At 35.6% G+C, this 57,671-nt stretch carries 50 protein-coding genes (1 of these 50 cut by a window edge); 13 read left to right on the top strand and 37 right to left on the bottom strand.

Annotated features, from left to right (window positions below; all coding sequences use genetic code 11):
* Positions 1 to 573, top strand: the 3' portion of a protein-coding gene (locus H7U22_RS08010; protein WP_187070829.1) for an MlaD family protein. Its footprint begins 381 nt before the window's first position; only the last 573 of its 954 coding nucleotides appear in the window; its start codon lies off the left edge, out of view; it ends in the stop codon at positions 571 to 573.
* Between the two features lie 121 nt (positions 574 to 694).
* Here the strand turns inward: H7U22_RS08010 and H7U22_RS08005 are convergent, their stop codons facing one another.
* From H7U22_RS08005 to H7U22_RS07985, 5 genes are all read right to left on the bottom strand, one after another.
* On the bottom strand, positions 695 to 1,600 hold the full coding sequence (locus tag H7U22_RS08005; RefSeq protein ID WP_187070828.1) for a ribonuclease Z: 906 nt from the start codon (positions 1,598 to 1,600) through the stop codon (positions 695 to 697).
* A gap of 70 nt (positions 1,601 to 1,670) precedes the next feature.
* A complete protein-coding gene (locus tag H7U22_RS08000; RefSeq protein ID WP_187070827.1) occupies positions 1,671 to 2,048 on the bottom strand; it encodes an STAS domain-containing protein in 378 nt (125 codons plus the stop codon).
* Between the two features lie 43 nt (positions 2,049 to 2,091).
* Positions 2,092 to 3,036 (bottom strand): phosphoribosylaminoimidazolesuccinocarboxamide synthase, encoded by a 945-nt coding sequence (locus tag H7U22_RS07995; protein ID WP_187070826.1) that lies wholly within the window; start codon positions 3,034 to 3,036, stop codon positions 2,092 to 2,094.
* Between the two features lie 78 nt (positions 3,037 to 3,114).
* A complete protein-coding gene (locus tag H7U22_RS07990) occupies positions 3,115 to 3,378 on the bottom strand; it encodes a hypothetical protein (RefSeq protein WP_187070825.1) in 264 nt (87 codons plus the stop codon).
* A 197-nt stretch (positions 3,379 to 3,575) separates the two neighbouring features.
* A complete protein-coding gene (locus H7U22_RS07985; protein ID WP_187070824.1) occupies positions 3,576 to 4,535 on the bottom strand; it encodes a PhoH family protein in 960 nt (319 codons plus the stop codon).
* Between the two features lie 103 nt (positions 4,536 to 4,638).
* Here H7U22_RS07985 and H7U22_RS07980 point away from each other — a divergent pair, with 103 nt between their 5' ends.
* From H7U22_RS07980 to H7U22_RS07970, 3 genes are all read left to right on the top strand, one after another.
* Positions 4,639 to 5,418, top strand: coding sequence for an SAM hydrolase/SAM-dependent halogenase family protein (locus H7U22_RS07980; RefSeq protein ID WP_187070823.1), 780 nt, complete (start codon positions 4,639 to 4,641; stop codon positions 5,416 to 5,418).
* 236 nt (positions 5,419 to 5,654) lie between these two features.
* Positions 5,655 to 6,170 carry a hypothetical protein gene (locus H7U22_RS07975; protein ID WP_187070822.1) on the top strand — a complete coding sequence of 172 codons (516 nt, stop codon included), beginning with the start codon at positions 5,655 to 5,657 and terminating at the stop codon, positions 6,168 to 6,170.
* Positions 6,151 to 6,297 carry a hypothetical protein gene (locus H7U22_RS07970; protein WP_187070821.1) on the top strand — a complete coding sequence of 49 codons (147 nt, stop codon included), beginning with the start codon at positions 6,151 to 6,153 and terminating at the stop codon, positions 6,295 to 6,297. The genes H7U22_RS07975 and H7U22_RS07970 overlap by 20 nt, the downstream gene beginning before the upstream one ends.
* Positions 6,298 to 6,344: 47 nt before the next feature.
* On the opposite strand, the gene H7U22_RS07965 is transcribed toward H7U22_RS07970, so the two are convergent.
* The 9 genes from H7U22_RS07965 to H7U22_RS07925 all read right to left on the bottom strand — a co-directional run bounded on the left by H7U22_RS07965 (position 6,345) and on the right by H7U22_RS07925 (position 17,002).
* On the bottom strand, positions 6,345 to 7,295 hold the full coding sequence (locus tag H7U22_RS07965; RefSeq protein WP_187070820.1) for a D-2-hydroxyacid dehydrogenase: 951 nt from the start codon (positions 7,293 to 7,295) through the stop codon (positions 6,345 to 6,347).
* A gap of 71 nt (positions 7,296 to 7,366) precedes the next feature.
* A complete protein-coding gene (gene serC / locus H7U22_RS07960) occupies positions 7,367 to 8,440 on the bottom strand; it encodes a 3-phosphoserine/phosphohydroxythreonine transaminase (protein WP_187070819.1) in 1,074 nt (357 codons plus the stop codon).
* Between the two features lie 578 nt (positions 8,441 to 9,018).
* On the bottom strand, positions 9,019 to 11,445 hold the full coding sequence (locus tag H7U22_RS07955) for a TonB-dependent receptor (RefSeq protein WP_187070818.1): 2,427 nt from the start codon (positions 11,443 to 11,445) through the stop codon (positions 9,019 to 9,021).
* Between the two features lie 71 nt (positions 11,446 to 11,516).
* On the bottom strand, positions 11,517 to 12,188 hold the full coding sequence (rpe, locus tag H7U22_RS07950) for a ribulose-phosphate 3-epimerase (RefSeq protein ID WP_187070817.1): 672 nt from the start codon (positions 12,186 to 12,188) through the stop codon (positions 11,517 to 11,519).
* A 235-nt stretch (positions 12,189 to 12,423) separates the two neighbouring features.
* Positions 12,424 to 14,559, bottom strand: a complete 2,136-nt coding sequence (gene pnp / locus H7U22_RS07945; protein ID WP_187070816.1) for a polyribonucleotide nucleotidyltransferase — start codon at positions 14,557 to 14,559, stop codon at positions 12,424 to 12,426.
* A gap of 173 nt (positions 14,560 to 14,732) precedes the next feature.
* A complete protein-coding gene (gene rpsO / locus H7U22_RS07940; protein ID WP_116249811.1) occupies positions 14,733 to 15,017 on the bottom strand; it encodes a 30S ribosomal protein S15 in 285 nt (94 codons plus the stop codon).
* Positions 15,018 to 15,376: 359 nt separating this feature from the next.
* Positions 15,377 to 16,201 (bottom strand): carboxypeptidase-like regulatory domain-containing protein, encoded by an 825-nt coding sequence (locus H7U22_RS07935; protein WP_187070815.1) that lies wholly within the window; start codon positions 16,199 to 16,201, stop codon positions 15,377 to 15,379.
* Between the two features lie 111 nt (positions 16,202 to 16,312).
* A complete protein-coding gene (locus tag H7U22_RS07930) occupies positions 16,313 to 16,789 on the bottom strand; it encodes a hypothetical protein (protein WP_187070814.1) in 477 nt (158 codons plus the stop codon).
* Between the two features lie 9 nt (positions 16,790 to 16,798).
* Complete coding sequence (locus tag H7U22_RS07925) at positions 16,799 to 17,002, bottom strand: hypothetical protein (RefSeq protein WP_187070813.1); 204 nt, start codon at positions 17,000 to 17,002, stop codon at positions 16,799 to 16,801.
* 87 nt (positions 17,003 to 17,089) lie between these two features.
* Between H7U22_RS07925 and H7U22_RS07920 the strand changes: the two genes are divergently transcribed.
* Complete coding sequence (locus H7U22_RS07920) at positions 17,090 to 17,509, top strand: acyl-CoA thioesterase (protein ID WP_187070812.1); 420 nt, start codon at positions 17,090 to 17,092, stop codon at positions 17,507 to 17,509.
* A gap of 333 nt (positions 17,510 to 17,842) precedes the next feature.
* Complete coding sequence (locus H7U22_RS07915) at positions 17,843 to 19,267, top strand: MATE family efflux transporter (RefSeq protein ID WP_187070811.1); 1,425 nt, start codon at positions 17,843 to 17,845, stop codon at positions 19,265 to 19,267.
* A gap of 133 nt (positions 19,268 to 19,400) precedes the next feature.
* Here H7U22_RS07915 and H7U22_RS07910 read toward each other — a convergent pair whose 3' ends face one another.
* Entirely contained in the window at positions 19,401 to 19,988 is a 588-nt protein-coding gene (locus H7U22_RS07910) for a DUF4142 domain-containing protein (RefSeq protein ID WP_187070810.1), read from the bottom strand.
* Between the two features lie 377 nt (positions 19,989 to 20,365).
* Here H7U22_RS07910 and H7U22_RS07905 point away from each other — a divergent pair, with 377 nt between their 5' ends.
* Complete coding sequence (locus tag H7U22_RS07905; protein WP_187070809.1) at positions 20,366 to 21,541, top strand: chondroitinase-B domain-containing protein; 1,176 nt, start codon at positions 20,366 to 20,368, stop codon at positions 21,539 to 21,541.
* A 14-nt stretch (positions 21,542 to 21,555) separates the two neighbouring features.
* On the opposite strand, the gene H7U22_RS07900 is transcribed toward H7U22_RS07905, so the two are convergent.
* Positions 21,556 to 24,816: a glycosyl hydrolase gene (locus tag H7U22_RS07900; RefSeq protein ID WP_187070808.1), complete on the bottom strand. Its 3,261-nt coding sequence runs from the start codon at positions 24,814 to 24,816 to the stop codon at positions 21,556 to 21,558.
* A gap of 379 nt (positions 24,817 to 25,195) precedes the next feature.
* Between H7U22_RS07900 and H7U22_RS07895 the strand changes: the two genes are divergently transcribed.
* The gene (locus tag H7U22_RS07895) at positions 25,196 to 26,290 is read left to right on the top strand and encodes an AI-2E family transporter (RefSeq protein WP_187070807.1); all 1,095 of its coding nucleotides are present in this window, start codon (positions 25,196 to 25,198) and stop codon (positions 26,288 to 26,290) included.
* A 194-nt stretch (positions 26,291 to 26,484) separates the two neighbouring features.
* On the opposite strand, the gene cysM is transcribed toward H7U22_RS07895, so the two are convergent.
* The 3 genes from cysM to H7U22_RS07880 form a co-directional block, all read right to left on the bottom strand.
* Positions 26,485 to 27,357 carry a cysteine synthase CysM gene (cysM, locus tag H7U22_RS07890; protein WP_187070806.1) on the bottom strand — a complete coding sequence of 291 codons (873 nt, stop codon included), beginning with the start codon at positions 27,355 to 27,357 and terminating at the stop codon, positions 26,485 to 26,487.
* A gap of 8 nt (positions 27,358 to 27,365) precedes the next feature.
* The gene (locus H7U22_RS07885; protein ID WP_187070805.1) at positions 27,366 to 28,178 is read right to left on the bottom strand and encodes a serine O-acetyltransferase; all 813 of its coding nucleotides are present in this window, start codon (positions 28,176 to 28,178) and stop codon (positions 27,366 to 27,368) included.
* 148 nt (positions 28,179 to 28,326) lie between these two features.
* Entirely contained in the window at positions 28,327 to 30,024 is a 1,698-nt protein-coding gene (locus tag H7U22_RS07880; RefSeq protein WP_187070804.1) for a hypothetical protein, read from the bottom strand.
* Between the two features lie 214 nt (positions 30,025 to 30,238).
* On the opposite strand from H7U22_RS07880, the gene H7U22_RS07875 reads away from it, so the two are divergent.
* Positions 30,239 to 30,469, top strand: coding sequence for a hypothetical protein (locus tag H7U22_RS07875; RefSeq protein ID WP_187070803.1), 231 nt, complete (start codon positions 30,239 to 30,241; stop codon positions 30,467 to 30,469).
* 177 nt (positions 30,470 to 30,646) lie between these two features.
* Here H7U22_RS07875 and msrA read toward each other — a convergent pair whose 3' ends face one another.
* From msrA to H7U22_RS07840, 7 genes are all read right to left on the bottom strand, one after another.
* The gene (gene msrA / locus H7U22_RS07870) at positions 30,647 to 31,138 is read right to left on the bottom strand and encodes a peptide-methionine (S)-S-oxide reductase MsrA (RefSeq protein ID WP_187070802.1); all 492 of its coding nucleotides are present in this window, start codon (positions 31,136 to 31,138) and stop codon (positions 30,647 to 30,649) included.
* A 158-nt stretch (positions 31,139 to 31,296) separates the two neighbouring features.
* The gene (locus H7U22_RS07865) at positions 31,297 to 31,758 is read right to left on the bottom strand and encodes a PA2169 family four-helix-bundle protein (protein ID WP_187070801.1); all 462 of its coding nucleotides are present in this window, start codon (positions 31,756 to 31,758) and stop codon (positions 31,297 to 31,299) included.
* Between the two features lie 237 nt (positions 31,759 to 31,995).
* Positions 31,996 to 32,175, bottom strand: a complete 180-nt coding sequence (locus H7U22_RS07860) for a hypothetical protein (RefSeq protein WP_187070800.1) — start codon at positions 32,173 to 32,175, stop codon at positions 31,996 to 31,998.
* 59 nt (positions 32,176 to 32,234) lie between these two features.
* Positions 32,235 to 32,558 (bottom strand): hypothetical protein, encoded by a 324-nt coding sequence (locus H7U22_RS07855; protein ID WP_187070799.1) that lies wholly within the window; start codon positions 32,556 to 32,558, stop codon positions 32,235 to 32,237.
* Positions 32,559 to 32,674: 116 nt separating this feature from the next.
* Positions 32,675 to 33,970, bottom strand: coding sequence for a PepSY-associated TM helix domain-containing protein (locus H7U22_RS07850; protein WP_187070798.1), 1,296 nt, complete (start codon positions 33,968 to 33,970; stop codon positions 32,675 to 32,677).
* 32 nt (positions 33,971 to 34,002) lie between these two features.
* A complete protein-coding gene (locus H7U22_RS07845; protein WP_187070797.1) occupies positions 34,003 to 35,226 on the bottom strand; it encodes a DUF4374 domain-containing protein in 1,224 nt (407 codons plus the stop codon).
* A gap of 31 nt (positions 35,227 to 35,257) precedes the next feature.
* A complete protein-coding gene (locus tag H7U22_RS07840; protein ID WP_187070796.1) occupies positions 35,258 to 37,612 on the bottom strand; it encodes a TonB-dependent receptor in 2,355 nt (784 codons plus the stop codon).
* Positions 37,613 to 37,909: 297 nt separating this feature from the next.
* Between H7U22_RS07840 and H7U22_RS07835 the strand changes: the two genes are divergently transcribed.
* Complete coding sequence (locus H7U22_RS07835) at positions 37,910 to 38,395, top strand: hypothetical protein (protein ID WP_187070795.1); 486 nt, start codon at positions 37,910 to 37,912, stop codon at positions 38,393 to 38,395.
* Between the two features lie 50 nt (positions 38,396 to 38,445).
* On the opposite strand, the gene H7U22_RS07830 is transcribed toward H7U22_RS07835, so the two are convergent.
* The 5 genes from H7U22_RS07830 to H7U22_RS07810 form a co-directional block, all read right to left on the bottom strand.
* On the bottom strand, positions 38,446 to 39,318 hold the full coding sequence (locus H7U22_RS07830) for a sugar phosphate isomerase/epimerase family protein (protein ID WP_187070794.1): 873 nt from the start codon (positions 39,316 to 39,318) through the stop codon (positions 38,446 to 38,448).
* 216 nt (positions 39,319 to 39,534) lie between these two features.
* Positions 39,535 to 41,250: an arylsulfatase gene (locus tag H7U22_RS07825; RefSeq protein WP_187070793.1), complete on the bottom strand. Its 1,716-nt coding sequence runs from the start codon at positions 41,248 to 41,250 to the stop codon at positions 39,535 to 39,537.
* A gap of 27 nt (positions 41,251 to 41,277) precedes the next feature.
* Complete coding sequence (locus H7U22_RS07820; protein ID WP_187070792.1) at positions 41,278 to 42,330, bottom strand: glycoside hydrolase family 2 TIM barrel-domain containing protein; 1,053 nt, start codon at positions 42,328 to 42,330, stop codon at positions 41,278 to 41,280.
* A 38-nt stretch (positions 42,331 to 42,368) separates the two neighbouring features.
* Positions 42,369 to 43,826 carry a RagB/SusD family nutrient uptake outer membrane protein gene (locus H7U22_RS07815; RefSeq protein ID WP_222621820.1) on the bottom strand — a complete coding sequence of 486 codons (1,458 nt, stop codon included), beginning with the start codon at positions 43,824 to 43,826 and terminating at the stop codon, positions 42,369 to 42,371.
* A gap of 19 nt (positions 43,827 to 43,845) precedes the next feature.
* Positions 43,846 to 46,965: a SusC/RagA family TonB-linked outer membrane protein gene (locus tag H7U22_RS07810; protein ID WP_248284699.1), complete on the bottom strand. Its 3,120-nt coding sequence runs from the start codon at positions 46,963 to 46,965 to the stop codon at positions 43,846 to 43,848.
* Positions 46,966 to 47,615: 650 nt separating this feature from the next.
* Here H7U22_RS07810 and H7U22_RS07805 point away from each other — a divergent pair.
* Together H7U22_RS07805 and H7U22_RS07800 are read left to right on the top strand one after the other, a co-directional pair.
* On the top strand, positions 47,616 to 50,789 hold the full coding sequence (locus tag H7U22_RS07805; RefSeq protein ID WP_187070791.1) for a ligand-binding sensor domain-containing protein: 3,174 nt from the start codon (positions 47,616 to 47,618) through the stop codon (positions 50,787 to 50,789).
* Positions 50,774 to 51,556 (top strand): response regulator transcription factor, encoded by a 783-nt coding sequence (locus H7U22_RS07800; protein WP_317172955.1) that lies wholly within the window; start codon positions 50,774 to 50,776, stop codon positions 51,554 to 51,556. The genes H7U22_RS07805 and H7U22_RS07800 overlap by 16 nt, the downstream gene beginning before the upstream one ends.
* 61 nt (positions 51,557 to 51,617) lie before the next feature.
* On the opposite strand, the gene H7U22_RS07795 is transcribed toward H7U22_RS07800, so the two are convergent.
* The 3 genes from H7U22_RS07795 to H7U22_RS23280 all read right to left on the bottom strand — a co-directional run bounded on the left by H7U22_RS07795 (position 51,618) and on the right by H7U22_RS23280 (position 53,570).
* A complete protein-coding gene (locus tag H7U22_RS07795; protein ID WP_187070790.1) occupies positions 51,618 to 52,745 on the bottom strand; it encodes a DEAD/DEAH box helicase in 1,128 nt (375 codons plus the stop codon).
* Between the two features lie 199 nt (positions 52,746 to 52,944).
* On the bottom strand, positions 52,945 to 53,430 hold the full coding sequence (locus H7U22_RS07790; protein WP_187070789.1) for a hypothetical protein: 486 nt from the start codon (positions 53,428 to 53,430) through the stop codon (positions 52,945 to 52,947).
* Positions 53,431 to 53,435: 5 nt separating this feature from the next.
* Positions 53,436 to 53,570 carry a hypothetical protein gene (locus H7U22_RS23280; RefSeq protein WP_262890356.1) on the bottom strand — a complete coding sequence of 45 codons (135 nt, stop codon included), beginning with the start codon at positions 53,568 to 53,570 and terminating at the stop codon, positions 53,436 to 53,438.
* Between the two features lie 161 nt (positions 53,571 to 53,731).
* Between H7U22_RS23280 and H7U22_RS07785 the strand changes: the two genes are divergently transcribed.
* A complete protein-coding gene (locus H7U22_RS07785; RefSeq protein ID WP_248284698.1) occupies positions 53,732 to 54,625 on the top strand; it encodes a helix-turn-helix domain-containing protein in 894 nt (297 codons plus the stop codon).
* A gap of 198 nt (positions 54,626 to 54,823) precedes the next feature.
* On the opposite strand, the gene H7U22_RS07780 is transcribed toward H7U22_RS07785, so the two are convergent.
* The 3 genes from H7U22_RS07780 to H7U22_RS07770 form a co-directional block, all read right to left on the bottom strand.
* Positions 54,824 to 55,720: an NmrA family NAD(P)-binding protein gene (locus H7U22_RS07780; RefSeq protein ID WP_187070788.1), complete on the bottom strand. Its 897-nt coding sequence runs from the start codon at positions 55,718 to 55,720 to the stop codon at positions 54,824 to 54,826.
* Between the two features lie 27 nt (positions 55,721 to 55,747).
* The gene (locus tag H7U22_RS07775) at positions 55,748 to 56,689 is read right to left on the bottom strand and encodes an alpha/beta fold hydrolase (protein ID WP_248284697.1); all 942 of its coding nucleotides are present in this window, start codon (positions 56,687 to 56,689) and stop codon (positions 55,748 to 55,750) included.
* Positions 56,690 to 56,758: 69 nt separating this feature from the next.
* Positions 56,759 to 57,322 carry a Crp/Fnr family transcriptional regulator gene (locus tag H7U22_RS07770; protein WP_187070787.1) on the bottom strand — a complete coding sequence of 188 codons (564 nt, stop codon included), beginning with the start codon at positions 57,320 to 57,322 and terminating at the stop codon, positions 56,759 to 56,761.
* Positions 57,323 to 57,671 lie beyond the last annotated feature (349 nt).

The following is a 57,671-nucleotide window of genomic DNA, read 5'->3' as shown; positions in this document are numbered from 1 at the left end:
GTGGAGAAAGGCTTAATGGAACAAGTTCAACCGGTGCAGAAAAAAGCAGAATTAATTATTGGTAAAATGGACTCTATTTTAAGTAGCGTTAATTCGATTTTAAATCCAAATTTCCAAAAAAATGTTGATAAAAGCTTCAGCAGTATTGCCGGAACTTTGGCTTCATTAGAAACTACTTCTAAGAAAGTTGATGGTTTAGTTGGCTCAGAAAGCGCTCGTATTGAAGCAATCTTCAAAAATGTAGAAGGCATTACAGCGAATTTAAACAACAACAATAAAAAAATTAGTGATATTTTAACAAACATCAATACCGTAACTGATAAGTTTGCAGCGGCTAATTTTAAAGAAACTTTAGATAAAGCAAATAGTGCAATTGCTGATTTGCAGAGTGTTATTTCAGGAATTAAAGATGGTAAAGGAAGTTTAGGATTGTTACTTAACGATACTAAGATGTACGATAACTTGAACAGTGCATCTAAAAATCTTGACGAATTGATGATCGACTTAAAGGCTAACCCCAAGCGTTATGTTCACTTCTCAGTATTTGGTGGAGGCAACAAAAAAGATAAATAGTTTTAACGAAATAAGAAAGAAAGCCTTGCAGTCTATTATGATTGCAAGGCTTTCTTTGTTTAAAGTATCTTCCATTACTTTTTATATAAGGAATACAGGAAGATTAAAGAGAATAGCTTTTTTAAAGCTGGAAAGTTTTTCCTTCGATAGCCAATTCAGTATTTTCAAATACAGATTGGGCTTCTTCCAAGAGCATTTGTAATGTTTTGTAACGTGAAGAAAAGTGACCGATTAATAATTTCTTGACATGGTTAATCTTAGCCACCTCTCCTGCTTGTAATGCAGTGGTGTGGTGTGTTTCATTAGCCCGATCTAAAAGCTCGTTCATAAAAGTTGCTTCGTGATAAAGTGTATCACAATTCTTGATGGTCGGAAAATAGCGTTCATCAAAAAGTGTGTCAGAACAGTAAGCATAACTTCTCGGCGGATCTGCTGGTGTTGTATAATCTTCACTCAGCAGAATATCACCATTTGGTAATTCTACATCCATTCCCTTTTTCAAAACCGTATAATAAGCTATTGGCACTTCGTCTGCCTTATCTTTAATTAATTTACGCTGTCTTTGTTTCTGTTCGAAAATAAAGCCCGTACAAGGAATGCGGTGATTTAAAATAATGGTTTTAACAACCAGATCACTGTTCTCGAAAATTTGTGTAGATTCCGTCGCATCAATAGGAAAAAATTCCAAAGGATATCTTAATGTCGTATCGGAATATTTAAACTGAATTTCTAAAATCTCTAACAATGCGGCCGGACCAAAAATCTGCATGGGTTTTATTCTTCCATTCAAATGCAGACTTGACAACAGGCCGATTAAGCCGAAATAATGATCGCCATGCAAATGACTGATAAAAATATAATCGATGCGAGCGGATTTGAGATTGAAACGAATAAGTTGTTGCTGTGTACCTTCTCCACAATCAATTAAATAAAATTTCTCGTTACAGTTTAAGAGTTGTGCAGTCGGGTTTCGATTAAAAACCGGTGTTGCAGAACTGCTTCCTAAAATTGTAACTTCAAACTTCATTTTTCTAAGATATAAAAAGCCTCGTAGAATTTTGAAAACTACGAGGCTCGTGGTTAATTTTTATACGTAATTATTTTGCGCCTCTAAACTCTTTTTCCAACTCATCCATAAAAATGAAATCTGTTGCTTCCTCTAATGTATTTACAAACGTTACAGATTGAAATATGTTTGAAAGTTCTATAATTGGAGCCAGTTGATCGTTAATTCCTGTTACTATAAATAGGCCATTGGCACTTTTGCAAAGTCGATCGCCAACCAACAAACAACTTAAATCTTGAGCATCGTTACACTCTATAACTTGGCTTAAATCAACAATTATATTCTTAAATCCTTCTGCGTTAAGTAAATATAATTCAGATTTTAAACCAGGAGAATTATCATTAGTAAACTTGGGCTCTTCGAGCTTTAGGGTTACGTATTTATCGTGTTTATCTACTGAAAATTTCATCGCTCTAATTTCTTTATTTCACTAATGTATAAATTTTTTCGAACTAAAGTCTTTCAATCGCAGTTAATACATTGCTTTCTATACGGCTCGAAATGGCATCAGCATCGGCTTTAACAAAATTTTCACCTACAATTTTTTCGTATAATTCTATATAACGTTCTGATATTGACCTCACAATCTCTGGGGTCATCTCTGGAATTTCTTGTCCATCTTTTCCCTGAAAACCATTCTCTATTAACCACTTTCTTACAAATTCTTTAGAAAGCTGTTTTTGAGGTTCGTCGTTATTTTGGCGATCCTGATAACCTTCAGCATAAAAATAGCGAGAAGAATCTGGTGTGTGGATCTCATCAATTAAATAGATAACTCCATCCGCTTTGCCAAATTCGTATTTTGTATCAACTAAAATTAATCCAGACTTTGCTGCAATTTCAGTTCCTCTTTGATATAGTGCAAAGGTATATTCTTCTAATTTTTCATAATCTAATAAAGAAACAATTCCTTTAGCTAAAATATCTTCTTTAGAAATATCTTCATCATGACCTACCGATGCCTTTGTTGTTGGCGTAATAATTGGCTGAGGCAGTTTATCATTTTCTTTTAAACCATTAGGCAGAGTAACACCACAAACCGAACGTTTACCAGCACTATATTCTCGCCAAGCATGCCCCGCCAAGTAACCTCTAATTACCATTTCTACTTTAAATGGTTCGCAAATACGACCAATCGTAACCATCGGATCTGGAACATCCAAAACCCAGTTTGGTACAATATCCTGCGTAGCAGATAAAAATTTAGCGGCAATTTGATTTAAAACCTGCCCCTTAAAAGGAATGGCTTCTGGTAAAACCACATCGAAAGCAGAGATGCGATCGGATACAACCATCACCATAAATTTATCGGCTATTGTGTACACATCGCGTACTTTACCTTTATAGTAATTGCTTTGATTTGGAAAATTAAAATGGGTTTCTTTTAGTGCTTTCATGAGGGCATAAAAATACAATTTTAAAATAAAAATCTTCGCAGTTTTATGAACTACGAGGATTAATATATTTCAAATTACTTAATGCTTGTTGAATGTTTCTATCGAAATAGAACTGATATGCTTATTCTTAACTTGAATATCTATCCTATTATCAAATTTAAATAACTGAAGTCTTCCTTTAAACAAATTTTTTATATCAACTTCTAAAAATGAAAACAAATTTTTCAATTTCTCTTTGTGACAAACCCACTCTTCATCATCTTTTAAAATGATTAACCTAATTGTATTAGGAAGTTTTTCAAAAGAAAGTTTGAAACCGTTTGTTAAGATAATGCTTTCCATAAACTTGAATCTAATAATTGAAGTTCATTTTAGTAGAATAATAAATTTCTCACTTATCCCCTTCTCCTACCGTCATACTGAATTTATTTCAGCATCTTTCCTGCTACTAAGACCCTGAAATGAATTCAGGGTGACGGCCGTCTTAGCAAGGTTAAATTTGAAACTTTATCTTCGGTCTCCTGACTTTAAATTTCTCACTATTGTATATCTCCGTAAGCTTTCAAAATGTCTTTAACCAATTTATGACGAACAACATCCTCACCGCTTAAATAAATGATATCGATGCCTTTGATTCCTTCTAAAATACGAAGGCCATTGTGTAATCCAGACATTTGCTTTTTAGGTAAATCTATTTGAGTTACATCACCAGTTACAATAAATTTAGCTGTTGGACCCATCCTTGTCAGAAACATTTTTAATTGCATGTCTGTCGCGTTTTGCGCCTCATCCAATATTACAAAGCAGTTATCTAAAGTACGGCCACGCATAAATGCCAATGGTGCAATTTCGATTGTACGGTTTTCGATATAAAATTTTAGTTTTTCTGCAGGAATCATATCATCCAAAGCATCATAAAGTGGGCGCAAATATGGGTCGATTTTTTCTTTTAAATCTCCTGGCAAGAAGCCTAAATTTTCACCAGCTTCAACCGCAGGACGTGTAAGAATGATTCTTTTAATCTCCTTATTTTTAAGTGCTCTTACCGCTAATGCCACCGCAGTGTAGGTTTTTCCGGTACCAGCAGGACCGATTGCAAATAAAATATCGCTTTTACCAATGCTCGTTACCATTTTGCGCTGATTGGCAGTTCTGGCCTTAACCAACAATCCATTGGTACCAAAAACGATAACCTCTCCGCCTCCACCGCCTGGTTCTCCAACAACTTTTTTCTCTACACCTGCAGCTTTTGCACCCAAGATAGATTCGACATCGTTATTGCTTAAGGAGCTGTATTTTTCCATGTGAGCAACAAGTTCGTTAAACTTCTCCTCAAACGACTTAAGTTCCTGTTCATCACCGAGAACTGTTACACCACTTCCTCTCGCTACAATTTTCAACTTCGCGAAAGCACCTTTAATCATTTCGTAATTCTCGTTGTTCGGCCCCCAAAAGTGAGCAGGATTAACGGTATCCAGAGTTAATTTTAATTCGTTCAAACTGTAGTATTTTAAAAAGTTATCGGGGTATATTAATTAAAATTTGAATATTTGCAGACGCATAGGCCTGTACACAAGAATAAGCAATAATAATGAATTTTTAATGGGGATAATTACTTTAACAACAGATTTAGGTTCAAAAGATTTTTACCAGAGCGCTCTTAAAGGTAGCCTGTTAAGTCTGATGCCTGCTGTTACTTTGGTTGATATCACACATGAAGTTCCTTCTTTTAATATTTCTTATGCGGCTTTCGTTTTAAAAAATGCTTATCCTTATTTCCCGAAGAATACCGTTCACTTAATTGGTATCGATTCTGTTTATAGTGAAAACACAAAATACATTGCGATAAAGCATAAAGATCATTTTTTTGTTGGTGCAGATAATGGTATTTTCTCTCTACTTTTTGATGATATACCTGAAGATGTTGTAGAGTTAAATATTATGCAGGATTTAAAATATCTTCACTTTCCATTGGTAGATATTTTTGTGAAAGCAGCAACGCATTTAGCCAAAGGTGGCCGTTTAAAAGATATTGGTTTACCTGTAGCAGAGATTGAACAAAAGATGCTTTTACACCCTGTTATTGAGCGAGATATAATTCGAGGAAGTGTGGTATACATTGATACTTTTTGTAATGTAATTACAAATATTACGAAAGAACTTTTTACAAAAATCCAAAAGAATAGAGACTTCACTTTGTATTTTAGAAAGAGCGAAACCATCACCCAGTTAAGCTGGCATTATAACGAAGTACAAGAAGGTGAAAAACTTTGTTTATTCGGAATTAGCAACCATTTGGAAATCGCGATTAACAAAGGTAAAGCTAGTGGTTTATTAGGTTTGCACTTAGGCGATATTGTGAGGGTTGAGTTTCATCCTTAAAAAAGCTGAAAGACTAAAGCTAAAAGCTTAATTTCCATAGCCATACAAGAGCAATCGTCATTGCGAGGCACGAAGCAATCTTAATTTGTTAGCTGTAAGCCCATCCTTGTGAGATTGCTTCGTGCCTCGCAATGACGAAAATCAGAATTGCCAATATTGCAAACCAATGAACCAATGGCAAATGAACCATTGAACAAGATACCAAACAACTTCTACTCTTTTCACGTTTATATTACATGAAGAAATATTTTTATCTACTTTCCATTCTACTCTTAAACATCCAAGCTTTTGCACAACAGGATACAATGGCTTATTCCTCTCAACGTGTTAAGGTAAATAGTTTGCTTACTGAACGTAGCGCTAGATTTGGCCAATACGATGAGAGTTTGAATCAACGCACTGGAATATTTGGATGGCAAACTAAAAAAGATATTAAAAACTCAAATGAAATCCTTCGTCAAGTGGTTTTAACAGACAATAATATTTTCAAGGAATTGAAAGTTTTGATGGATTATAAAGATTTGCAAAATCAACAAAAAGTTGCTGCCGCAGATGATTCCCAAGAACGAATTGAAAACTACATGCGAACAATCAAAAAACTTCAAGATCAAAATGCGCAGTTAAAAGAGGATGCTAATCATGCTGGCAAAAACACATCTAACTATATCATAGCCTTCTTAATTTTAATAATGGCCGGTGGATTTTATTTCTTCAATAAAAAAATCAAAGGTTATGAGAAAAGGACTCTTTAAAATTTTGGTTAAAATTAATAATGCAGTTTTACCAAGTCTTATTAAAAAAGATCCGAGTAAACTGAGCACGTTGCAGAAAGCAATTTTGGGTTATCGTTATTGGGTGCTCACGAAAGCTTTGGATTAAATACATAACCTCGTAGGTTTTGAAAACCTACGAGGTTTGATCAATATTTACTTATTAAAATGCTCAATAATTAGAGTCGCTAATTCCGTACCAATACGTTCCTGCGCTTCGTTAGTTGAGGCACCGATATGTGGAGTTAAAGAAATTTTAGGATGCTTTAAAATAGCTTCCAAAGGTGTAGGTTCGTTATCGAAAACATCTAAACCAGCAAATGAAACTTTGCCAGAGTTCAAGGCTTCAATTAAAGCAGGTTCATCAATTGTTCCACCACGTGAGCAGTTTACAATACCAACACCATCTTTCATTTTAGCAAATTCTTCAGCACCTAAAATTGGCTTCTCGGCAAATGGAGTATGTAAACTGAAAAAATCACTATCCGTAATAACTTCATCTAAAGAAACCGTTTTAATTGGAATACTTACTGATTGGCCACCTTGAAATTCCAAGGTAATTTCAGATTCTGATGGGTATAAATCGTAAGCCAAAACGTTCATTCCTAAACCTAAAGCTACTTTTGCAGTTGCTCTACCAATGCGGCCGAAGCCGATTATACCAATAGTTTTGCCACTTAATTCAGTTCCCTTGGCATAAGCTTTTTTAAGGTTGTTAAATTGCGTTGCACCCTCTACAGGCATTTTACGATTACTGTCTTGTAAAAATCTGATCCCTGTAAATAAGTGAGAGAAAACTAATTCTGCTACTGATAATGAAGATGCAGCTGGTGTATTTACTACTGCAACACCTTGACTGCGAGCATAATCAACATCAATATTATCCATCCCAACGCCACCTCTACCAATTAATTTAATCTTTGGAACGGCATCAATTAATTCTTTTCTAACTTTTGTTGCACTGCGAACAGTAATGGCATCGTAGTTTTTTAAAGCTTCTGCTAATTGATCTTGAGGAATGGTTTCTGTATCAACCTGAAAACCTGCCTTTTCTAATAATTCTTTTCCGATAGGGTCTATTCCATCGTTTGCTAATATCTTAATCATAATAAATGATTTCACTGATTAAATTGATTACACAGATTAAAATGCGAATCAATTATCTGTTAAAATTTAAACTAATTTGCTTTTGCTTGTTTCTCTTCAAATACTTGCATCGCATCAATTAAAGCATGTACGCTCGTAATTGGCAACGCATTATACATCGATGCACGGAAACCGCCCACACTTCTATGTCCTTTAATACCAACAATCCCCTCTTCTTCAGCATATTTCAAAAATGGTTTTTCCAATTCAGGATTTTCCATTACGAAACAAATATTCATTCTAGAGCGGTCTTCAACAGCGCAAGTTCCTTTGAATAAAGGGTTACGGTCGATTTCTCTGTAAAGTGCTTCAGCTTTTTGCTTGTTCTCTTTTTCAATTTCAGCAACGCCACCTTTCGATTTTAACCAACGAAGATTTAATAACGCTACATATATAGAAAAAACTGGCGGCGTATTGTACATGGAATCATTATCAATATGAGATTGATAATTTAACATCGATGGATTTTTACGGTCGATTTTACCCAATGCATCATTTTTCACAATCACAATTGTTAATCCAGCAGGACCGATGTTTTTCTGTGCACCAGCGTAAATCAAATCAAATTTCGAAACATCAATCACACGGCTCATAATATCCGATGACATATCGCAAACCACAGGAACGCTCGTTTCTGGAACATCAAAAAGCTCTGTTCCGTAAATTGTATTGTTTGAAGTATAGTGGAAATAAGCACTATCCGTAGGGATTTCAAAATCTTTTGGAATAAATGTATAGTTCGAATCTTTTGAAGATGCAACAACATTTACATTGCCCACAAATTTAGCTTCCTTTAATGCTTTGGTTGCCCAAACGCCTGTATCTAAATAACTTGCAGTTTGTCCATCGCCCAATAAATTCATTGGAACCATTGCAAATTGCAAACTTGCACCGCCTTGTAAAAATAAAACGGAATAACCCGATGGCACGTTTAATAACTCTTTTACCAACTTATCAGCTTCAGCAACAACTGCCTCAAATTCGGTTGTTCTGTGCGAAATTTCTAAAATTGATAATCCATCGTTAAAATCCAAAACTGCCTGTGCAGCTTGTTTAAACACTTCTTGAGGTAAAATACAAGGGCCTGCGCCAAAATTATGCTTCATCTTATTATATAAATGATTATGGGCGTAAATGTAAAATTTTTAAAGCAGTTCTACCTACAAAATCGTATCATAAAAAATTAAATTTTGTTAAAAAATCGAGAAGAATTAAGGGTTTTGTTGCGGTTTTGTTAATGAAATTAGTTAACCACAGATGCACACATATAAACACAGATTTTTACTTTTGAAAAGCAATTCCAATAGTTCTTCGGTTTCAGCAGTCCCGTGCCAAAGGCACTCCCTTGTAGCCATTTGCTACAATCTTTTTGTTATTGCCAATGCGCTATTCAAACCTCGTAGGTTTTAAAAACCTACGAGGTTTTGTGAGCATAACAAAAAGTATTTCCGCTACTGTTGGTTTAGATTACTAGCGCTTGTAATTCTTTGGAAGATTTTCCGTACAAGTTGTATAATTTAGCTAAAGCCTCAATCGCCAATTAAAGAAACAGTCAGCTAAAGCAGATTGCAATGAATAGCCTAATTTATAAGCCAGATGAATATTCATTGCCGTTGGTTTCAACCAACGGATATATAATTGCTATGAAATGCAAAGTCCTAAAATCCTTTAATCCTATTTATAATCAAGGTTTATTCTTCAACTTCACAATTAACTTCAAATTAAACTGTCTTCCAGTTAAATAATTTGGAATCGCATATTGCACATTGTCAACATCTTTCAACCATAAATATGAAACGGTGTTATCAATATTCAACATATTAAAAACCTCGAAAAAGAGAATTACAGAGCTGAAATTCTTATCTAAAAATTTTGGTTTATGCAACGCTGCGTCATCAAGAAAATCTTTGGAGAAACCAATATCGACACGTTTGTAAGATGGGATAAAAAATTTATCTAAGTATCGTGCAGTTTGAGATGGACCGATTGGCAAACGAGAACCATAAAGCGCATTTAGGTGAACTTTATAGGTGGGAGAATTAAGTAATCTATCTTGAAAGAAAATAGAGAAATTTACACGCTGATCGGTTGGTCGCTTTAAATACCCAGGGTAAATTGTTGTTCCGTTTTGCACATAGCTATCGTTAACAATATCTTCATTTGCATGCATTACAGATAACCTGAAATAAGAAACTAAATCCTTTACGAACTCACCGCCAATACTAAAATCGGCCCCGTAGGCGTAGCCTCGAGAAACTTCATTTGCTAAATATTTAATTCTCAGATTATCAATTTTATACGGAATTAATCGATCAGAATATTTAAAGTAAGCTTCAGAAGTAAACTTCAAACGTGTTCCAAAAGCATCAAAAGCATAATCGTAACCTATAGAAGTATTGTAAGAACTCTGCGCTTTTTGATTAATATTCAAAACACCAGAAAAATCACGAATGGTTCGGTAAGAAGGCGGTTGCTTATAAACTCCAGCGGTAAATCTTAAAATTTTGTTATTAGAATTTGGTCGGTAGGCAATCAACATCCTCGGACTAATTAACAACTGTTCGCTTAAAGAGCTATAAGTTGCACGGGCACCTAACTGTAATTCGGCGTAATTGGAAAGCGAATAACTATCTTGAATATAAGCGCTGTAATTATTAATGTCTATATTATTTTCGACGTTAATTACATTTTGCAACGTGATATTTTTAGAATTATTAGGCAAAATGAAGCCAGCAGAATCGGTATAATTGTATTCGTTTAAATGATCATTATATCTCGATTTATCAAATTTTAAACCCCAAGAAAAAACGTGATTGTTAAAATTTTGATCAACCTTAATTTCAGAGGCAAATATTTGAGTATTTAAGCTGTTTCGCCCATAGTTGTAATAACTTCCTACCCCTCTATTTTTATTTACCACACCAAAGTTTTCTCCAGAAAAAGTATTATCCACTTCATCAAAAACATAACTTCCATCAATATCAAAACGTTCACGTTCAATGGTATTAAAATAACTGTTTATAAATTTTATAACCAAATTTGGTTTTGGTAAAAATGTTGCTGTTACAGCAGATCCAGCAGTTTGATAATCGTCTATTTCCTGCCCTTCATAATCTACATTGAGCCGTAAGGTTGTACTCAAAGTTCCAAATTTTGTTTCACGATTTTCTGGAACTAATTTAAATTGCCCCAAATTTAAATTCCCCAAAAAGCTAAGGTTAAATTTTGGAGAGAAATCATACTGGTACATTAGTTGGGCATCGGCGAAATTTGGATTATAGCTTCCTTTCTCATCTTGCTTAATCAGTACACTCGAATTGTTTTTATATCTTAATCCAACCAGAAGGAAACTTTTCTTGAAGAGCCTTTTTGTAGATAAGGATGTATTTAGTAAACTGGTACTCAAAATAGTTTGACTGCTGTCAGGCTTATCATATTTAATATCCAAAACAGAAGAAAGTTTATCTCCGTATTTGGCTTCAAAACCACCCGCAGAAAATTTCGCCTTACTAATTAAATCACTGTTTATAAAGCTTAAACCCTCTTGTTGGCCATTGCGAATCAATATCGGTCTATTAATCTCTACATCATTAATATAGATTAGATTTTCATCGAAATTACCGCCCCTAACGCTGTACTGGGCACTTAATTCATTATTGGTTGATACACCAGGTAATGTTTTGAGCATGGTTTCGAAATTTCCAGATACCAATGGCATTGATGCAACATCTGCAATGTTTAAGGTAGTACTATTGCTCAGCTGGTTTTGCTTATCGGTTATGTTTATTTGTTCAAGCTCATTAATGTTTGCGACTAAGGAAATTGTCTGGGTGATTCGTGCACCAGGACGCTCGTTAAACTTTAAAGTTTGATGTTGATATCCGAGTAAAGAATATTTTATACTGAAGTTTTTGGTTTTTGAATATATGGTATAAACTCCAAATTCATCGGTTACGGTAGATTGCGCCTGACCTAAAACTATAACCGTTACTTGAGATAGCGGAAGTTTCTCTTCATTATAAACTATTCCTGAAACCCTAACTAAAGGCTGAGCTACAGCTAAACCGCAACCAGCAATTATAAGGAAAAGGATTAGCTGAAATTTGAGCATTGGTTAGTATCAAGATAAAAGTATCAGGTATCAAAATTTTGAGCTATTCGTAGCCCGCCACAATTAACCGATTAAACAGTTAAACTATTACTAGCTAGGCTTTTCATTTTAGAAATGGTTTCCGTTGGGTTCTCTGTTGCAAAAATTGCATTTCCCGCAACAAAAGCATTTGCCCCAGCAGATACTAATGTAGCGATATTTTGCAGTCCTACTCCACCATCAACCTCAATAATTAAATCTTCATTCACACCTTGAATTAAGCGTTTTAAATCTTGGATTTTCTTGTAAGTATTATGAATGAATTGCTGTCCTCCGAAGCCTGGATTAACCGACATTATGAGCACTAAATCCAAATCTTCGATAACATCTTGCAATAAAGTAACTGGTGTGTGGGGATTTAGCGCCACGCCTGCTTTACAACCAGACGCTTTAATTAATTGAATCATTCTGTGTAAATGCGTACAAGCCTCATAATGAACCGTAATTCTATCTGCACCTGCTTTAGCAAATTCAGCAATAAATTTATCGGGTTCCACAATCATTAAATGAACATCCAAAGGCTTGGTTGCATGCTTTTTAACAGCGGCCATCACAGGGAAACCAAAAGAAATATTAGGTACAAAAACACCATCCATCACATCAACATGAAACCAATCGGCCTCACTTTGATTGATCATTTCGATATCGCGTTGTAAGTTGCCAAAATCGGCAGAAAGTATGGATGGGGCAATGATGTATTTCATTTAATTTATTTTGTCGTTATTACGAGGAACGAAGCATTCTTAATGCAGTAGTAATAAGTAAAAGAGATTGCTTCGTTCCTAGCAATGACGAATTGGTTATACAATTTCAGCAATAATGCAAGTTACAAAATCATTTTAAAGAAAACTAAGGCAGAACAAAAAACCCTTTCAGCATAGACTGAAAGGGTTTGTATTATTTATCCTTCGACAAGCTCAGGATGACAATCTATTTTAACTAAGCCTGTGGTGCAGCTGGTTTTTCTGGTCTTGGTAATAAAACTTTACGAGAAAGTTTCATTTTACCTTGTTTATCAATGTCTAATAATTTAACCTCGATTTTATCACCTTCTTTCAATACTCCGTCCATAGTCTCTAAACGTTCCCATGAAATTTCAGAGATGTGCAATAAACCATCTTTACCTGGCATAACCTCAACAAATGCACCAAACGGCATAATTGATTTTACTTTACCTTGGTAAACTTCACCAATTTCTGGTTTAGCTACAATGTTACGGATACGGGTAACCGCTGCATCAATAGCGGCTTTATTATCAGCAAAAACTTCTACGATACCTTTTCCATCAACTTCTTCGATAGATATTGATGCACCAGTTTCGCGTTGCATTTCTTGAATAATTTTACCTCCAGGGCCGATAATTGCACCAATGAATTCTTTCTCAATAGTGATAGAAACAATACGTGGAGCATGTGGCTTCATGTCTTCATTAGGCTGAGCAATCGTTTTCGCCATTTCACCTAAAATGTGTAGACGACCTTCTTTAGCTTGCAACAAAGCTTTTGTTAAAACTTCGTATGATAAACCATTGATTTTTAAGTCCATTTGACAAGCAACAATACCGTGTTTAGTACCTGTTACTTTAAAGTCCATGTCACCTAAATGATCTTCATCACCTAAAATATCAGAAAGGATTGCATATTTACCAGTTTTCTCATCGGTAATTAAACCCATTGCGATACCAGAAACTGGTGATTTGATTTTAATACCTGCATCCATTAGCGCTAATGTACCAGCACAAACAGTTGCCATTGATGATGAACCGTTAGATTCTAAAATATCAGAAACGATACGGATTGTATAAGGATTTGCCTCACCTTGTGGCAATACTTTTTTCAACGAACGTTGCGCTAAAGCACCGTGACCAATTTCACGACGACCAGCACCTCTGTTTGGTCTAACCTCTCCAGTTGAGAAACCAGGGAAATTATAGTGCAATAAGAATTTATTGTATCCATTAAAGAAAGCACCATCAATCATTTGCTCATCATCTTTGCTACCTAAAGTAACTGATGTTAATGATTGAGTTTCGCCACGTGTAAATACAGCCGAACCGTGAGCAGCAGGTAAATACCCAACTTCACTCCAGATAGGACGAATTTCTGTAGTCTTACGACCATCTAAACGAATACCTTCATCTAACAACAAATTTCTAATTGCATCGTACTGAACATCATGGTAATAATGTTTAGCCATTGCTTTAGTTAAATCTGCAGTATCTTCTGGCATTGCCTCGAAAAACTCATTAATAATAGCTGTAAAACCATCTTTACGAACATCTTTATTACCACCTGCTTTCGCTACAGCATAAACTTTATCGTAAGTATCAGCGTAAACTTTAGCTTTTAAATCAGCATCATGGTCTTCGTGGTTATATTCACGTTTTACAGTTTTGCCAGTAGCCTCTGTTAATTCAACTTGAATAGCACATTGAACTTTAATTGCAGCATGTGCAAATTTTAAAGCCTCAACCATTTCATCTTCTTGAATTTCATCGCACTCACCTTCAACCATACCGATATCGTTAGCCGAACCAGCAACCATAAACTCTAAAGTTGCACGCTCTAACTGGCTAGCTAATGGATTGATTACCAATTTACCATCAATTTTAGCCACACGTACTTCAGAAATTGGGCCGTTGAAAGGAATATCAGAAACTGATAATGCTGCTGATGCCGCTAAACCTGCCAAACAATCTGGCATAATATCTTTATCAGCAGAGATTAAAGAAATCATCACCTGCGTATCAGAGTGATAATCACTTGGGAACATTGGGCGTAAAGCTCTATCAACCAAACGAGAAATTAAAACTTCATAATCTGATAATCTTGCCTCGCGACGTAAAAATCCACCTGGAATACGTCCTGTAGAAGCGTATTTTTCTTGATAATCTACCGATAAAGGTAAAAAATCAGTACCTGGTTTAGCACCAACAGTAGATACAACAGTTGCTAACAACATGGTATCGCCCATTTTTACTACAACCGAACCATCGGCTTGTTTAGCCAATTTACCAGTTTCGATTTCTACAATTCTGCCATCGCCCAAGTCGAACGATTTTTTTATTACATTCATTTAAATAGAATTATGGTGTGTTTTCCTCTTTCTACACACCTTGTTTATATATGTTTTGTTTTTGCAAATTAATTAAGCTGTTAGGCTTAAGTCATTTTCAATAACTTGTTGTAAAGCTAATGAAAATTAAAAAGCCATTCCCTAAAGAATGGCTCTTGTTGATAAAATTACGCTTATTTTTGTTTAATGATATCACGAAGCGATAAAGCTTTGATGATAGCACGATAGCGCTCAATATCTTTTTTGTATAGGTAAGCCAAAATACCGCGGCGTTTACCTACCAATTTTTGAAGTGATAACTGTGTAGAGAAATCTTTACGATTTTTCTTTAAGTGTTCTGTTAAGTGCGCAATACGGTATGTAAATAACGCTACTTGACCTTCTGCAGAACCCGTGTTGGTTTCTACTTCTCCGTGTTGTTTAAAGATTACGGCTTTCTTCTCTGGACTTAAATACATTCTTGAATAATATTAAAGCAATAAAAAATTAATTAATTGTCCTAAGGGGATTCCTTTGGATGGCGCAAAGATAAAGCTATTTTTAATTATAAGCAAGTGTAATTATATGATAGATAAATATCCATTTTAAGTGATTTAAGGGTTTGGAAAGCAAGGTTCGGTTTTAATCGGTTACCACACCCCGCCCTTGCTGCAATCTTTTTGCTTACCGTTCTTCCTTTGTCGTCTTTGCGAGGAGGAACGACAAAGCAATCTCATTCGAGTAGTGATGCAAAAAGTATTTTCGTTAATTCGGGTTTAAAAAACTTCGATAGTGCAAGAAGCTCTGGTTTATAAATTAGCCTAGAATAAATCTAAAATTACATTTCAGTAGTAACGTAAATGCTACAACCACCAAGTACGTTTTTTCTCCAAATACCTTGACTGCTACTTCTTAGAAAACTATCTGATGCACCTAACTTTGCACCGAATAAAATTGAATTTTGTGTACTGGGCAAATACTCAAAAGCAACTACAAAATCATCATCAAGATAAATAGCCTCATCTTTTAAGTCTATACTAAACCAACCTTTTTTGATTGTAGCATTTCTAATAATACTTTTTTCAATCAATCTTTTTTCAGGTAAGCCATTTTCCAAAGCATAAAAATTTAGGCGAATACTAACCTCCTTTAAAGATTCTGAGATAATATATATGTTAGCATTAAGTAATCTAGCAGGTTTTTTAAGATGTATTAATCTTGCCTGTTCCATTATATCAGTTTTCTGATAACTTTTAGTTGGAATAGATAGCATCGGTGTTCTGCCAGTTATTCCAAGCTTATATTGCTTTAACTTTTTATTGATTATTTTAACTTCAGAAAGTGATATGATCTTTTCGTCAAGAACAATATCGAGATTAGTTTTATTCTTAAGGGAACTAATGAGATAGCTTTTATCTTTAAATCCAATGCTGGAAAAAGTAAGAGAATCATTTATTAGCGAATCTGGAATTGAAATATTGAATTTTCCATCATCCATACTTACTGTGCCAACTTTACCCCTCTTTATCCCAATATTTGCATATGGAATTGTTTCACTTTGTTTATTCTTAATTTTTCCCGATATTATCAATTGACCAAAGGAAGAAGAAGTAATTAAAATAAAAGCACTGGTTAATAAAATAATTGAGAGGTTTTTCTTCATCTTACTAAGAAATGCATTAAAGTGTTCATAAGCAAAACTTTAACAACATTTAACAGCTGAGATGAGTGGCTTATTATGGGTTATGAACAAAAATGATTTTATAAAAAAAACTTAGTTTTTCTTGTTAATCCGCTCTAATTCCAGAACGTCTAATTGGTCTTTAGGTCTATTCGTTGCACGTTTATTATCAAGAAGATGATTGTAGTGTAGAAATCTAGCTTTGATGCCATTTATTTCATCAACAGTGGCCATTTGAAAATATTCATCAAATTTTTGCTTATCCAATCCAGGAATATCGGTCATTAAATCGGCGTACATTCCATCATCCATCAAAACTTCACAATACCCAGCTATTATAGGAACATCCAAAAGCATATCGTATTTGCCGTAACCCATTTTATCCAAAGCGAAAATTAAATTTTGTCTGTTCTCTTTGGTATCCTTTAAATAGATATCCAAATCTCCTGTAGTACGATTATAGCCGTAACGATTTACCGCAAAGCCACCAACAATAAGATATCGCAAATCGAATTGCTCAAAGGTTTCCAACAATAAAAGCATTTCTGGATTCTCTTTATCAAAGGACATATCGGAAAATTAAAGGCTTGGTTTACGAATAACAATTCCTTTTCCTTGAGGAGATTTTAATGGTTTACCGCCATTCATAGTTACTGAAATGTGGTTGAGTTGCAAAACGCCAAAAAAGCGTTGTTCGGGGGTGCGGCTTAAATATACATTTTCACGCTCTTCAACAATTGTTTCGCGTGGAATTGAAATATCATATAATGTAAGTCTGCCCATTTATAATCAAAAATACAGAAAATAGATGAAATATCTTTATATCAAGATATCAAAACCTTATTATACTTTTGCACAAAACATTTACCCTTGAAAAAAAATCAATTTAGCATTTTCGAAAGCGAATTACGTGTCCGTCCTGATGATATAGACATGTTTAACCACGTACACAACAGCAAATACTTAGATTATGTATTGGCTGCCCGTTACGAACAAATGGAAAAGTTCTATGGCATGCCTTGGGAACATTTCACCAAACAAGGCTTAGGCTGGGTGGTAAGTCACGTAGATATTAATTTTAAACGCCCACTTTTAATGAATGATTTAATGCTCATTAGAACAGGGATTTTAACCATGAATGACAAGGGTTGTTCTGTTCAATTCGAAATAATCAATAAAAAAACTAACAAAGTAGCTTCTGATGGAATATTCGATTACGTTCTAATCGATTTAAACACCAGCCGAGGAACAAAAGTTACTGAAGAAATGATTAAAGCTTACAGTATATAATATTGATTAGTCGTTATTTCGAGCGAAGCCGAGAAATCTTTGAAAGTATTTAATTCAATGTCCAAAGATTTCTCCATTTCCCTTCGCTTCATTCGAAATGACGATGAGCTATCATTTGAAACAAATCAATCAACACCTTAAAAATCAGTCATCAAAATTTGACAATTCAAAAATTTATTTATCTTTGCCTCATCGAAAAGACTAGAGCCATGATAGTATTTGCAATCCGTTTTAGGTTTTAAACAACTAAGGATTCCTTCCCATTTCAATTTTAGATATGTGCAGTTAAACTGCGTATCTATTGGTTTATTCATTACATTTTACATTTATTATATGTCACAGTCAATAAAGACACAGGGGAAGCTATCTTCCTTTTTTGATGTTCTTGTACAATCACTTAAAGGTCATGAAGTTGATTTAACTTCTATTAGTATAAAAAGAGCAATTATTTTATTAGCCATTCCGATGATGTTGGAAATGGCGATGGAATCGGTTTTTGCTCTAGTCGATTTATATTTCGTTGGTCATTTGGAAAACAGTAGCCACGCAATTCAGACGGTAGGCTTAACAGAATCGGTTTTAACGATTATTTATTCCCTAGCTATTGGATTAAGCATGGCCGCAACAGCCGTGGTAGCTCGAAGAATTGGCGAGAAAAACCCCGAGGCTGCATCGAAAGCAGGGATGCAAACTATAGTAATTGCTGTTGCCGTTAATATTCTAATCAGCATAGCAGGTTTAATTTACGCCAGAGACATTTTGCTTTTAATGGGCGCTTCTGCAGAAACTGCAAATCATGGTACAACTTTCGTTCGTATTATGATGGGTGGAAGCATCATTATCGTTTTGCTATTTTTAATTAATGGGATTTTTAGAGGCGCTGGCAATGCAGCCATCGCGATGCGAAGTTTATGGATTGCAAATATTGCGAACATCATCCTCTGCCCTATTTTTATAAACGGCTTAGGTCCTATTCCTGCATTTGGTTTAACAGGTGCTGCCATTGCTACAACGATTGGTCGCGGTTTGGGTGTAACTTATCAAGTTTATAATTTATTTAATGGAAAAAATGCATTAAAAATCCTTATCAGTTATTTCATGCCAGATTTTGCGCAAATTAAAGCCATTATTAAAATTGCAGCGCCTGCCATCTTTCAATTTGTTATTGCAAGTTGCAGCTGGGTATTCTTGGCTGAATTAGTGGCTACCACTGGAGGCGATGAAGGTTCTGCCGGTTACCAAACTGCTTTACGCTTAATGATGTTTTTTCTACTTCCAGCTTGGGGCTTGAGTAATGCGGCAGCGACTTTGGTTGGACAAAATTTAGGTGCCGGACACATTGATAGAGCTGAAAAATCAGTTTTTCAAACGCTGAAATACATCATAATTTTTATGGCTGTTGTGAGCGTTGTATTTTTAACTTGTGGGCATTTATTCGCATCATTTTTTACCTCTGATGCAAAAGTGATTGAGATTGCTAGTCGTGCTTTAAAAATTCTAAGTATTGGATTTGTAATCTATGGTGCTGCCATGGTTTTCAGTAGCGCATTTAATGGGGCTGGTGATACTTGGACGCCAACCAAGATAAATATTTTTGCTTTTTGGCTGTTCCAAATCCCATTAGCATACTTTCTAGCTAAATATCTAGAAATGGGGCCGACAGGGGTTTTTATTGCCATTCCAACTGCTGAGGCTGGTATTGCCGTAGCAGCATTTATCTTATTTAAAAAAGGTAAATGGAAGAAAACGATGGTATAATTTTAACATTGATAACTCTCACAGGAGAAACAACAACAAACTCTTTACTAAAGGGCTAAGTTTGTTCATAAAAAAAGCCTGATTTTTTCTTAAAAATTAAGAAAAAATCAGGCTTTTCTATTATTAAAATTTATTATTTCATTCCATCATGAATTTTATTAATCATGTCCAAGTGGGTTTGCACAATTGGAGCCGTTTTAGAAGCAAAAGCTTTAAGCTCTACATCTTTTCCGTCTTTTGCTTCATCTTGCATCAACTTTAAAGTAGATTTATGTCCATCAACCATTGCATCAACGTAAGCTTTATCAAAATCTTTACCTGTCTTTTTTTCCAAGTCTGCCATTTTTTTCTGATGATCTTCATCTACCATATCAGGTAAAGTTATATTCTTGGCCTGTGCAATACCGATTAATTCTGTGTTGGCTTTACCATGATCATTAACCATCATTGTTGCAAACTCTTTTACTTGCGCATTGGTACTTTTTTCTAACGCCAACTTGCCTAAAGCAACTTCTGCCATTCCACCACCTGCAGCAGTAGTAGCAAACTTAGCATCCTTTTCATCAACCGCTATTCCACCTGTAGCTGCCATATTGCTTGTTGTGTCTTTAGCCTTATTCATGCTATCGGCTGTTTCTTTAGCATCTTTGTTTCCACTATTACATGCCTGAAATGCAAATGCTGCTCCTGTGAGCGCTATTGCGTAAATTAACTTTTTCATATTATTGGTTTTGATGTTTATTTTACAACAGCCCATACTTTAAAAAGTTTAAATTACTTGGAAATTTTCAACAGAATTAAATCACAATAACCTAGCAATAAGCCATTTCCAAAGAACCTTATTTTGAAAAGGCGAATTAATTTATTTTCATCAAAAGGCTTAAAAGTATAAAAGGGCAGTCAAATCCATGACCACCCTTTTTTTCAGATCGTTTGATTACTAAACCAAACTAAGTATAAGACATCAAGAACTAAGAAATGTTGCAAAGAATTAAAACTTTTTTTCTCGCTTAATAAGAAATGTATGGAACTCCTTTTTAAACTTCAATATAGACGATTTATAGTTTAACTTTACTATTCCTGTTTTAGCCAAATCCCATGAAAAGAAATATCTTGCTAGTCATTATCTTAATATGCTCATTCAAAAATTCCTTTGGAGAAATTTACAAGATTAAGCGTTTAGAGGAATTGAAGATTGTAGCTGAAAAGCTTGAACCTGGCGATGAAGTAATTATTCAAAATGGAAATTACAGCAATTGGTCTATCGAAATTAATAGTAAAGGAACTTTAGAAAAACCTATAATCATAAAAGCTGAAACAAATGGCCAAGTTATTTTTTCTGGCGATGTTGAACGAAACCTATTTAGAATTACCGGCAATTTTATCAACCTAAAAGGATTCGCTTTTAAATCCTGTACCTTAAAAAAGGCAGAAAAATCAACAGGAGTTTTAATCGAACTTAATAGTACATCTAATTGTAAGGTTAGCCTATGTAGTTTTGAAGGCAATATTGTTAAAGCTCAATTTATGCCTTTGGTTATTATCTCTGGAAATGGAGAATCTAATACTATAGATAGTTGCAATTTCATTTCAAATGTTGATAATCAAGATGTTCAAATCAAAGTAACTAAAGAATCTTTTCCTTTAAATACTAAAATAACACACAATAGTTTTTCTTTTAAAAATAAGGTAAGCTGGAAAAATGGTAACGGAGGAGAATGCATTCAGGTTGGGCAAGATCCGGTTTTACTTGGAAATCAGACACCAAAAACCTTTGTTTCCGAAAATACATTTACCGAATGTAATGGAGAAAATGAGGTGATTAGCAATAAAAGCAGTGGCAATACCTACACCAAAAATTATTTCAAGAACAATGACGGCGAATTGGTAATGCGTGGCGGGCACGATTGTGTAATCTCTGATAATATTTTTGAAGGAGGCACTGGCGGAATCAGAATAAATGGAACCGGACATTTAATTAAAAACAACAAAATTTCGGGCATAAAAACCGCTATTAGGTTAATGTACGGAATGGCCAAAGGGAAAACAGAAACCGGCTTTTACATCAGTGCAAGTAACTGCAAAATTGTAAACAACACCATTTCAACCGCCGATACCGGAATTTTAGTTGGTGATAGTAAAAACGCCGATTGGACAGGAAAATTTGACGTAAAAAAATATCCCTCGCCTGTTTTACAAAATATTCAACCCTTTGATAATGAAATCTCTAGCAATCATTTTAAAAATGTTAAAATCGAAATCTTGAAACAGTAACACCTAGATTAATTTCAATAAGCAATCGAACTAATCGTAACTGGTCCTTTCAAACCCGATGGTTCAAGCTTACTATCTGGTTTATAAGGATTATCATTTGTCCAAGTTTTACGATCTTTTTCTGGTAATTTGCTATCGCCGATGAGTCGGTTTACCCAAGTATTTGCCACACTAATTTCTACCGTGTTTGTTCCGGCTTTGAGGGCTTTAGTTATTTCCACTCGCCAAGGATTCGTCCAAGCACCGCCAACATAAGTTCCGTTTATTTTCACTTTGGCAATGACATTTACCTCGCCTAAATTTAAATAAATATGTTCGCCAGTTTTTGGCAATTCATTCGAGAAGGAATTACGATAAATCGCTGTTCCAGAGAAATATTTTATATCGAGATTAGCATTTTCTGTCCAATCTGTTAAGGTTTTAAACAGAATGGGCTCAGCTGGTCCGCGTTTATTTTTCTCGAATTCGACCATCCACGGGGATGAAATTCTAGACACAGTATGTTCTACAGGAATATCGGCAATTGCTGCTGATTCTTTAACAGTGCTCTTTTTGAAAACAACAAACATACTTTGTAAACCTTCTAATTTTAATGGTACAGAAGTTACGCCATTTGTAGTTTTAAACTCAGGCAAAGCTCGAACATCTCCAGTAATTGGATCCCAAATTTCGGGGATTTTTCCTTCAATTCTAAACTGCGGATTAATTGAGATTGGATTATTGCTTTGATTGCTGATGAAATAAAAATCTCCTTGAGGAAGCTTACGATGAATAAATAAAACTGGATCATTTTGAGCTACAACAAAATCTGGCTTTAGGTTTAACGAATTTAGAACAGGCTGAAGTGATGTTCCTTGCGATACCGTTCCCTTTCCATACTGGTGTGAAGATTCTGCACTAGAATTTGAACTTCCCCAAAGCCTTTTAGCCATTTCAGCAACCTCTTGATCCGCAACAGCAAAATTCTGCAAACTTGGTGATCTCAAAGGTGGCGGACCGAAAATGTGTGCTCCCTGCTCTACCAATTTTGTTATCCTTCTCAGTAATTCGGGCCTCATGGTTTCCAATTTTGGCAAAACTAAAAGGCCATAATTCATTCCATCAGGTAAGAAAAGCCGTCCATTTTTAACCGTAACTCTATTTTTAATTACTTCTGCATTTATATAATCGAAAGAATAACCTGCCGGAAGCGCAGGATCGCAAACCCCAGTCATTTTTGGAGCGTCTTCCCCAATAAAATAAGCCACATCTGCAACATATTTTCCTTGTTGTAACATGAAATTGCACCGTTTTAAATAAGTTGTAAAAAGATCCAGATAACTAAACCAAGTGTTGTGTCGATTAAACTCCGTACTAAAGTTGGCGTTAATTCCGGGCACTAAGTCCTCTGTGGGCTGCTCAATGTAAACGTGTAAAAGCGTATTGTTAATTCCTTCTGTAAAAAAGCGATCGCCACGTTGCTTTATAAATCCAGGGTAACGCACATAAGGCCTTCCTCCAGCGGTAAATGATTCTGCAGAAACTTTCGTTTTACCATAAATGTGTGCGGCAGAAGATGCAGCTCTATTTTCGATATTTCCTAGTTCTCCTTCACTCCAAAATTCACCTCCAATCTCATCAGATTGACCTCCGTACTGCAAAAATTCGCCAGGAAAACCCCAATGGCCGTAATTCTCTAACCAAGTATGTAAACCATATTTATGACTCACGGCTCGTAATCCGCCAACATAATCGTAAGCAACTCGATCTGCAATTAATCGACGTAAATCCCACAGAAAACGATCTGAAATTTCAGGGCTTCCAACAACCTTTCCCGAAAGTGTAGGTAAGTAGGGCAATGGATCGTAGCCATAATTCTTTTTAAAACTTTCAGCCATTCCATCGGTCCAGTTTTGCCCACCAGTTTCGTAACTATCTTGAACAGCTACTTTCCAAGTCTTTCTATCTTCTGCTGGTATTCTTCTCATAATTTCGCCAAGGAAACTATTAAAATGACTCTCAACATGGGTTTTGCTCATTTTATCAACTTCAAGTCCGGTGGCTTCTTTTGAGGCCGGTCCATTAGTTACACCAGTCGTTGTCATCGCCATTCTAAACACAATCCAATCTCCCGCGGGTGCGTTCCAATTTAATTGCCCATCAGCTGATAGATATTTGGTAAGATCTAAAACTTTTTCAGGATGGATAAGTAAAGATTGATCTGATACTTTTGGCTGAGAAATCCATTGATATTCGTTCCAATATGGTAATGGTGATTGAAACATTTTTGCAAGTGTTTTTTCAGTAAAGCTTTCTATTCGGGGCGATGGAGAAATCTCTACTTCTGAAATTCCAAATCTCGATGAAGCGTTGCTAATCACAAGTTTAAAACTGTTCGATTCGGTTTCTGGCAGGGAAATCGCTATGGGACCATAGGGCGCAAAACCAACATTTAAGTTGTCGTTTCTTCTATCAATAGAAAATTTCCTTATCGAAGTATATTTTCCATCAATAAGTGCTAAGATTTCAGCATTAGCGGTCATGGTAAAGTGAGCCGGATAGATGACAAGACTTCTCGCTGTAATGGCTTTCTGAGTTTTAAAATCAACATAAAACGTTTTATCAGATGGAAAAATTAAATCGCTAATGGTATCTCTATCCATTAATTTATTTAACTGATTTACCGTTACCGAACTTGTAATGGTTGTATTTTTTTCTGTTAATCGATCGTTATAAAACTTCGGCAATTGATAAGCTATAGTTTTAACATCCTCAAAAATTTTATTGGGTTTAGGCAGATTGATAATCAATTGTTTACCGCCAGTTACTGTAGTTTCAGATGAAGTAAGATAACGCATGGATTGCTCGGGTTTTATCCACGGGCCACCAGATTGGCTCCAACCCGGACTATTAAAAATACCAATTTCTATATTTAATTCTGTAGCGGTTTTTAATGCCGTATGCAAGATATCCCACCACTCTTCCGAGAAAATTTTCACTTTTCCATAAGGCGTAGATGGGTATCCGATATTGCCTATGAAAGCTCTATTTATCCCAACACTTTTCATCGCTTTAAGATCTTTAACAACTCCTTCCTTAGAAATATTATCAGACATCCAATACCAATAAATACTAGTTTGAACAGTATCTGTAGCATTAGAAAAAACATTTTGGATTTGCGACAAACTATTTTGACCTGCTTTATTAGATCGTTGAACTTTACAGGATATTAAAATAATGACCAAAAAAAGTACGCCTATAAGTTTTTTATAGAGATTGGGAGATTTGTTGCTCATGTTTTGAGTTTGTTCGGTTAGGATCGGCTAAAATTCTAAATTTCATTATCCATGGGTAAAGTAGTGAATAATATGCATTAGGAATAATCTGTATTTAATTTTTTACGCACTAGATTGATTAGAAACATTAAAAACTTTACAGATAAACCTTTGGAGTCAAAAATTTTGACCAAGATTTTCATCTGGAGCGCTGTCATTAAGTAGCAGAACATTATGCAAAAGAAATGATTAAGGAGTGCTATGGGCTTACTTTTTGTTTCAAAATCGCAACCTCTTTTTTTTTGCTAATAATTTATTATTCGAGCCCAGTTAATATTAATTAAGTAAGCTTAGAACTTTGTTGTCTTTTTTTTGTTAGATTCTGAAAAATAAGCACCAAATGATTAAAAGATATCCATTCTACATTAAAGCTCCCGTTATATTACTTGGGCTTGTTATTACTGTTTTTATGTTGAGCGTACTAAGGGATATCCTAGTGCCACTTGCATTCGCATCGCTCATTGCGATCCTCCTTAATCCACTCTCCAATAGACTTGAAAGAAAGTTGCCTAAAATTGTAAGTATTATTTTAAGCATGCTGATTGCAATTTTGGTTGTAATGGGATTAATGTACTTTCTTTCTTCGCAAATAGCACACTTTTTTGATAATGTAGAAGCAATGAAGCAAAAATTTAGTGAGCTTTTACACATCATTCAGCAATGGTTAGAAAAAACATTTGGAATCAGTTCGAGCAAACAAGTTCAAATGCTTAACGATGCTGCAAAGGGAAGTAAAGCGATGATTGGACAAACTTTAAATGGGGTTCTTGGGATTTTGAGCGTTGTATTTCTAATTCCAGTTTATACCTTTCTTATTATGTTATATAAAGCCCTTATTTTAAATTTTCTATATGAGGTTTTCTCAGAAGAAAATCAGAAAAAAGTTGGAGAAATTTTAAGTGAAACCAAAGCTGCGATACAAAGTTATATTGTTGGCCTTTTAATTGAAACATCCATAGTTGCAGTGCTTAACTCTGCAGCTTTATTAATTCTTGGGGTTCAAAACGCCATTCTTATTGGGGTTATTGGTGCAATATTAAATCTACTCCCATATATTGGTGGGATTATTGCAATTGCCCTGCCTGTTTTAATGGCGACTTTAACTACGGATGGTTTTACTACACAACTCCTAATTATTGGCGCTTATGCACTTATTCAGTTTATAGATAATAACATCTTAGTTCCGCGAATTGTATCTTCAAAAGTTCAGATAAATGCACTGATTTCAATTGTGATTGTTTTATTGGGCGCTGCACTTTGGGGGGTTCCCGGAATGTTTCTTTCCATTCCTTTTATCGCTGTGCTAAAAATTATTTTCGATCGTATTGAAGGCTTGAAACCTTGGGGTAAGCTTTTAGGCGATAACATTCCAACGGAGCATATGGGCCAATTGAAAAAGTTGAGAAGAAAACCAGCGAAAGTAGTTGAAGAGTAATAAGGAAAAGTCTTCACTAAGGTCCTATTATTAGAAGATATTTTGACTTAAAACACTATTGTTTCTTTTTGTGTCTTTTGCGGTAAAAATCACCACAAAAGACACAAAACTTTTTTTTGTAGCCGCAAACTTTAGAAGAAAGTATTTTTATCAATCTTTATTAGAGTATTAACTTATTTCTCGGTTGTTCGCATTTATCCAAAAAGATCACTGCTTAAATAACGATCTCCCCGATCACAGGCAATAAAAACAATTACACCTTTCTCTATTTCTTGAGCTAATTTTAAAGCTGCAGCGCAAGCACCACCCGAACTCATTCCTCCAAATATCCCTTCCATTTTCGCAAGCTTCCTAGCCATTTCTACAGCTTCAACTTCTGTAACATCCATCACTCTGTCTACTCTTTCAGGTTCGAATATTTTTGGCAAATACTCTTTGGGCCAACGCCTAATTCCTGGAATAGATGATCCTTCTGTAGGCTGGCAACCCACAATTTGAATGTTGTGATTTTGTTCCTTTAAAAACCTAGAACAGCCCATAATGGTACCTGTTGTACCCATAGAACTAACGAAATGCGTGATGCTTTCTTCAGTATCACGCCAAATTTCGGGACCAGTTGTTTTATAATGCGCCAAATAATTGTCGGGATTTGAGAATTGATTCAGCAAGAAGTAGCCATTTGATGCACCTTTCTCTTCAGCGTAATCTCTACAAATCTCAATACTATCCAACAAAGTTACTTTGGCACCAAATGCTTCCATAGTTACTTTGCGCTCTCTAGTAGAATTAGCCGGCATCACCAACTCAATTTCTAGCCCAAATAAGCTGGCAATCATAGCTAAGGCTATTCCAGTATTTCCGCTAGTGGCCTCAACCAATTTTGTGCCGGGTTTAATCTCTCCACGCTCTAAAGCACTCCGAATCATATTCAGTGATGCTCGATCTTTTACACTTCCGCCCGGATTATTTCCTTCTAGTTTAGCGAAAATTTTAACATTTGGCTTTGGGTTAAGTTTCGCCAACTCGGCCATTGGGGTATTTCCAATTAAATCTATAATTTGTGCCATGATAGTTGCTAGCTTGTTTGTTTAGTATTTCGAATATTTATAATGGGAGAATGATAAGCTGTAGAAAAAGGCTCAATACTTTCCGTTAACCAAACGTTTCCACCAATAATACTATCGTGACCTATCGTGGTTTCGCCTCCTAAAATTGTTGCGCCAGAGTAAATTACTACTCTATCTTCTACCGTTGGATGCCTCTTTACACCTGCCAAAACTTTACGCACACTCAATGCACCAAGCGTTACGCCTTGATAGAGTTTAACGTATTGTCCGATGATGGCAGTTTCGCCGATTACAATTCCTGTTCCATGATCGATATAAAAATATTCGCCAATTTGCGCTGCCGGGTGGATATCAACTCCTGTTCTAGAATGTGCATGCTCAGTTAAGATTCGGGGAATAATCGGGATTCCTAAATCGAAGAGTAAATGTGCAATTCTGTAAAAGCAAATGGCATAAAAACCTGGATAAGATCGAACAACTTCAAATTTGCTTACCGCAGCTGGATCTCCTTCGTAAATTGCAGTTATATCTGTATTTAAAACTCGATAAAGTTCTGGTAAATTATTAAAAAACTGGGCTGATGTTTGTTTGCAATCGGTGTGCTGCAACTCGCAACTTTTTGAAATAATCTCGTACAAATCTTGTTCAAGTTTACTCGCATATTCTTTTAATTCTGTCGGACTGGAAAATATTTTACCTGAGCTTTCTGGAAAAAGAAAGTGCACTACATTTCTAGCCCATTCAGAAATAATTTCATTTGATGGAATGCTAACTTTTCGGTTAGGTTTATCAAAAAGATAATTATAAAATTGATCCTCCATAAAATTTGTTTTGTTGCGCTCTTCTTTTGAAAAGGAAAGTTTTTAAAGTTAACTTTTGTTTTTCAAATCGGATAAGAGACTTCGAAATTAGAAAGGAAAATTGCGAATGGTTAACAAAAAATCAAATATTTACTGCTTTTATCGCCAATTATTTCTTGAAGTTGATTTCTCCGAAATTTAGCGAAACCATATTATTTACAGGCTTTAATCGCAATGCGATATCTTTTTCTGGTTTTGAAAAAGTTCCTTTATTGGCTTTTAAACTATAGGATGCGCCTTCAAAATTACAATCCACTTGTGCAGAACTAATTTTATTAAACGGAAGTTGAGCAAAATCTGCAGTGGTTAAATCTAGATACCAATTAAGTGCTGTTTTGCTTACCAGTTTTATGTTCATTTGTTTTTCGCTTAAATCCAATTCTAGTGATCCTTTGATTGATGTTAATGGCCAAGAAACATGAACAGAGTTTAATCCATTATCCGTAAATATTGGATCATTTCCTTTTAGTAAAACCTCTTTTCCATCAATCAAAGCTTTCAATCTTAAACCCGAAAGTTTATCTTTCTTGCTCCAAATATATCCATCAACAATAGGCAAGGTATAAAAAGAACATTCGTTTGATGTCGCAATTTCTGTGGTGTATTTATCCGGAAAATTCTCGTTAAATAAATGAATATCGCGAATACGCAAAGAGCCGTTTTCCCAAAGCATGTTTATTCGGTAAAAGCGACTGTTGTACCAAATCGTTTTTAAATCACTGCCTTCAAGATCTTTTGTTACCGAGAAAGAAGTAGCCGGAGTAACTTTATATTTTTTAGAGAACCACAATCCAGATTCCTCCATGGTTTCTACTTTCAGTTTTCCTTCATCTCTCAGCTTCGCAATCAATGGCATCTGAATTTCGAAACCCTTGGCCATCTCATCCCAAGTAAAAGAATTTTCTTGTCCGGCTTGTGTGTAATTAAATCCCAATGATCTATCTTGAGTGAAAGTTTGAAAAAACCAATTTACCCATTTTTCATCGCCACCACCAAATTTATATACAGGTTCTAGTGTTATAACGCCTTGTCTTTGTGTACCTAAACCAGTATCATATTGCCTAACAGGATCGCTTCCCAACATTCTGAAAATGGGTACAGGAATTTGATTTTCAGCGTTTTGAGCGGGCATATATGAATTTATCTTACTTGGATAATAAGCTTGATTCCAATATCCGCCCCACAAAGTATAACCATCTGTTCCATATTGATCTTTACAATTGCTGGAAGCCACAATATGGTATTTTTCATACATATAATTGAGCGTATGAGCATCGATAAACCAGGAACCAACCGATTTTGGATAGTAACAGAATATCTTTTTGAAATCGGCCATGTACACATCAATGATTTTTTCCCGTTCTTTTGGAGTATAGCCAGTAGCAAAACCAACATCAGCATGCCAATCCCAGGGGTAGCGCCCTCTCCATTTTATTCCAGCTTTTTCAATTAAGGGCTGAGGAAGTTCCCACCATGCTCCTATTTCGAAAGAATTTTTAGGCAGACCAGATAATAGCTTTTGATATCTCTGATCCATCAAGGCATCATATTGCAATAAAAATGTACCGCGGAGATTATATTTTTTCATGATCTCTACTTGTTTCACCACAGTTTTATAGAGCACCTCTTGTGTTATTTTCGGATCGCGAGGTTCTAGTAATCGGATGAAATTTACAATATTAACAATCTTCAAACCCCCTTTTCCTGCTTCTGGATTTATTTTTTCTGGTGTAATCCATGAGGAAAGTACGATTGTTAAAAACACCAAGAAAATTCCTAAGAATGGTTTTGTAATATAATTCCTCATAGTATCGGGATTGATTATGCTAATGTAAATGTATTTAATAAAAGTTAGTAAAAGGTTTTATTAAATATTGAAAATCAGCAGACTCAGGCGAATCGGGATGGCTTCAGAATTATTTTTCTTTTTTTTAAAGTAATTTAAAGCTTCATCCGTCTACCTCTAAAACCTTCAGGTTTTAACAATGAAAAACCATTATTAAAACAAGAGAACAAAAGCTATGATTTCTATTTTTAAAACAAACATCCAATCTGAAAACGAGTTGCAAAAAATTGCTTCTTATTTAAATGCCCGCATCTCAGAAATTATTTGGAATATCGATTTATTGGATTCTGATAAGATTTTGAGAATCGACTCTAATACTAACAAAAATGAAGAGGTAATTTCTCTTTTCAACGAAGTGGGTTATCGTTGTACTAACCTCGAAACTTTTTACGCTGAACCAGTTTAAAAAATTAAGGCAAAAAATAAAGAAGCTGGATCATAAATTATTTTTGTTTAGATTTTTGTCACATTGAGCCAGTCGAAATACTTTAAATGCATTTTTTTTAATCCTCCTACAAGCTCAGGATGACAATTAACTTTTATGATCCAACCTCCGTATATATTTTGAAAACGGTTAAAAGACTTAACTCATCTTCCAGTCTGGTCTTTCAAAATGACAGGTATATCCGTACGGATTTTTCTGCAAATAATCTTGATGTTCTTCTTCAGCGTTCCAAAAATCAGTTGCAGGCACAACCTCGGTTATAATTTTACCAGGCCAAACTCCAGATGCATCCATTTCCGCTATTAACTGATTAGCAGTTTCTTGCTGTGTTTCATCTAAATAAAAAATAGCAGAACGATAAGAGGTACCAACATCATTCCCTTGTCTATTGCGGGTAGTTGGATCGTGAATTTGGAAAAAATATTCAAGTAATTTTCGGTAAGATAATATTGAAGGATCAAAAGTTATTTCGATACCCTCAGCATGCGTTCCATGATTTCTATAAGTCGCATTTGGTACATCGCCTCCTGTGTATCCAACTACGGTAGCAGTTACACCCGGATAATGGCGAATAAGTTCTTCTACTCCCCAAAAGCAACCGCCAGCTAAAATGGCTTTTTCAGTATTCATATATGTTTTCGAATTTGATTAATAAAGGTACATTGTGAAGGGCTAAAAGACAAGGATTCCAAATAATCATAAAGTAAAAATCCATACACTAAAATTAATTAGCCATCAAAAAAGCCGTTTATGGTTTCTCATAAACGGCTCGATATTTATTTTGTTGATTACAATGCAGCTTGTGCGTCTCTTAATGCTTTAATGGCATCGTGACTTGCATTGATTCCTTGTTGCTGATTTAAAAGAACTTCTCTAATGTTCTCTCCAAGTTCATTTTCTTGAAGGGCTTCTTTGTATGCTTTTTTAATTGCATCTTCTCCGCGTTCACATTCAGCCAATATGCTATGGCGGTCATCACCACCAAAACTCGCTTTAATATCTATCCAAGCTCTATGTAAGCTACCTAAAATTGTATTGCCAGTATCTGGGTTTTCTCCATGTCTACCCACTAAACCTGCAAGTTCAGTTACGTTGGTTCTACTTGCTGATGATAATTTTTCAAATATTGCTTTAAGGTCAATATTTTCTTCGCTTAAATCTTTCGAAGCTTTATCAAATCCATCTGCTCTGTCGTTATTGATCTCGATTAGATCATTTAATACTTCTACTGTTTTTTCTGTATTTTCCATAATGTATTATTGATGTTTATATATGAACAAAACTTTTTAGCTAAAGGTTTGGAAAATTTTAAAGTAGTAGATTCTTTATAGAAGTAATTTTGAAAATGGTTTAAAATGAGAAAGCCTCATATTACTATGAGGCTATATTGAATGTTTTATAAGCATCCACCGATAAAACTAAACCAAACAAACTATCTTATAAACGGATCACTGATCCAATTGTTTTAAAAAATTTAATTATTTTATTTAACGCCACATTCTCCATAATGGCAAATCATCAGATTGTATTTCGTTATTAATTTCTTCCCAAAATGACGAACTTATTTCGTTGATCCCATTTTCTACTTTACTGAAATCTATGCTTACGCTTTGAGCACTTAGCGTTGGCTCTGGATTGTTAAAATTTTTATCGTTCTGAAATTCCATTTTCTTCGTGCTTTTAAAAAGCAACAAGCTCAAAAAGAAAATGTTTAAAAAAATTAAAATTAATTACCGTTCAACAGCTCATAAATTCTTTTCATAAAACGAGCTTCAGCCATTACCTCGAAAAACAAATCCCACTCTTGCCTATTAAAAACAAGGCTTATATCTGGAAATGGAGTGGAGAGAATTACCACTTCCTGCCCATCGGGTCTGGTTTCTAAAAAATCGTCAAAGTCTATCCTACAGGTGGCAAGATAGAATGCATCAAACTGCTGAAAGGAAAAGTTCATCAGTACGCCAGATCTCCAAATATTTAAAACCTTGCAGTTACAACACTGAGAAATTATTACAGCACCTTTTTGAGCTAAGACTGAAGTTTTGCACATCACATGGTGAGTTAATTTATAGTTTCTGTATCGTTATAGTGCCTGATCTGCCCGAACTAATTTAGAACGGGCAAACAGGACTTTGAGCATAACTAACCAATTAGATAATGCAATTATTATTGTAGTACGCTTTCTGTAGGCGAACTAATTGTATTAATTTTAGAATCCTCTTTCTTGGGCAATTCTGTATTCTTTATTAAAGGCTTTTTATTTGATTTTTTCTTGAACTTTCTACCATACCAAATTAAGAAACCAGTAGTTGGTAAACTTGCGCCGATTAAGGAAGCCAGGAACGCGAGAACCTTTCCCGGAAAACCAAGAATACTTCCAACGTGGATATCGTAATTCATTTTCCTAAGTTTACCACCAAAACCAGATGCTTCATAAGAAGTACCATAAACGCCCTCGCCTTTAAATTCTTTTAGCGTATGCTGATCAAAGGCATAACTTTGATTGTTATAAAACTGCCCAGTATTTGGATATACTGTAACATTGATTACTGATTTTGCTTTTGAAGTATCCGGAAAAGTATAGTAAAAACCCTGAGATTTCGGATGACGGGTAATCACTTTTTTCCATGCCAAATCCATAGCCTTTTGCGGTGTATAAAACTTTCCAACGGCTAACGAGTCTGATTGCAGGCGTTGAAAATCGCCCAATTTATCTCCACCAGAGGTTACCCAATAAAGTGATTCGCTGTACCATTTAATTCCATAAACCATACCAGTTAAGGCAATAAAGAGTAAAAATATCAGTGAATAAAATCCAAGTACGTTGTGCAAATCCAGATTGACACGTTTAAAAGAAGCGCCCCATTTAATTTTGAAACTCTTATCAGTAGTAGATTTATTCCATTTTTTTGGATACCACCAAATTAAACCAGTAATTAATAAAACAACGAATACAAGTGTTCCATAATTAACAATCGGTCTTCCAATACCATACGGCAACCACAAAAATCTGTGTCCATTTAAAATAAATCTAAAAAAATCTACCTCACCTTTCTTATGAACAACTTTTTTTATTACCTCGCCAGAATATGGATTAATCAATAAGCTTGTTCCTCCACCTCTTCTACCTTCATCTTTCTTGCCTCTTAAATTTAAGTTGATTGCTCTGCCCTGCTGATATTGAGCATAAGATGGAATTTTATCAGGAAAAATTTTAAATGCGATTGCGCTTAATTGTGAAGGCGTTATTACTGGTTTATTCTGTTGCTTAACTTTAGAATCTGGTTCTAGCAAACCTGTTATTTCTTCGTTAAAAACCCAAATACATCCAGTGATACAAACAACAAGAACAATGACACCAGAGGCCAGCCCCAGCCAGAGATGAAGCCATTTATTAATCCTCGAAAAAGGAGAATCCTTAGTTTTTTTCTTTACTGGATTAGTTTTAGTTGAAATTGCCATTGTTCTGCCTTGTTGTGTGTGTGTTCTATATTTTATTTAATGTGTTGAATAGCTGTGATTAAACCACCTGTTACTTTTAAACCCTTAACAGCGGAGTGGTTTGAAGCATCTATTTTATAAACCCACGTTGTACCATCTGTTAAGTTCACGCCTACATATCCGTATCTTCCGTCTTTAGGTGAATAATTGGTTGTGGTTATACTTGAAATAGTTGTAGCCTCAGGAAAACCTGTTACAAGAGAAACCGTTTTGCCAACAACATCCACAATAGCTAATCTTTTACCGGTAACATAAGCGCCTTTGGTTGCTTTAGGTTCTACATTAGCAACAAATTTATTTTGCCCAACATACAACCAGTTTGTAATTACATAACCGTTTGATGCCGTTTCAAAATTCATTAGGTAAGTCTGGTCAAATTCTGTTGTTCCAGATTTAATTCTGGTAATTGAAGAGGGTTTTGTAGAAGTTAAAACACCACCTTTTACGGCTACAGAAGAAGAATATGCATAAGTATCGCCGTTCTCAACTACTTCAAGACCATCAGTAAAATATCTACCGATAAAGCTTGTTCTGGTATCTTTTATAGTTTTTTCGTACTGCATTGCAGGATAAGAATACACTGCAATACCAGCCTCATCAGGATGTTCTGTTTCGAAAGTACGACCAATAATAGAAAAATAAGGAGCAAATACTTTATTGCCAACTTGCTTTAACCAGCTAAAGTGAGCAATCTCACCATTACCTGTTGGTAAAACGGCATCAAGAGTTCCCTCAGCAGTTTGTTTATTTGTGGTAGCACTTACAATATACCAATTGGCTAAGGTTGCACCGGTTGCGGCATAAGCTCTTGGCACTTTCACCATTAAAATATCATCATTTACTGGCGCAAAAGCCTGCACCGTTGCTGCAGTAAAATCGTTTAGCTTATTTAATTTGCCTTCTTTAATATCGTAAACAGTTACTGCACCAGGGTTTCCCTGACCATAAAGCATACTGAAGAATTTATTACCCGTTGTAACGTAATAACGGTAAGTACCATCTTGCTCTACACCGTTACCAATAATAGAAACTGCACCTTCATCTAGGCTACTTGCAGTAACTAAATAATCTGCCACACCTGTAGATGCAACTGGTGTAACCGCCAATACATAGTTCCCTGGATTTTCTGCAACAGGATCAGTATTGTTTTTTTTGCACGAACTAAATACTGCTGTAATTGCCAACGCCATAAGCGCTTTAGTAATTGTTGATTTCATGTTGATTTTTATAAATTGTTATTAGAAATGATTAGGATTTATTGATGAAATATCGAAGGTTTAAGTAAAAACCACGACCTGGTTTTTGCAAACTGAAATTATCGAATGTGGGTTTATTTGTAATATTCCTTGCTTCGAAAGAAATATTGTAGCGACCGTTTTTCATGCTGTAAACGAAATTAAGATCATGAGAAAGTTGCAAGGGAATTACCTTTTTATCGGAGGCTTCATCTCTCCCACCCAAACTTGGCCAGTAAAGCCAAAAGGCATGTACATATAACAAGTTGTAGCCTAGCGTTAAATTATTGCCTTTTTTGCCAACATCTCTAAACGATGCACTAACATCTGTATTTCCAAATAAGTACGGAATGTTCGGCATCTGATCTAAATAAACCGGACTAACACCACTGTAATTGGGTTCGTATTGCTGAAGATTTTGTAAATACTGATAAGTGATGGTGGTACCTGCAGACAACCAGTTTTTATAAGAATATCGTATTTCGGCATCTGTACCCAAAGTGCGTACACCTTCCCTATTATCTGCTACGGTTTTAGTTTGATTGTTGTTTAATCGATTGTAAATAAAATCGGCAGAATACCTGTAAACTGCATTTGCAGTAACAGAGAAGCGATTTATTTCATTAATCTGAAAATTATAGATTATCCCAAAATTAAGATTATCACTTTCCTCAGGTTTTAAAGCTGGGTTCGCTTCTTGATTTTCCAAATCACCAAATATTTCAGTAGCCTCTGGCATTCTGTTCGTCTTCTCGTAAGATGTTCTTAATTGAAGATTACGGTTGAGGTAATAAGCAAGTGCCAATCCATAACCCATTTTATCGGTTGCAGCTGAAACACCTCTACTCCCAATTACATTGTTTTGGTGGATGTATTTACCAAAGAAATTGCTACTCCATTTATTTTCTACATCATAACTATACCCAAAGCCCAAAACATTTTTATTTACTTTTTTAGCAGGATCTAGCGCATTGTTAGCAGGAATTAGGAGATTATCGGTTTTCCTATTAAAAGTAGAAAACACATTATTAACCGCTACAGAATGATGTTCGGCAATTTTATAACTCGCCATCGCAGTAGCCAAACCGTTGTTGTTCATGTATTTAGCGAGTTGGCCACCTTCACGTTCACCAATTGTTGCTTTGGGATCACGTATGCCATCCCAATCGTAATCAGCTCGGGCTGTATCTATCGTTTTCTCGTAGCCAAAGTTATAATTGGCATTTAGCGTTACATCTAATCCTTTAATCAGATTAGTCTTTTTATATTTAAGTGAAGGCATAATGATATTGCCTCGTCTGTGTAATTGACCAAAAACGGCATCAGGTCTTGCTCCCGTTTGAATTTCTTTGTAATTCTCGCCCAAAGTAATCCCGATCAATAAATTATCGGCGAAAGATTTATCTACAACGCCCACATTTGCAATTAAGGTTTCGTTGTGATAGGTATCATTAAATCTTCTTAAAGAAGTTTCCGTTGTACCTTGAACCTGGCTTAATAAGCGCTGAGGCAAATCTGTTTTATAGTTGTTGTCGGAATAATTTTGGAAAGCGTTTAACTGTACGGTAAATCCGCTTTTGCTGGTAACCGATGCATTAACCACAGAACGATGCGTATTAAAACTGCCGTAAGAATAAGAGGCATCTAAATAGTTTCGATGTTTGTTTCCTGTTACAATATTAACTGCTCCACCCAAAGCATCAGATCCTAACCACATCGGCACAACGCCTTTATAAACCTCTACACGTTCTGCAAGATTAATGGGAATATTATTGATTTGAAAAGAAGAACCGAAGTTGTCCATTGGGATTCCATCGATAAAATAACGAATGTGACTTCCGGAAAAACCATTTAGTGAAACATTGAAACTAGAACCTACACCACCAGTTTCCCTTACGCGTACACCGGCTACCCGATCCAGAGCTCCAGAAATATCAAGCGTTGTGTTATAAAGTTTTGTCGCATCAATCGCGGTAACATTAAAGGCCTGCCTGTTAACTTCTTGGGCTTTAGTTCGGCCGACAACATTAACAGTTTCCATTTGCTCTGATGATTCTGATAAGCTAAAGTTTACAACAACTTGCGGTCCACCAGATGTTACAGTTATTTCCCTTTTCTGTGTTTTAAAGCCAATGGCGGAGATTTGCACATGATAATTACCAGCACTAACATTTAGAATTTTGAAATTTCCATTTGCATCAGTTAATGTTCCAAAATTTGTTTTAAGAACTTTTATGGTAGCGCCTGGAATGGGTTCTCCAGCGCTGGTTTTGATTTGCCCCGATAAGCCAGAAAGACTATTTTGAGCATAGATAAAAATAACACAGGCGCATAATATGCCCGATAGCAAAAATTTCTTAATTTGCATGACTTTTAATGGAGATTAAAGGTTAAGCCGGTTTCCGGTTTACGCCACACGGGTCTAAACCGTGTGGCATTTTTTTTCTGCAAAGATATATTTATTTAGAATAAGTCCAAATAAAAACATTACAAAACTTGAATCTAAATGTTATCTCGCTCGAAGTCAAGCTTGTTTAGATTAAATGATGAATAAGGTTGAGGCAAGAAAAGTAGATAAATATTAGAATTTTTAATCTTTATTTATACTTCTGAATGTTATTGGAATTAGTTAAATTGTGAGTACATAAAATCTCTAATAGTTACAATGAATAAATCTAAGTCTACGTTTTTACAGCGTATTATAATATTTGTTATATTAATTTACATCTTACCACTTTTTATTGCCTCTGTTTATGGCCTTGCCGAAAATATTTATGATGACAAAAGTGGTGAATACATTAAAATAACTAATCTAGCGTTTGCTGTTTTTGCTGGCATCGCAACCTTAATGTTCAATTGGGCGAGTAGTTTAGATGATAAAATTTTCAAAATTGAGATTTCCGTAATTATTAAAATAGCGGAGTATTCAATAATTGGTGGCATTGGGTATTTGCTAGCTTCATTAATGCAATTTATCAGAACAATCCCACACAGTAAGGGAATTTTAGGTTTGCTTCCATCATTTTATTTTGATACAATTCCTCTTGCTGTTATATTTATAGTTTCTTTTTTAGCAGCACTGTCAGTCTTAATAATTACTTATATTTTTTGGATGTATATGAGAATTAGATTAAAGAAAGAAGTACAATAAAAACATTATAATTTATTAAATCTAAACTCTATAATAATGTCAACTAACCCTTATTTTTTTTGTGCATAAACCTCAGCAATTTGCTTAGAAAGATACTTGAAGGCAAGTGGCAGATCTACAGAAATATTTGTGGTATTTCCTTCGATAAAAATAAATCCTCTATAATTTACATCTTTCAAGGCTTTTAAGTAAGGCTTAAAATCATCTCCATTAACACCGGGAAATGTACGCTTTTGCTTTTCTGCAACTTCGCAAAAAGTAATTAAGTCTCCTACTGCCCTAATCTCGTCTGGCGATTCGTTTTCTCGCATCATGTGAAATATATCTACATTGAGTCTGAAGTTTGGATGATTTACCAGTCTTACAATTTCTGCTGCCGATTTCAAAGAAGTAATGAAATTGGTTTCTGTGGTTTCTAAATTTTCAAGCACAATTGTGACTTGATATTTTTTAGCGATTTGCCCTAATTTATTGCACAACTTAACAAAATCTGATTTAGCTTTAACTAAATCATAACCTTCTGGAATTCTTCTTGAACCAGAACTTCCCAAAACTATAAATTTCACTCCTGCTTGTTTCGCCCTAGAAAGTAGAACATCGGTATAGGCTAAAACTTTTTCTTCATCAACATCTGGTCCGGCTATTTTTATACTGCCAGGAAAAAACAGATTGCAGGTCATGACTTTACATTTGGCAGATTTTATCTTTTTTAAATTGACTTGAAATTCCTCTTCCGTTAAATTAGGAGACAGAATTTTCTGTGCCGATTCAGTAATCATCCTAAAGCCTGAAGAATAAGCTAGGCTATCTTGATCTAAACTTGTAGCAATACCCAGCTTTGGAAAAGATTGAGCGTTCGCTTTTAAGCTTAAAATATAAAGAAAGACCAAGCAAAATAATAAAACTAGAGATTTATTTTTCATACAATAAAATTGAAATTACCTGAACATCAAACAATTATTACCAAACTTATAAAAATTGTGCTCTAAAAATAAAAGAAGCTGTATCATAAATATAAATTGTCATCCTGAGCTTGTAGAAGGATAAATAAAAATGCATTTCGACAAGCTCAATATGGCAAAATTCTAAAGAAAAATTAATTATGATACAGCTTCTTGAGTGTTAGATAAAGTTAATAACTATTTAGAACTACTTGGCTTCGGAAATACCTGATTGGCGTTTGCCCAGTTTTCCCAAAGTACCTCAAGCTCTTTAACCTTCGCTGGATTTTGTTTCGCGAGATCATTCGTTTCTGCTTTATCTTTCGATAAATCGAACAAATGCCAAGTGGTATCACTGCTTAATGAAACTAATTTCCAATTACCGGATCTAGCATAACGAGCACCAAAATGTTCGTTAAAAAGTGTTGTGTGACCAACATTTTCTTTTCCTTTTAACGATGGAACCAAACTTACACCCGAAGTAGGAATAATACTTTTTCCTTTATAAGTAGTGGGATATTTTGCACCAGCCAATTCAACAAAAGTTTTCATAAAATCCATTACGTGGCCACGTTGATTGCTGTAACTTCCTTTCTTCGCCTTAATCCCTTGAGGCCAATAAGCAATCATTGGTGTGTGAATTCCACCTTCGAAAGATTCTGCCTTTGCATATTGATAAGGCGTATTTGCAACGTTCGCCCAAACCCGCCCAATAGAACTGTAGGTAGTTTGCGGACCAGGCATTGCTTGCTTTTTAGTTGCATAAACAATTGGAGATCCTGTACGGGTTTCACTAGGCCGATCAAAGCCTGGGCCATAAGCGGCCGCATTTTCAGGACTTGCGCCATTATCTGATAAGAAAATAATAATGGTGTTATCCAATTTCCCGGTTTTACGTAAGGCATCTATAATTCGCCCAATCCCTTGATCCATTCTATCAATCATTGCTGCATGCACAGCCATTGCCTCTGCATCCCAAGCCTGATCTGGATTGTTTTCCCAAGAGGTAGCGCGAGTAATTGGTTTAGATAGCTTAGTGGTGTTTGAATCTATAAGACCAAGCTTAACCATTTTTTTATATCTCGCCTCGCGAATTACATCCCAACCGCCTTTATATGTGTCTTTATACTTTGCAATATCTTCTGGCTTTGCTTGTAAAGGCCAGTGCGGTGCATTTTGAGAAACATATAGAAAGAAAGGTTTATTCGTTTTTTTCCACGAATTGATATAAGCCACAGCCGTATCATTAATTGCATCGGTTTGATAATAATCTTTAGGAACAGTTTTAATTGGCTTTGTTCCACTCACTAAACTAAAAGGATCAAAGAAATCTACAACACCCCAAATCGTTCCAAAAAACTGATCGAAACCACGACTCGTTGGATATTGACTTAATGGAGAAAAATCGCCAAAATCTTTTTTATGATTTAGCCATTCCAACTGCTCTTTTGGATCTTTTTGCACATTAGTATTGGATACATGCCATTTTCCAGACATTGCCGTATTGTAACCTGCAGTTTTTAAAACTTCAGCAATGGTTACCGTATTATCGGCAAGTCGCCCTAAATAACCCGGCTCATCTTCTGCTTCGGTCATTTTACCAATTCCCGCTTGTTGGTTATACAATCCAGTGAGTAACGAGGCTCTTGTGGGGCAACATCTTGAGGTATTGTAAAACTCCCTGTAGCGCAAACCATTGTTTGCCAAAAAATCTATGTTGGGGGTATTAATTTCACCACCATAACAACCCGCATCAGAGAAACCCATATCATCGGCCAATATGACCACAATATTTGGCCTTTCAGGCTTAACTTCTACTTTGATTTTCTTTGGATTTTTATCAAAAGCGCTTAAAAATATCAACGCTGAGCCTGAGACGACCGCTAGGGAGAGGAATATTTTTTTCGAATTCATTTCTAAATAGGTATTTGTTAAACGATCTTATTTTTTGCCGTTAAGTGTCTTGATGGTTTTCACTTCGTTTTCGCTAAAAGGCGTTTTATCTTGTTTGTAGATGTCATGAAACCATAATTCAGGCTCTTTTCCTCCTGGCATTGGGGTATCCCAAGCATAAATCGTGTTGGTTTTACCAGATACAAATCCCCAGTTAATGGCACCAACATTTTCAGTTTTTAACATTGGCAAAATAGTCTGAAATAAACTTCCATTTCTTCTAGCCATATATTCTGTACAAACCAATGGACGTTTATAAGCTTTTAAATCGTTTATTTTATCTAAATGGCGATCTACATAACCGTAGTGGTGATAAGTAATTACATCGGAGTTTTCTAACTGGAACTTGTTTAGGTTAGCGAAATTATCGCCATAATTCCATACACCTGCGGTAAGTGGCTGACTCGGATTAACGGCTTTGGCCCAACTAAAAACCTGCTTTAAAAGATCTAAACTTTTATCAACGTAGCCATTGTTTCCTGGCTCATTATATAAATCCCACATTATAATCCGCTTATCATCTTTATGTGTGGTCAAAATATCTTTCACATAGGCTTCAAGCATTTTTAAACTGTCTGGATTATTTCTAATATCCGTTCCGGGATCGCGAAGCCAACCGCTATTGTGTACACCGATTTTGGGCTCTGGCTGTTTCCCTGGAGCATATTTATCATTCCAGCAATCATCAAAAAATACAAGGATAGTTTTCACATTGTGTTTGGCAGAAATATCAAGATAGTTGTTTAATCTTTTCTTAAAACCTTCCTTATCCGATGTCCAAGCTACGTGATGTAGAAATACACGCATGGTATTAAAACCCAATTCTTGCGCCCATCCAAGTTCTTTATCAATCTGCGCTGGATCAAACGTAGCCGCCTGAAACATTTCCAATTGGTTAATGGCCGTGGCTGGTTGGTAGTTACAACCCGTCATCCAAGGTTGCTTTTTGTACCAGGCATTCGCTTGCTCTGTTGTCCATCTGCTCTGTGCAAAGGAAGTGCTGATGCTCAAGCACGTAATTAAAATAAATAGGTATCTCATAATATATTATCTAATGTTGCTAATTTAACTAAAACGTTTTAATACCCGGGGTTCTGTGTACAAAGTTTATTTGCATCGAGTTCAGATTGTGGGATTGGAAATAAAACCCGGTGATCTTTTGCGTTGGTAATACCTCTTGCTACAGCATTGCTGATCAATTTTCCTTGGCGAACCAAATCTTCGCGGCGTTTACCTTCAGATACAAACTCCCATCCTCTTTCTCTTAAAATTGCATCTCTAAATAAATCTTTCGAAGCCAAATCTGTTAGCGTAAGCGATACAATTCCTGCTCTTGTTCTTACTTGATTAAGCAAACCTAAACTCTCGAGAGTTGGCCCGGTTAATTCGTTCAAAGCTTCGGCACGGGTAAGTAGAATATCCGCATAACGCAAAACAGGCACATCTGTTCCGCTATTGTTCCCTACGGTTGCATTATCCCAATATTTGAAACTTCTTGCATTATCTCCGGTTGATAAATCGACAGTAGCATTGCTGGTGTTTACATAACTGGTACAGATTAAAGAAAGGCGTTTATCGGTTGGGGCAAAAGTGCTTGTAAAAGCAGTTCTCAAACGGTACATCGTTGCGAAATTCGACATTGATGCAGTGTAAACGTAGTTTGGAAACTGTGGACTGCTTTTATAAGCTGCTGGTAAAGCTCCTGCTTGATACCAGTTTCCAAAAGGATCTTCCGGACGACATTGCAAGGCTAAAATGATTTCTTTATTACGCTCATTTTCAACTCTAAACAATCCTTCAAATGAAGGAAACAAAGCGTAATAATTATAATCTATTACGGCTTTGGCAGCATCCGCTGCTTTTTGCCACTGTTTAGTGTTTAGGTAAAACTTGGCCAAAATTGCGTAGGCCACACCTTTATTATATCTCCCAAAAGCAACTTCAGCACCAGGGTTTGGTAAATCAGGAATTGATGCAGTAATGTCGGCTTCAATAAAATCTAATAGTTGTTGATTAGTTGCTTTAGCTAAGGCACCAGTTTGTGTTTCTGGGGTTCGTAATGGCACAGTGCCAAAATTATTATACAAAATTGCATAAGCTTGTCCTCTTAATACTCTCGCCTCGGCGGTGTATAATTTTTTATTGGCATCGGTTGTGTTTACTGCAGCAATGTTTTGGATCACGTTATTTGCATCGCGAATGGCTCTGTAGTTGGGTGCCCAAAGGTCATCGAAAAATGTACCTGTTGTTGGATCCCAAGTATAATTAATCAGCGTAAGCAAACCACCGTTTTCTGCCCCGCCTGTATCGTAACCAACATCGGTACTCATTTCTGCTCCATTAATTACCCAACGCGAGTTGGTTTGAGTTTGCGCTTGTGCGTAGGCGCTAAATAACAGCGATTTTATACCTGCATCTGAAGTTAAAACATTGTCTGGCGAAAATTCTGAATTTGGAGATACCTCGAGCGATTTTTCGCATGAAGTAATCGAAAACACCATTCCCGACAATAATATATATGTGAATATTCTTTTCATGTTAATCGATTTTTAAATTTTAAAGCTGAAGATTTATCCCGAAAGTGTACGTTCTAGAAAGTGGGTAAGAATTATAATCTACCTTTTGAATGTTATCTCCCAACGAGTTTGCTGCAGGGTCTGATCCTGAATATTTTGTCCAGGTGTATAGGTTAGATCCATTTGCAAATACCGATAAGTTGCTTACAAATTTGTTTTTAGGAAGTGGAACTTTAACCGTTAACCTTACCGCCTGCAATCTTAAATATGATGCATCTTCTACCGTTCTGGTATTCACCTGTCTCTGCCCTTGCACATCGTTAGGCAAGAAAGATGGAAAATCGTTTGTTGGGTTAGTTGGTGTCCAACGGTTTAAATAAGGTTCTGCCAATTTATTTCTCCGAAGATCTACTGGGTACAGTGCATCAACTAAACTGCTGTTTAATAATTTAGCACCTTGAGATCCTTCTAAAAACACATCAAGGCTCACGATTTTATAACCAAAGCTTGCATTAAAACCGTAATAGAAATCCGGCATCGATTTGCCAATAATCGTACGATCGTTAGCATCGATAATTTTGTTGCCATCTAAGTCGCGGTATTTTAAATCACCAGGACGAACACCCGCTTGTGCAGTCGAGAAATTATCACCGGTCTGCCAAACGCCATCAACAATATAGCCGTAGTAAGAACCAATGGATTCGCCTGGTTTTAAAATTCCCAATGCGCCGATAGAACCTACACCACCATAAATCACCTGACTTAAATCTCCAAGACTCAAAATTTCGTTTTTAAGGGTTGTAATGTTAAAACCTGCATCAATTCTAAAATCCTTTCTATTTAAAATTGATCCTTTTAGGGAAAACTCAACGCCAGTATTGCGCATACTGCCCACATTTTGAGTTTGCGATCCGAAACCTGTACTTGCTGCCTGTGGCGTATCATAAAGCAAATCGGATGTTTTACGGTTATAATATTCGATACTTCCAGTTACCCTTGAGCTAAACAAACCGAAATCTAAACCTAAATCTACCTGATTGGCAGATTCCCATTGTAAATCTGGATTTGCACTTCTTGTTGGATTTAAAGAGCTGTATCTTGTTCCTCCGAAAATGGCATTTCTACCTGCAGAATACGTACTAAAATAAATGTAGTTGGCATTAGGTTGATTTCCTGTTGCGCCATAACTTATTCTCAACTTTAAATCACTTAAAATTTTGTTGTCTTTTAAGAAATCCTCATCGTGGATTTTCCAAGCTACTGCTGCTGAAGGAAAATAACCAAATCTTTTGTTCGGTCCGAACCTTGCAGAACCATCGGCCCTTAATGATGCGGTTAATAAATATTTGCCCTTATAAGCATAATTAACTCTACCTAAAAACGAAACTAAAATGTTTTCTTGTCTGCTATTGCTTACACTGTTTAAGGTGTTATCGCCTGTACCCAAACCATCGTAAGTTAAATCTGGCAATGCAAAAGACCTTGAGCTTCCAATTAATGAGCTGGAAGTATAACGCTCATAAGTAGAACCTGCAACTGCAGAAATACTATGATCGCCAAAAGTTTTGTTGAAATTTAATGTAGCCTCGCCCAAATAATAGGCACGTTTACCATCGCGAACATCGGCGTAACCATTATAAGATGCTCCTGTTAAAGTTGTTGGATCAATCCAAAAATAGCGCTGACTGTCATTTACATCCGCTCCTGCTCTTACCTTTGCCGATAAGGAAGGAATAAAATAATACTCTGCATAAATATTCCCGATTGTTCTGTAGGTATCGCCCATGCCGTACTGCCCATTAATTACAGCTAAAGGATTATCCATTGGATTCATTAATGCCGAACGATTATAACCGCCGGTTGCAGTATAAGGCGCAGCTGTTGGATCGTAATTTTGAGCCATATAAAGTGCACTTGCATTATCGTTTAACCCCACACCTGTAGCGTTATAATCATCTCTACTGTAAGAAGATTCTAAACTAATTCCAACAGCATATTTTTGCGCCACCGAATGTTCTACATTTACGCGACCGCTGTATCTTTTGTTGCCAGAATTCAGCATAATTCCATCCTGATCGTATAATCCGGCAGAAATGTAAAACTTGGTATTGCCGCCACCACCAGAAAACGAAATATCATGACTTTGAAGCGATGCCGTTTTTAACAATAAAGATTGCCAATCGGTATTGGCATTTGTGCCTGTAACCCGAGTGGTTGATAAATTACCCAGATCGATAATCCCGTTGATGGCCTGAGTATATTCATCGCCAGTCATAAAGGTGAGCAAGCGTGTGGCCTTTTGCGTCCCAACAGAACCGTTATAGTTTACTTTTAATTTCCCGTTGTCACCTTTTTTAGTGGTAATAATTACCACTCCATTTGCACCCCTCGAACCATAAATTGCGGTTGCAGAAGCATCTTTCAAAATCTCAATCGAGGCAATATCTGATGGATTCAAATTGTTCATAGCTGAACGAAGATTTGGATTACTGGTTGTTCCGCCCGGAGCAGAACTTCCAATCGCAGATCCATCGTTAATGGGCAAACCATCAATTACGTAAAGCGGACTGTTATTGCCGGTAATGGAAGTAATCCCACGAATCTGCACACTCATTGCAGCGCCTGGTTCTCCACTTTTTTGGTAAATTTGAATACCAGAAGATCTTCCTACCAAAGCCTGTTGAACGTTTACATTGGCACCTTTTGTAAGGTCGCTCGCTTTTAATGATGTAACAGAACCAGTTAAATCGCTTTTACGAACCGTACCATAACCCACTACAACAACATCCTCTAAATTTCCAGCTTCCGGTTCTAGCGTAATATTAACGCTTGTTCTTTTGTTTACTTCAATTTCAATGTTTTTGTAGCCTACAAAACTTACTTGCAAAACTGCGTTTGAAGCAGCATCGAGGGCAAAAGCTCCAGATGTATTTGTGCTGACTACTATGGGTTGGTTTTTAACTTTTACAGTAGCACCAACAATGGTTTCTCCTTTTTCGTCTTTTACAACGCCCGTTATCCGCGAGGTTTGGGCATAAACTGCGTTAGATATACTGCCACAAAAAACAAATAATACACACAGCAATTTAAAAAGCTGGCTTTTGCTTGCAAAGGGAAAATTGAATACCATTTTCGAAAAATCAAACTTTCGAGTTTTCATTTTTTCTTTCATTTTTAATGATGGTTTAAGGATTTAGGTAAAATAAATAGCACCAACAGTTGTTCGTGGCTAAATACAGTGCATTAAGAAATTTTAATTAATTGAGATGATTCAGTTTTAGGTTGTACAACAACAGCTCGATATTGAATATAAAGCGTAAAAAGTTGGAGACTTTGAAGAGTAAATAGGATTCATAAAATAAGGATTGAGGCGCAAATATATAAAAACTATATAAAGCCTATAGATTATATAGTTTTTTATTTAACGAATCCTTTGAATAGAATATTTCAGCTCTTGATTGGCACTAAACCGAAAGGAATTTCAAATACTTAAGTCTCTTTTTTATTTGTAGAGGTGAAGTCTACGCCATCAGATTGGAGCTTATTAATAAGCTTCTTTTGTAAAGTTTTTTTCATAACGTTTAATATTTGGTTGTAGGTCGATCAAATTGAGATTTGATCTATCAAATAAAAACAATTCGCATATTACATTCTGATCAATCTTTAGTTGAATTGTCTCAAAATGCGATCAAGATCTTTCTTACTGATATTCCATGATGGTTTATCTTTATTTTAACATTTGGTTTTTGCCCAATGCCCTAAAGTAGATTTGGAACTCAGCACCGATTTTTTAACTTTGAGTACCAAGCTATGAGCATCCTTCAAACCAGATTTTTTATATTTTTTCTTTTACTGTTTGCCACACGGCTGGCATTTGCCCAGCCTTATTATTTTCGGCATTATCAGGTTGATGAAGGTTTATCTCATAACACCATAATCAGTTTGCTTCAAGATCATAATGGAATGATTTGGGTGGGCACAAAAGGCGGTTTAAATTCTTTTAACGGACATAATTTTAGATCGTATTTTAATAAGGCCAACAGTTACGGCACCATTGGAAACAATTTTATCAACTCACTCTGCGAGGATAAAAATGGAATGATTTGGATTGGTACGGGTCGAGGAATTTTACGCTTCGATCCTGTTCATGAGGTTTTCTTTCAGATTCCTTTTAATGTTGCCGATGGTGTGGAACAAATTACCATTGATAAAAACAATAATATTTGGTTTTTGAAAAGCGATATGCTGTGCAGGTACAATCAGCTGAATAAACACCTCAGCTATTTCCCTAGCGTTAATGGAAATTCTATGAAGTTTGATGCCTTTGGCAAGCTGTGGATTGGTAATCATGAAGGTGAAGTTTTCAAATTCGATCCCGCAAATAATAGCGTATCAAACATTATCCAGGTGCTAGATAAAAACCTGCCTTATAACCAGAAAGTAATAAGCAAATTACTGGTACTCAAAGATCAAATTCTGATTGGCACAACCAAACATGGCTTGCTTACTTACAGCTTGGTTACGAAAGAAATTAAAGCGCTCTTATCTAAAAACAAAGACAATACAGATATTTATGTAAGAGATATAATCTCGGCAGAAGAGGAGAATTATTGGGTAGCGACAGAATCTGGAGTGTATGTTTTTAACCTCAAAAATCAGCAATTTACACAGCTAGAAAAAGTTCCGAGCAATCGCTATTCAATATCAGATAATGCGGTGTATTGTTTGCTTAAAGATAATGAAAAGGGATATTGGGCAGGGACATTTTTTGGTGGCCTGAATTATCTTTCGCCAGAAAATATCAAGTTTACGAAGTACATCAACATTAAAGGAACAAATTCTATATCGGGCAATGCGGTGCGAGAAATCTGCAGTTACGATAACAAAAACATTTGGATTGGGACGGAAGATGCAGGTGTAAATCGTTTGGAATTGAGCACAGGTAAATTTACCCAGTTTACCACAACTGGGCTTTCCAATAGTTTATCCTATCCAAATATTCACGGTCTTTTTGCCACAAAAGATAAACTCTACTTAGGTCCTTTCGTTCATGGATTGGACATTATGGATTTAAAAACCGGTAAAATCTTAAAAAGACATAGTGTTATTGGCTCGGGTGATCAATTTACCAGTGATTTTGTGATGTCCATTTATCAAACTTCGGAGAAGAGGATTTTGATTGGTACCATTCATGGTGGGCTTTTTGAATACGATGAACAGAAAGACAATTTTAAGCGTCTCAATTTTATCCCCGAAAATTCCAACATCTACGCCATTTTCGAAGATCATACTGGAACAATATGGGTTGGAAGCTTGCAGAATGGTGTATTTTATTATAATCCAAAAACGGGTTTAAGTGGTAACATCAAGTTTAATAAAGGAAATGGTTTCGATTATCAAATTCAGGGCATCTATGAAGACAGTCGCCATTTCTTATGGTTCGCAAGCGAAGGCGGAGGCTTGATCAGTTTAGATCCAGATCGAAAAAAGATTACAAAAATTACCACAAGCAATGGCTTACCCAGTAATTACCTATTCAGAACGCTCGAAGATAATACTGGCAATTTATGGATCAGCTCACTTAAAGGATTGATCTGCCTGAATTTAAGCACCAAAAAAATCAAAATCTTTACCAGAGCCAACGGATTGATTACCGATCAGTTTAACTACAATTCGGCCTATAAAGACGTAAATGGAAAAATGTATTTCGGAACAGTACAAGGACTTATTTCTTTTAATCCGGCTGATATATTGGTAAAATCAGTTGCTCCGCCTCTTTACTTAACCGCGTTCCAGGTTAATAATGAGGAAGTAATACCAGGCAAAAAAGGTGTGCTTTCTCAAGCAATTCTTTACACCGACACTGTACGTTTAAATTATAACCAATCGAGTTTTAACATTGAGTTTGCCACTTTCAGTTATACGTCTCCAAAAACCATCGATTACTTATACCAAATGGAAGGCGTGGGCAATAATGAATGGACGAATCTAAGAAATAATCAAAAGGCTTATTTTACAGATTTAGCGCCCGGAACTTACAACTTTTTGGTTAAAGCAAGAGATAATGTTGGTGGCTGGGTGAGTAAAACTCGTCATATTGTTATTCAAATACGGCCACCATTTTGGAAAAGCGGATTTGCTTATTTCATCTACATTTTGCTGGTTTTGATTGCGTTTTATCTTTCGGCAAATTATTATAGAAAGATGCTCGAATCTAAAAATCAGAGGAAACTTCAGCTTTTCGAATTTGAAAAAGACAGAGAAATTTATCAAGCAAAAATTGAGTTTTTTACCAATATTACGCATGAAATTCAAACGCCTTTAACATTAATTAAAGGCCCGGTAGAACGGCTTCTTGATCGGATTGAAGATGCGCCCGCGATTAAAAAGAGCTTGCAGATGATCGATAAAAATACTAACAGACTTCTTGCGCTTACCGCACAATTGCTCGATTTTAGAAAAACAGAGATTGATCAATTTGGATTGAGTTTTGTAAAACTAAATATTATTCAGGTTTTAAGGCAAGAAGTTACCGCATTTAAGCCTGAAATAGAGAAAAAACACATCAAACTCGAACTTAAATTCCCCAAAACCAGTTTAATCGCCTTTGTAGATTATGAAGCGTTTAGAAAAATAATTAGCAATCTCTTATCCAATGCACTCAAATATGCAAGCTCAAAAATAATAATTGAGCTCTTACCAACGGTAGAAGATCATCGAGAATTTGTGATTCGGTTTGCTACGGATGGAGAACCTATCCCTAAAGAATTAAGAGAGAAAATATTCGAACCGTTTTACCGAATGAGCAGAAACATAGATAAGCCGGGAACAGGAATCGGATTACCCATTGCCCGATCTTTAGCCGAGTTGCATACGGGAAGCCTACTGCTGATTGAATACCAAAATGGATTAAATATATTTGAATTAAAATTGCCCATTCACCACTCAATAGAGTTTAATTTAAGCAAGTGGAAAAAATTCTAACAAAAAGCGATCTGCTACTAATTATAGATGATAGTGAAGACATCCTCGATTTCCTTACAGAAATCTTCTCCGATAGCTATGATGTAGTAACCGCCGAAAATGCGGAACAGGCACTAATTCTATTGCAAAACAATGTTATCGATCTGATTATAAGCGATATCATGATGCCTGGCATTGATGGGCTTGAGTTTTGTCAACAGGTTAAATCAAATATCGATTATTGTCACATTCCGCTTATACTTCTAACTTCAAAAAATACCTATCAAGCACAAATATCGGGTTTGGAAGTTGGCGCCGACGCTTATGTTCAGAAACCTTTTTCTCCCGAATTTCTGTTGCTCCAAGTTGCTAATCTGCTAAAAAACCGATTTAAGGTTAGGGAACACTTTTCTAATACACCTTTTGAAGACAGTTGGATTACCACTCACCGAAAAACTGATGAAGTATTTATGAAAAAGGTTGAAGAATATATTCACCAGAACATAAAAGATACCAACTTAGAAATCGATCAATTGGCTTACCACATGAATATGAGTCGCCCAACTTTTTACCGTAAAGTGAAGGCAATTTCTGACGTTACCCCAAAAGATTTGGTAAATATAGTCCGCTTAAAAAAGGCTGCAAGGTTAATTGCCGAAAACGACTTAAAACTTTTTGAAGTTTCTCAAATGGTGGGTTACAGTTCGCAAAGCATTTTTGGAAAGAACTTTCTTAAATATTTCGGCATCAACCCAATCGAGTATGCAAATCAATTGAAGAATGCTTAGCTTTGAACTTAAAATCCTTTGCTAAATAACCTAGATTGCTAAAAACGTAAATATTTTGTGATTACATATTTTCGCTATCAATTAATTTAACCTGTTTCCCCATTTTCTTTTGAATAACCTCAAAATGGTGTAATTCATCAGGACTAACCAAAGAGATAGCTTCTCCCAACTTATCTGCACGGCCTGTTCTACCAATGCGGTGGATATAATCTTTGGGCGATCTAGGCAGTTCATAATTAATTACAAAAGGAAGCTGGTCAATATCGATTCCTCTTCCCATTAAATCTGTGGCCACCAATATTTTAAGCCTGCCAGATTTAAAATTAGACAACGCCTCATTTCTTGCTCCCTGACTTTTTTTACTGTGGATGGCTTTCGCCTGAAAATTATTTTTAACAAGTTTGTTTACAATGGCATCTGCAGTATGAACGGAAGAAGCAAATATCAAAACTTGTTTCATTTCGTGATGACCGATTAGATAACGCAAAAAGGGTCCTTTCTTTTCATCAGAAACAATATAGGCCACCTGATTAATCTGTTCGAGAGAATCTTCTTGGGCTTCAATCTTGATAACCAGCGGATCATGCAGTAAAACTTGGTGAATTAGTTGAAGATCTTGATTTAAAGTAGCTGATAATAGTATGTTCTGACGCTTTTCTGGCAAGAGTGCAATAATTTTATTTACCTCTTCTTTAAATCCTAGATTAAGCATTTTGTCGGCTTCATCAAGTACCAGAGTCTCAATACTAGATAAATAAACCGAATTCATTTCTAACAGTTCCAACAATCTGCCCGGCGTTGCTATAAGCACATTTGTACCTTGAAGAGCCGTCATTTGAGGATTTATAGATACTCCACCATAAACCGCCAATGTTTTAACAGGCACTGGAACTCCTTTTCCAAAAGTTTGAAAAACATCTTTTACCTGCTCCGCAAGCTCGCGTGTAGGCACCAAAACCAATACATTAACGTGTCGGTTTTTAAGCGCAACTGCCTTTTGCAGATTCATCAAGATTGGCAAAACATAGCTGGCTGTTTTTCCAGATCCTGTTTTGGCGATGCCTAAAACATCCCTCTTGTTCAATATCGCTGGTATAGCTGCTTGCTGAATTGGTGTTGGTTCAGTATATTTTTGATCTGATAAGACTCTTAATAATTCTGGTATTAATCCCAGAGTGGTAAATGGCATATTATTCTTTTTCGATAAAAATAAGGAAAAATCGTTATTAACAGTGTCTACTTTAAAAATCCAACGAAATGAAATGAAGGAGTTCTACGAAAAAAATGCTTATTTTACTTTGTTAAAAAGGCCACTGTCAAATTATTTTAAATGCACGAATGCTGATAAAATGATAAAGCAGCTCTTCTCAGAACTGCTTTATCATTTTCTAACTAAGGTTTATTTTTCTTTGCTTCCTATATTGATAGATAGAACCTGCAACAAATATTATTAAAAGAAAAAGTAGTGTTCCGCCTATAATTGGATCACTTGGCGCTTTTGCCAAAGGATGTCCGATTGGAATCCGAGTAAATGTTTCATTAACCGTAGGTATCCAAGAGAGAAAAAAGCTGAACGACAGACAAAAGTTTTCAAAATACCGATTTCGGTTATTACCCTGTTTCTTTTGATAAAGAAAATAGGCTACAGATACCAATACTACAATTAACAATGAAAATACATGGCCAGCATTAAATCCGCCATGCTTGGAGATACCCAGTGCAGTTAATGAGGTAATCATGGTGCAGTAAAAATATGTTTTGCCGGATAATGCAGCTAAATTGATTTTACCATATTTTATATAGGAAGCGATTGCAGAAACAATCGCAATAACGCCAATAGCAGTATGAAAAATGCCTAAATTTGATAGTCCCATAATTATTAGTTGTTATATGTTAAATTTAAAAATGACTTATTTGAAGCTACTGGCAAATGATCTTCTGATAAACTAAATGGATTACCATTTAAATCCATAATTGTAAAGTTGGGTGCGACTTTGCCTTCTTTAATTTTCATTGTTCGATTTTTTAATTGTTAGATAATTATACTGCTAAAGAAATAAGGCCAATAAAAGGGAATAGCGCAGAATCTTAATTTGATGTTTTTAATTTATTTCTTTTTGCATTACAAAGCTCCTAAAGAAAAGAAAGCTAGACTTAGTAGATTAGTTCAATTTTTTGGCAATTTGGTTCATAAAAGAAGCATCTTTAAACAATATGGTAAACGACTATAAAAAATTTGACCTATTTGGAAAATCGCTGATCCAAAAAATTGTATTAAAGCCACCCTTCAAATTTGATTTTCCAGTTACCGATCGGGCTTGTTTTTTGTACTTATTAGAAGGTGAGATTAAATATCAAATTGATGAGGAAGAAATAAACATCCCGACCAATTATTCATTATTTCTGAATTGCATCAACTCCGGAAAGCAGATACAAAATTCCAACTCAAAAAGTAATTGTGAAATTGTAATCGTTACTTTCTATCCAGATATACTCAAGAAAATTTATGAAAGAGAACTTCCGGTATTGCTTCAAGCCCCTCGGAATCCGATCTCAAATAAATCGAGCGAAAAAATAAGCAGCGATTTTTTAATTCTAAAGTACATTGAAGGATTACTCTTTTATTTTGAAAATCCATCTTTAGTTAACGAAGATATTTTGATCTTAAAGTTTAAAGAAATCATTCTTTTACTTTCACAAACACAGAATGCAGAGGCTATTCAAGTCATTTTATCACAACTCTTTTCGCCAACAACCTATACTTTTAAACAAATAATAGAAGCAAATTTGTTTTCGCAATTATCTATTGAGGAACTGGCTGAGCGAAATAATTTAAGCATCTCTTCCTTTAAACGAGAATTTGCAAGATTATACAACGATACGCCCGCCAATTATATTAAAGCTAAAAAGCTAGAAAAAGCAACCGAACTCCTTTTGGCTTCCACAAAGCGAATTACCGACATTGCCTTTGATTGCGGTTTTAATGATCTCGCAAACTTCACCAAAAGCTTCAGTGAAAAATACAATACTACTCCTACAAATTATCGGTTGCAAATAAAAAATAAGTGATGGGGAGTTTCGAGATTATCTGAATTCTGCATTTAACACAAAATAAATGAGGACGTTACATTTAAAATAGAACGATTAATGAAATTAATTTTCGCAAAAAAATTAGTTATACCAATTGAAATATCTATTTAAAAAAAGCAGCTCATTTCTGAACTGCTGTAAACTTGCTACCATGACTTATTATTTTCAATTTGTATCTCATTTCACAAAAGAACTTATATAATCCAAACTGGTTGTCCAGCTAAGATTTTCATAACGTTGATTAGACAGTTGATGATGATGAGTTGAAAACATGGAATACATATATTGAGCTTGTTGCCATTTGGCATACAATTCAGCCTCACCGGCAGGATTATCTTTTCTCTGCTTTTTTATCATCTGTGCAAAATCTTCGAGACTTGAAAGTTGTTGCATTCTAAATTCCAGACCCGTTGCTTCTTTCACATCAGCCCAAATCATATTGGGACTAACCTGAAAACTTGCTATCTGTAAATTTCTGGGTGCTTTATCGTCTAAAGCTACTTCAGCTGTAAAGGAAGCTGTATTATCCATTGTGGTGAAATCCAATTTCCAGTCTGCCTTTTCACCCCAATAGCCGATGCTCTTGTCTTTTAAATTTAGAATAGGTGTATTGTATTTCATAATATCTGCAAAAGCGCCGTTGAAAATAGAGGATGCTTTGATTGAAGAGCTGTCTAGATAGGCTTTAAATTGTCTTCTTAAATCAAAATTCCTGTTTTCGCCAGGTACCAAGTCGTTATAATCCGTACAAAAATCTGAAGGGATAAACCGTGGTACTCCTGCTTGCAATGCACCATCCAATAATCTTTTCTGTAAATCTAAAATAACATCTCCCAAGCCTGCCAATGCAGAAACTACACAATCTATATCTGCACAAGCCTTTGCGATTTCATCGACATTGCTTAAATCTACTGCAATTACATTAACACCAATTTTTCTTAGAGTTTCGATTTTTTCAGGATCAGTAGCTGTTCGAACTAAGGCACTTACATCTGCGCCTCTCTTTATTAATTCCTTACAAATTTTATTTCCTAAATTACCAGTAGCACCAGCTACCAAGATTGATTTTTTCATGATTATTATTTAAGGATGTTTATTCTATTATAATGCTAAAAAGCTGAAAACAGCGTCTAACACTTGCTGAGGTTGTTCTTCGAACATATAATGGCCACTATCTAAGATACCAACTACATTAACATCTTTTGCAACATAAGGTAATCCTATTTTCATATAGTTGTAACTAACATAACTTCCAATTCCCAATACAGGCATGGTAAGCGGTTGATAGTTTTTTGCATCTTCAATATCTTGTGCAAAGCTTTGATACCAGGCATTGGAAGCCTTAATGTTCTCGGCTTTATTGTAAATGGAAGCATAAACTGCTCTATCGAATGAAGTCATTTTACTTTCATCAATCATTACATACTGAAAAAGCCAATCTAAAAGGTATTGAAAACGACCTTCCAATATCTTTTCTGGTAATTCTTTTACCTGATTAAACCCCATCCACCAAGCGTAAGGCATCTTTGCATCCATCTTTTCATTAAAAGTACCATTTGGAGGCATCAATGGCATTTGCATCATGCCTTCGCTTGGGTGTGCGCCATCCGCAACAATTAGCTTATCCGTGAATTGGGGATAGTTAAACGCGAAACTCATAGCAACCATTCCGCCAATATCGTGCCCCATAAGGTGGACTTTAGATAGCCCAAGTTGCTTGATCAACTCCAGAATATCACTTGCCATTGTTTTCTTATCGTACCCGGAATCGGTTTTCCCCGAACTGCCCATCCCTCTGAGATCTACAATAATTACACGATATGCTTTTGCAAGATCACCAGCAATGGGATGATAAGAATAATAGGTTTGTGGCCAACCTGGCAAACAAATCAGAGGCTCGCCACTCCCACCTTCAATATAGTGCAAACTAAATCCGTTAACTTTTACATAACGATTAGTAAAGCCAGGAAATTTTTTAATTAATTCTTCATCAGCATACTGATTTTGAGATGGTGCTGTGTTATCATTTATTTGAGTCATCATATTATTTTTAATAACTCAAAGTTAGTAGGCTACTCGTTAGGCAAAACTAACAAATGGTAGAAAATCAATTTACCTAATATTTTTCCTAATTCTACTCAATGCATTGGGTGTAATGCCCAGAACTGCGGCCAATTGCTTGATAGGAACTTTCTGCAAATACTCAGGAGTATTCATAAATTCCAAATATCGTTCTTCAGCAGAAAGTGTTTGGAAATTTAAAATCTGATCTATCATTCTCACACACATTGCTTCCCATATTTTTCTCCCAAACTCCTCCCAGCTTGCAATATGCCCATATAAAAAGTCCATATCTTTTTTATCAATTACAATCAGTTCCGTATCCTCAATGGCTTCGATATTAAACCTAGTTGGTTTTTGTGGATTAAGGCTAGAAATCTCCGTAAAAAATTCATTTTTAAAGGTTACCCATGTTGTGTTTTCCTGATCATTTAATTCATAAAAAAAGCGTACTCCACCAGATACAATAAAAAAATATTGATTGGCAATTTGTCCCTTCTTCAGAATTATCTTCCCTTTACTTACTTTCTTTGTCTTACATCTGGAAAGTACAAGTTGCAAATCGAAATCATCTATCAATATGATCGATTTTATGAATGTTATAAATTGCTCCATTGTTTAGTAAAGATCGACTTTATTCTGAGGTTAATACGTTAGTGAATATTCATTACAAATATATAATTGCTTATAGATTTAACTATTACTTGTGTATTCCAAAAATTTAATTTCTATAAGATATAGTCAATTATCAAGCGCTTGTAGATCCATAAAAACTTTTTTTTAATCATGTTATATTAAAGAGTTTCCAACCTTTCAATACGCTCAACCCCTTCCGAAGTACGCGAACGGCCTTGCAACATTTAGAAGGTATGATAGTTAAAGGGATTGCAATTCCTTTCTACCTCCCACCTACCCAAACAGGGTGGAGAAATGGAGCTCCTTCAGCGAAGTGGCTCAGCCTGTG

The organism is Pedobacter fastidiosus (assembly GCF_014306625.1).
GTDB classification, from domain to species: Bacteria; Bacteroidota; Bacteroidia; order Sphingobacteriales; family Sphingobacteriaceae; genus Pedobacter; species Pedobacter fastidiosus.
The sequence above is the reverse complement of the archived record's forward strand: the minus strand, read 5'-3'. Positions and strand labels throughout refer to the sequence as shown.

Coding starts and splice junctions, on each gene's coding strand:
- H7U22_RS07880 (WP_187070804.1), bottom strand. CDS start 30,024: ATGAGGAATTATATTACAAAACCATTCTTAGGAATTTTCTTGGTGTTT.
- H7U22_RS08000 (WP_187070827.1), bottom strand. CDS start 2,048: ATGAAATTTTCAGTAGATAAACACGATAAATACGTAACCCTAAAGCTC.
- H7U22_RS08005 (WP_187070828.1), bottom strand. CDS start 1,600: ATGAAGTTTGAAGTTACAATTTTAGGAAGCAGTTCTGCAACACCGGTT.
- H7U22_RS07965 (WP_187070820.1), bottom strand. CDS start 7,295: ATGATTAAGATATTAGCAAACGATGGAATAGACCCTATCGGAAAAGAA.
- H7U22_RS07770 (WP_187070787.1), bottom strand. CDS start 57,322: ATGGAGCAATTTATAACATTCATAAAATCGATCATATTGATAGATGAT.
- msrA (WP_187070802.1), bottom strand. CDS start 31,138: ATGAATACTGAAAAAGCCATTTTAGCTGGCGGTTGCTTTTGGGGAGTA.
- H7U22_RS07975 (WP_187070822.1), top strand. CDS start 5,655: ATGAAGAAATATTTTTATCTACTTTCCATTCTACTCTTAAACATCCAA.
- H7U22_RS07875 (WP_187070803.1), top strand. CDS start 30,239: ATGATTTCTATTTTTAAAACAAACATCCAATCTGAAAACGAGTTGCAA.
- H7U22_RS07790 (WP_187070789.1), bottom strand. CDS start 53,430: ATGGGACTATCAAATTTAGGCATTTTTCATACTGCTATTGGCGTTATT.
- H7U22_RS07935 (WP_187070815.1), bottom strand. CDS start 16,201: ATGAAGAAAAACCTCTCAATTATTTTATTAACCAGTGCTTTTATTTTA.
- H7U22_RS07835 (WP_187070795.1), top strand. CDS start 37,910: ATGAATAAATCTAAGTCTACGTTTTTACAGCGTATTATAATATTTGTT.
- H7U22_RS07810 (WP_248284699.1), bottom strand. CDS start 46,965: ATGAAAACTCGAAAGTTTGATTTTTCGAAAATGGTATTCAATTTTCCC.
- H7U22_RS07830 (WP_187070794.1), bottom strand. CDS start 39,318: ATGAAAAATAAATCTCTAGTTTTATTATTTTGCTTGGTCTTTCTTTAT.
- pnp (WP_187070816.1), bottom strand. CDS start 14,559: ATGAATGTAATAAAAAAATCGTTCGACTTGGGCGATGGCAGAATTGTA.
- H7U22_RS07900 (WP_187070808.1), bottom strand. CDS start 24,816: ATGAGCAACAAATCTCCCAATCTCTATAAAAAACTTATAGGCGTACTT.
- H7U22_RS07780 (WP_187070788.1), bottom strand. CDS start 55,720: ATGAAAAAATCAATCTTGGTAGCTGGTGCTACTGGTAATTTAGGAAAT.
- H7U22_RS07895 (WP_187070807.1), top strand. CDS start 25,196: ATGATTAAAAGATATCCATTCTACATTAAAGCTCCCGTTATATTACTT.
- rpsO (WP_116249811.1), bottom strand. CDS start 15,017: ATGTATTTAAGTCCAGAGAAGAAAGCCGTAATCTTTAAACAACACGGA.
- H7U22_RS07970 (WP_187070821.1), top strand. CDS start 6,151: ATGAGAAAAGGACTCTTTAAAATTTTGGTTAAAATTAATAATGCAGTT.
- H7U22_RS07980 (WP_187070823.1), top strand. CDS start 4,639: ATGGGGATAATTACTTTAACAACAGATTTAGGTTCAAAAGATTTTTAC.
- H7U22_RS07825 (WP_187070793.1), bottom strand. CDS start 41,250: ATGAATTCGAAAAAAATATTCCTCTCCCTAGCGGTCGTCTCAGGCTCA.
- H7U22_RS07910 (WP_187070810.1), bottom strand. CDS start 19,988: ATGAAAAAGTTAATTTACGCAATAGCGCTCACAGGAGCAGCATTTGCA.
- H7U22_RS07990 (WP_187070825.1), bottom strand. CDS start 3,378: ATGGAAAGCATTATCTTAACAAACGGTTTCAAACTTTCTTTTGAAAAA.
- H7U22_RS23280 (WP_262890356.1), bottom strand. CDS start 53,570: ATGAAAATTAAAGAAGGCAAAGTCGCACCCAACTTTACAATTATGGAT.
- H7U22_RS07955 (WP_187070818.1), bottom strand. CDS start 11,445: ATGCTCAAATTTCAGCTAATCCTTTTCCTTATAATTGCTGGTTGCGGT.
- H7U22_RS07855 (WP_187070799.1), bottom strand. CDS start 32,558: ATGTGCAAAACTTCAGTCTTAGCTCAAAAAGGTGCTGTAATAATTTCT.
- H7U22_RS07925 (WP_187070813.1), bottom strand. CDS start 17,002: ATGGGCAGACTTACATTATATGATATTTCAATTCCACGCGAAACAATT.
- H7U22_RS07905 (WP_187070809.1), top strand. CDS start 20,366: ATGAAAAGAAATATCTTGCTAGTCATTATCTTAATATGCTCATTCAAA.
- H7U22_RS07820 (WP_187070792.1), bottom strand. CDS start 42,330: ATGAGATACCTATTTATTTTAATTACGTGCTTGAGCATCAGCACTTCC.
- H7U22_RS07805 (WP_187070791.1), top strand. CDS start 47,616: ATGAGCATCCTTCAAACCAGATTTTTTATATTTTTTCTTTTACTGTTT.
- H7U22_RS07865 (WP_187070801.1), bottom strand. CDS start 31,758: ATGGAAAATACAGAAAAAACAGTAGAAGTATTAAATGATCTAATCGAG.
- H7U22_RS07795 (WP_187070790.1), bottom strand. CDS start 52,745: ATGCCATTTACCACTCTGGGATTAATACCAGAATTATTAAGAGTCTTA.
- serC (WP_187070819.1), bottom strand. CDS start 8,440: ATGAAGCATAATTTTGGCGCAGGCCCTTGTATTTTACCTCAAGAAGTG.
- H7U22_RS07850 (WP_187070798.1), bottom strand. CDS start 33,970: ATGGCAATTTCAACTAAAACTAATCCAGTAAAGAAAAAAACTAAGGAT.
- H7U22_RS07885 (WP_187070805.1), bottom strand. CDS start 28,178: ATGGAGGATCAATTTTATAATTATCTTTTTGATAAACCTAACCGAAAA.
- H7U22_RS07775 (WP_248284697.1), bottom strand. CDS start 56,689: ATGATGACTCAAATAAATGATAACACAGCACCATCTCAAAATCAGTAT.
- H7U22_RS07930 (WP_187070814.1), bottom strand. CDS start 16,789: ATGTCCTTTGATAAAGAGAATCCAGAAATGCTTTTATTGTTGGAAACC.
- H7U22_RS07915 (WP_187070811.1), top strand. CDS start 17,843: ATGTCACAGTCAATAAAGACACAGGGGAAGCTATCTTCCTTTTTTGAT.
- H7U22_RS07840 (WP_187070796.1), bottom strand. CDS start 37,612: ATGCAAATTAAGAAATTTTTGCTATCGGGCATATTATGCGCCTGTGTT.
- H7U22_RS07845 (WP_187070797.1), bottom strand. CDS start 35,226: ATGAAATCAACAATTACTAAAGCGCTTATGGCGTTGGCAATTACAGCA.
- H7U22_RS07995 (WP_187070826.1), bottom strand. CDS start 3,036: ATGAAAGCACTAAAAGAAACCCATTTTAATTTTCCAAATCAAAGCAAT.
- H7U22_RS07860 (WP_187070800.1), bottom strand. CDS start 32,175: ATGGAATTTCAGAACGATAAAAATTTTAACAATCCAGAGCCAACGCTA.
- H7U22_RS07815 (WP_222621820.1), bottom strand. CDS start 43,826: ATGAAAAGAATATTCACATATATATTATTGTCGGGAATGGTGTTTTCG.
- cysM (WP_187070806.1), bottom strand. CDS start 27,357: ATGGCACAAATTATAGATTTAATTGGAAATACCCCAATGGCCGAGTTG.
- rpe (WP_187070817.1), bottom strand. CDS start 12,188: ATGAAATACATCATTGCCCCATCCATACTTTCTGCCGATTTTGGCAAC.